Origin of the sequence: Nocardiopsis sp. NPDC007018 (assembly GCF_040635075.1) — a bacterium.
GTDB lineage: Bacteria > Actinomycetota > Actinomycetes > Streptosporangiales > Streptosporangiaceae > Nocardiopsis.
The window spans coordinates 54,320-111,990 of sequence record NZ_JBEYHA010000012.1 but is presented as its reverse complement, the minus strand read 5'-3'; the positions used below and the strand labels follow the sequence as shown (position 1 = coordinate 111,990).

The following is a 57,671-nucleotide window of genomic DNA, read 5'->3' as shown; positions in this document are numbered from 1 at the left end:
CTGGGGGTTGAACAGGATCGCGGTCCGCTCGCTCATCGTGTCTTCGCCATCCCCCGGATCACCGACGTCAGACCGCCGTCGACCACCATGGTCTGCCCGGTCATGTAGCTGGAACCGTCGCGGGCGAGGAAGACGACCGTCTCCGCGATCTCCTCCGGCCGCGCCGGACGCCGCAGGGGGATGCGCTCGTTGATGATGACCTCCTTCTGCTCGATCGGGAACTGCTGGATCATCCCGGTGTCGTCCGAGTAGCCGGGGGCGACGGCGTTGACCCGGACCCCGTGCATGGCGAACTCGGCGGCCAGGGACGCGGTGAGCCCCGTCAGTCCCGCCTTGCTGGCGCAGTAGGCGCTCAGGCCGCCCTTGCCGACCAGGCCGAGGATGGAGGAGACGTTGACGATCGCGCCGGACCCCTGGAGCATCATCGGCAGCGCGCACGCCTTGATGCAGTGGTAGGCGCCCACCAGGTTGGTCTGGATCACGTCCGTCCACCCCTCGGTGGAGTCCGTGGAGACGATGGTGCCCGCTGTGCAGATCCCGGCGTTGTTGACCAGGACGTCGATCCGGCCGTACTCCTTGGTCAGACCCTGGACGGCGGCGGAGACGCCCTCGTAGTCGCGCACGTCGACCCTGAGGGCACGGGCCGTGCCCCCGGCCGCGCTGATCTCCTCGGCGGTCTTCTCGGCCACCTCGGACCGGTTGAGGTAGCCCACGGCCACCGTGGCTCCGAGGTCGGCCAGCCGGGTCGCCACGGCACGGCCCAGTCCGCTGCCGCCGCCGGTGACGAGGGCGACCCTGCCTTCGAGTTCCTTGGTCATCTCACGACTCCTCTGCTTCCGCGTAGGCCCGGCGGATGTCCCGGGGCCACTGGTCTCGCATGTACGCGCGCAGCAGCGCGCGCGCCTCGGCCTTGTCCGAGGCGGGGACGGTGTCACCGAAGAAGGCGTCGCCGGTCATGCCGCTCTCGTCCGCGCCGTAGTACTCCTCGCGCAGGTAGGAGGTGACGACCGCGTCGTGGTAGGCGCCGTCGAGGAAGAAGTAGTCGCGCAGGACCCCCTCGATCACCATTCCGGACTTGATCATCATGCGGACGACGCGGACGTTGAAGGCGGCCGTGACGAACTCGACCCGGTGCGCGTTGTGGGCGTGGAACAGTTCGTGGACCAGCAGCCACGACGCCTCGCCCCCGCACCCCGAGTCCCAGAGTTCGCTGTCGCCGATGACCCCGCCGACGGTGTAGCTACCGGGGTACTTGCGCTGGCGCCACTGCACCAGGCCGACAGGGACCCCGTCGTGCGTGCGGACCATCGCGTACTTCTCGGGCCCCGCCGCGATGGCGCCGCGGATGTCCGACGTGCTCGTGAACCGGGCAGAGCCGCCGGTACTGAGCGCCCCGACCATGCCGCGCCGGAACCACTGGGCGACCAGCGGGAACTCGTCCTCCTCGATCGCGGAGACGGTGACCAGGGCGCCCTTCACTCGCCCGCCCCCCGGCGCTCGGACAGGAAGAGCGCGATCGAGGCGGGCGTACGGAAGGTCTCGGTGGCGATCTCGGAGACGTCGAGGTCGTAGCGCTGGCGCAGGTCGGCGAGAAACCTCAGGACGTCCATGGAGTCGATCCCGTAGTCGCACTGGGGGCCGAACAGTTCCTCGTCGCCGCCGATCGACTCGGGGTCGACGTCGAGTTCGAACAACTCCACATAGACCTTCTTGACTTCACTTTCGAACGACTCGGTCTTACTCATCTGTCCATTCCAATCACTGTGGGGATGATGGATGTTCTTGTATGTTCATTCCTGCTCGACACGTATTCATCGAACGGCGGGAACGAGGAACACATGGCAGCGGAATTCACAGCGGACGAATCGGTGGTCCTCGACATCGTTCAGGAGGCGACTGACGCCCCGGGAACGCCGATCACGAGGGGCGACCTCCTCCAGGACGTGGGGGTGGACTCGATCGCCGGATACGAGATTCGTCTACTGATCAGGGAGAGGTGCGGGGTGGAGGTCCCGGAGGAGGGGTTCGAGGACCTCGGCAGTGTGGGGGACCTGCTGGACCTGGTCCGCGCTCAGGCGGCGGGGGCGGCCTGCTGACGCAGGCACATGCTGCCCCAGAGGAAGCCGGCCCCGATGACGGCGATCAGCACGTGTTCGCCCGCGCGGGGCCGGCCGCTCCTCTGGAGCCGGTCGAGCACCGTGAAGATCGTGGCGGCACCGGTGTTGCCGTACTCCTCGATGGTGGTCACGGCCTTCTCCCTGGGCTGTCCCAGCGCGTCCATGAGGCCGGTCACGAGGTTCTTGTTGGCCTGGTGGAAGACGTAGTGGTCGACCTCGTCCGCGCGCAGACCGGCGAGCTTGAGCGTCTCCTCGACGCTCGGCGGGACGCGGGTCATGACCTGCTCCCACACCTCCGGACCGTTCATCTTGAGGTAGTGGCGGCCGGTGCCCACGACCTCGGGGCCGAACGGTTCGCGCGTTCCCCCCGCCGGGACCTCCACCCCGTGGGAGAGGGTCCCGCCCAGGCTCCAGGACAGCACCCCGCTGGACTCCTCCACCGGCCCGAGGACGGCGGCGCCCGCCGCGTCGCCAAAGAACACCCGCGTGGAGCGGTCGTCGGGGTCGGTGATGCGCGAGAGCGCCTCGGCCCCGATCACCAGCACCCGCTGGAACTGTCCCCCCTGGAAGAGGTGCAGCGCCGTCCACATGCCGTACAGTCCGCCCGAGCACGCCGCCTGGTTGAGGTCGAGCGCCACCGCACGGCGGGCGCCGATCCGCTCGGCCACCGTCAGCGCGGTGGAGGGCAGCAGCTGGTCGAAGGTGAAGGTCGCGACGATGACGCAGTCGAGGTCGGCGGCGTCGGTCCGAGCCTCCTCCAGAGCGCGTTCCGCCGCGGCGACGCACATGTCGGTGGTGCCGACCCCCTCGGGCAGGAACCGGCGTTCGCGGATGCCGGTCCGCGCGACGATCCACTCGTCACTCGTGTCGAGGCGCCGCGAGAGCTCCTCGTTGGTGACCACGGTGTCGGGGACGTGGGAACCGACCCCCAGGATTCCCACGGGGTACCTGTGGGGAAGCGTGCTGCCGGAGGTGGAGGGGACATCCTGGTGTGGTCTCATGACACTTCCTTCGCACTGGGGGGTGCCTGGTCAGGGGGTGTCCCCGGAGAGCGGTCCGGGGACGCGGGGAGGGAGCTCAGCCGCCGTGTGCTGGGGTCGAGGGAGACCCACACGGCGACGACCGACATGAGCAGGGTGAAGCCCAGGAACAGGGGCGGGGTTCCGGCGAACTGGAGACCGAACCCCGCGGCGAGGGGTCCCAGGGGCGCGGCGACGCCCGTGACGAACGTGCAGGCGCTGCCCACCCGGGCCTGGAGCCGGTCGGGGGTGTTCAGGAGCTGGTAGGTGCCGAGGATGATGGACAGCAGCGGCGCGGCCGCCATGGCCCCCGCGAGCGGGAACACCACCGTCCAGTGGTCGACGAGGGGGATCGCGACCACGACCGTGACGGGGAGCCACCACAGCGCGGCCAGCACCAGGGTCCGGGAGGAGAACCTGCGCAGCAGGGCCGAGGCGCCCAGCGCGCCACAGATCCCGCCGAGGCTGGCGACGCCGAGCACCGTCCCGATCTGGCCGGTGCCCACGCCCGCCTCGGCGCCGACCATGACGACGGTGAGCACGACACCGGTGATCACCAGGTTCGGGGTGACGCAGCTGAGCAGCAGCACCCGCAGCTCGGGGCGCGCCCAGATCCACGTGAACGCCTCGGTCCAGGTGTGGTGCCTGCCCCCGCCCCCGGAACCCCGGGGCGTCCTCGGGTCCTGCAACCGCTCCTTGACGAAGAGCAGCCCGAACGCCGCGAACGCGTGGCCCAGGGCGGCCGCGCCGAACGGCAGGGCCCGGGACGCGGCCATCAGCCACCCGCCGAGCACCGGTCCGACGAGCGAGGCGACCTGGTTGCGCGCCTCGTTGCGGCCGACCGCCGCGGACAGGTCGCCGGGCCGCACGATGTGCCGCAGCGCGGCGCGCTCGGCGAACCGGTAGGCCTCGTGCCCGACCACGTCCACCAGCGCGACGACCACCACCAGCCACAGCATCCAGGTCGCCCCAGTGAACAGCCCCGCGCACAGGACCGCCATCGCGAGCATCCGGGTGCCCTGCGCCGCGATCATCAGCGCGCGCCGGTCGAACCGGTCGGCCGCCGCCCCGGCGGGGAGCCGGGCGGCCACCGCCGCCACCCCCAGGAGGAAGGTCACCGACCCGGTCAGGGCCGGTGTGCCTCCCAGGTCCAGGAGGATGACGGGGTAGGCGACGGCCCCCATGCCCGGCCCGAGCTGCGCGGCGAACTGACCGGTCCAGAGGATACGGAACGACCGGTTGACGCGCAGGGGGGCGCGGGTGTGCTCAGGGTTGGCCACGGAGCGCCTCCGCAGGGGGTACCTCGCCCGCTCTTCGCGACGTCAGGACCGACACGACCGTGGAGAAGACCAGGGTGACCCCGACGACCCCGACCAGCACGGACACCGGGACCGTGTAGACGACCCCGGGCAGGTCCACGCGCAGCGAGTCGACCAGCCCCGGCGAGACCGCGAAGCCCAGACCCACACCGAGGGCGATACCGCTCACGGTGATGACCAGCGACTCGATCAGGAAGAGCCTGCGTACCCCGGACACCTGCATGCCGATGGCGCGCAGAACGCCGATCTGGTTGCGGCGCTCGGAGATCGACCTGATGCTGACCACCCCGAGGGCGGCGCAGCCGACGACCAGGCCGAAGCCCATGAACGCCATCAGCAGCCACTGCACGACACCGTTGGACGAGGCCTGGAACTCGACCTCCTCCCGCATGGGGGTGGTGGTGACGCCGTGGTCCATCAGCGCGCGCTGGAGGGCGACCTCCAGTCGCGCGGCCCCGTCGGGGTCCTGGGCCCGGACGAACCAGTTCGCCGGAACGCTGTCCCGGCCGGTGACCCGGCTCAGCCCCTCTGACGAGGTGACGACGTCGCCGAGGTAGGCCGCGCTGCGGTCGACCACACCGATGACCCGGAGCGTGGTGCGGCCGCCGTCCGGGGCGGTGACCTCCAACCGCAGGTTCGCGGGGAGGTGGTCGTCCAGGACGTCCACTCCCTCCAGTTCGAGGTCGCCGCCGCCGCCCACGAAGGCCGCGGAGTCGCTGGGGATCATGGCCGCCGAGACCACAGCCGTGTTCGGGGAGCGGCGGAGTTCGTCCCACACCTCCTCGGAGGTGTCCAGGCCGTCCGCGCGCAGGAAGACCGGGTAGCGGTTGCCCAGGAGGTAGTCGTCGTCGGCGCCCCAGACCCGGACCTCCTCGGCCCCGCCGTCGGCGTCGACCTGGCGGGCCCGGGCCCGCACCTCCTCGTACCCGCCGACGCCCGAGAGCTTCGCGGTGTCCACGCGCGGGCTCTCCTCCAGCACGCGGCGCAGTTCGGGCGGCGCGCCCTGGGCGGCGACCCACTCCGCCCGCACGTCGTACCCCCCGGTCACCGACCGGTGGTCGGAGTAGACCTGGTTGACGGCGGCGGTGACGAACCCGCTGAGGGTGATGGTGAGGACGACGATGCTCAGCATCGCGATGGTCATCCCGGCCTGGACCCGGTTGCGCACGGAGTAGGCCACCGAGATGGGCACGACCGAGGTCATCGCGGGCAGGGGCGACAGGACCCGGCGCAGGAACCGCTGGACGAGGTCGCTGTTGGCCACGAACAGCCACACGCCCGCGGCGACCAGGGCCATACCGGCGAGGAAGAACAGCGTGATGCCGGAGCCGGTGTCGCCGAACAGCTCGCCCGGCACGGACCAGAGCGCGATCACGGCGACGGCGCACAGCGAGTGGGCGGCCCTGGCGGGCACCCGCACCCTGGGCAGGAGCGCGCCCAGCCCGCCGAGTGCCAGCGTGAGGCCGGTCAGGGTTTCGGTCGCGGTGCCGTTCTGGACTCCCAGAGCGGCCGTGGCCAGGCCCAGGAGGAGGACGAGCACCAACAGCGGAACCGACCACCAGCGGCGTCGGCGCGGTACCTCGGCCCCGCGCAGCGCCGCGACGATGTCGACCTTGGAGGCGCGCACGGCCGCCAGGGTGAACACGGCCGTGATCACGCAGACGCCGATGAGGTAGGCGGTCGCCATGGCCACGGGGTCGAAGCCGAACTCCAGCGGTGGGGCGGGCATGGACGGGTCGGTGACGCGGTCGCTCAGCACACGCGAGGCGGCGGCTCCCGCGAACCAGCCCAGCAGTGTCCCGGCCGCCGACGCCAGGACGGCGTAGCCGAGCCCCTCGACCGCGAGGACCAGGCCCAGACGGCCCCGCTTCATCCCCATGGCGCGCAGGACGCCGAACTCCTGACGGCGCTCCCCCGCGAGCATCATGACGACCAGGACGATGAGGAGCACGCCCGCGACCATCGAGAGCTGGCTGAAGAGGAGGAAGAGGGTGGCCAGGTCGTTGGCGAGGCGGTCGGCGCTGCCGTGAGCGGAGGCGCGCAGCGGCTCGGCGTCCCATCCACGGTCGTCGACCAGCCCAGACAGGTCGGTGCGGACGGGGTCCTCGTCCTCGTCCCAGGTGACCTCGCCGCCGTAGGAGAGGGTGACGGTGTTGACCCGCCCGTCGAGGTCGGTGGCGCGCTGGAGCGCGGACAGCGGTACGAGGGCCGAGCCGGGCGGAGTCAGCGGCGCCCCGGACTCGTAGACGCCGACGACGCGTGCCGGGCTCCCGGCGACCTCGACGGTGTCGCCGCGCTCGGCGCGCAGTTCCCGCGCCGCGGCGTCGCTCAGCAGGACGTCGTCCGCGCCCAGGCCGTCGCGGGCGATCTCCTCGCCGTCACCGTCGAGAAGGCGGATCGCGGTGTCGTTGTTGGCGGCGCCGAGCACCATGAGCCCCGGGTCGCCGCGGTCGGCCCGTGCGTGGGAGACCGGCAGGCGCAGAGCCAGTAGGGAGGAGACGGTGGTGTCGGGGTCGTCGAGCGCCCGCTCGATGGAACGGACGTCGTCGCGGTCCAGCATGGACGGATCGGCGTCGGTGTCGTCCCGGTCGGTGTCGTCCCGGTCGTCGGTACTCCGGGCGTCACCGTCCCCGGTCCGGTCGTCGCCTCCCGGGGTGACGACGGCGTCGATACCGCCGAGGTCGGCGGTCTGCTGGGCCCGCATCGCCTGGTGGAGCGTGGACTCCAGGGTGAAGGACGCGGAGAACAGCAGCGCGGCGAGGGACAGGCCCATGGCCACGAGCAGGGTCTGGCCGGGGCGCCGGCCGACGTTGCGGGCGGCGATGCGCACGCTCAGCCTGCCGCGCGCGGAGAGCGCGGCGAGCCCTATCAGCAGGAGGGGGGACGCGACCGCGACGGCCAGCGTGATGGCGTCGTTCATCTACTCGTCGCCCCCGGCGGGAGTGGCCTGGCGGTCGGTCCGCGCGTTGGTGACCTCGACCCGGTCCACGCGGCCGTCGAGCATGTGGACCTCGCGGTCGCCGAAGGCGGCCACGTCGGGGTCGTGCGTCACCATGATCAGGGTGAGGCCGTCGGCGTGGAGCTCACGCAGCAGCGCCAGCACCTCGGAGGTCGAGGAGGAGTCGAGGGCGCCGGTGGGCTCGTCCGCCCAGACGATGGCCGGGTCGTGCACGATGCCCCTGGCGATCGCGACCCGCTGCTGCTGGCCGCCGCTCAGCTGGGCGGGCAGGTGGTCGGAGCGTTCTCCCAGCCCCACGCGCGTGAGTGCCGTGAGCGCCTTGCGACGGGCCTCTCTCGGGCGTACCCCACCCAGGAGGAGGGGCATCTCCACGTTCTCGACGGCCGACAGGACCGGGATGAGGTTGTAGCCCTGGAACACGAAACCGGTGCGGCGCGCGCGCCAGGCGGTGCGGCCGCGCTCGGACATGGCGTGGATGTCGTCCCCCTCGACGAGCACGCTCCCGCCGTCGATCCGGTCGAGGCCGGACGCGCAGTTCAACAGCGTCGACTTGCCGCATCCCGAGGGCCCCATCACCGAGACCCACTCGCCCTCGGCGACGTCCAGGGAAACTCCGCGCAGCACCGGAACCGCGATCCGACCATCACCGTATGTCTTTGTTATGTCTTTTGCTCGTACGACTGGGTTGGTCACGGGTTCCCTTACTGGTGTCGCGCCCCGCCACCGACCAGCGGCGGCACGCGGCGGCACTGTGCACTCGTTCAGTTCCGAAGAAGATCTCCGTCTGAGTGCCAAATCGAAGCAGAGGAAATGACCCTTGTCAACACTTCTCGGAGATTCGGATACCGCAATACCCGGCAGGTTTCAGCCAGTGAGACAAAGGAACCGGGTACCGGTTCGCGAGAATGGTTTGACCATTGCTCACACGACCCCGCAACACACCCTTCTCACCATTGCCTTTGCGGAATCCGGGACTGACCCAAACCACTTCACACCAGCCCTACCGGGTCGGACGGGAACCTGGAGAACCACTGTGCGTAGGGGCCTCAGCACGCGTTTCAGCCTTTCGGTACGCGATCCCTCGGCGCACACCGAACGCTGTCGAACACAACCAGAACGCGTTCTCCCGCCATTCACGTTCACCGGAGAACGCCCGAACGGGTGGCGCGCGAAAGAAAACGGAACCCCATGGTTCCCCCACCTTAAGACTCTTTTAAGACTGCATTAAGTTGAAAACCGGATCATTTCTCCACACGCGGGCACGGCGAAGAAGACCACCGAGTTCGGGCGAGGGAATCACGCACCCGAACCGGAGGCCTTACGTCGAAAGGAACTACAAATGTTCACCCAGGAAGTCGCCGATACTCTTTCTGGCCACCTGGCTGGACAGCCCTCCCCAGTTCAGATCGAACATGTGCTCCGTCCACGGCAGTTCCACGTGGTGATGGGGAACCCCCACCGACGCGAGCCGGTCGACCATGCGGCCGTTGTCCTCGGTTCCCAGGAAGAAGTCGTGGCCCGCGGTGATGAGCAGGGTGGGCGGGCTGTCCTCGTCGACCTGGAGGATGGGCGACATCGCCTCGTACTCCCGCGGGTGCTCCTCCGGCGGACCGCCGACCATGCGTTCACTCGACTCCACCAGGTCGTCTCCCACCGGCGACCGGCGCTGACGCCAGGGCACGGGCGGCGCCTCGGCGGTGCCGTCCGTCGCCGAGTACCAAGCGACGACCGCCCCGATCTCGGGGACCTCGGTGTCACAGCTGGGGGCGGGCTCCTCCGAGTACGCGGCGAGCAGTACCAGGAGCCCTCCCGCCGACTGCCCGTTGAGCGCGATCCGCTCGGGGTCGCCGCCGTAGTCGGCGGCGTTCTCGCGCACCCAGCCCAGGGCGCAGCGCACGTCCGCCAGGGCGACCGACCAGTCGCCGTCGGGGAAGTAGCGGTAGTCCACGTCGAAGACCACACGGGTGCCGCCGCTGTCCGCGAGCCAGGTGTCCCATCGGGGCAGCAGGCTCTGCGGCAGGTCCTCCGCGCCGCCGTGCACGTTGACCACGACCGGGAGCCGGGCGCCGTCGGGCACCCCGCCCTCGGGCCGCCACACGTCGAGCTCCAACGGTTCGCCCCCGGGGCTGGCGTACTCGACCGTGACCGGCTCGCGGTCGGCCCGGGTCGCGAACCCGGCCGCGTACTGGAGGGGGTCCAGCCGCAGGCCCTCCTCACGGGCCGTCTGCCAGACGGAGACCGAGGGGACCAGCGCCAGGACCATCAGGAGCGCGTTGGCCCCCGCGAGCACGGCGGCGCCGCGCCCGCCCCCCGAGCGCAGGGCTCTCAGCGCGAGCACCGCCCCGACGAGGGCGGGCAGCGCGAGGAGGGCCGAGAACTCCAGCACGACCAGCGCGGCCTGCCACATCTGGAGAGACAGGGGTGGCAGGAGCACCAGGCCGACCCCGGCCAGGCCGGGAAGGCCCAGCAGTGCCGAGCCGGTGACGAGAGCCCGTGAGCGGGTGGGGGCCTTTGAGGTCAAGCGAGCACAACCTTAATACGTCCGTATCGATACGAGCGTATCATTCATGCCCGCCCTGTGCCAGAATGAACCCGTGCCAAAGATCGTGGACAAGGAGAGCAGACGCCGCGAGATCGCGGAGGCCCTGCACCGGATCGCCGCGCGCCAGGGCCTGGAGGGTGTCAGCGTCCGGACCGTCGCGGCGGAGGCCGGCCTGTCGGCGGGCGCCGTCCAGCGGGAGTTCGACTCCAAGGACCAACTGCTCCGCTTCGCCCTCCACGTGACCGTCGACGAGGTCGCCGAACGCTTCGGACGGTTACGGATCGGGCCGGGCCGACTCGACTTCGCGGGCGCCCTGCGCCAGGTCCTGCTGGAAATGCTCCCCACCGACGAGCGGAAACTGGCCCAGGCCCGGATCTGGGCGGCCTTCTACGCCCGGGCCGCGGTGGACCCCGTGTTCGCCGACACGCTCAGGACCCTGACCGAACAGACCCGCCTCAGCTTCCTCCGCCTCCTGGAGTACGCGCGGGACCAGGGCGCCCTGACCGCCGAGCAGGACCTCGAGGCCACCGCCGAGATGCTCCTGGTGGTCATCGACGGCCTCTGGATCAGCTCGGCGAGACTCCCCGAGGACGCCCCCCTGGACGGACACCGCGCCGCCGTGGAGGCCGCCGTCCGGCTCCTGGAGCAGTGAGCGCCCCGCCCCTCCCGACCGCACCGGTGGCCCGAACCGCCCAGCACTCCCCAAAGCGCCCAGCCCACCACGAAACTACCCACGGGTAACCCCGGTCTCCCCCCACCCGCCCGTCCCTCGTTAGGGTTCCGGTGACCCCGCCCGGGCACCGCGTCCCGCGCGGCCACCGGCAGCACCCGGAGTACCGGCCGCCCCGGCGGCAGCGCCGACCCGCGCCGGTACCGCGACACGGAGTCCAGGAGGCACCCGGCACATGTTCGAGAAGATACTGGTCGCCAACCGAGGTGAGATCGCCATCCGCGCCCTGCGCGCGGGACACGAACTGGGAGCCCGCACCGTCGCGGTCTTCCCCCACGAGGACCGCCACTCCCTGCACCGGCTCAAGGCCGACGAGGCCTACCAGATCGGCGAACCCGGACACCCCGTCCGCGCCTACCTGTCCGTGGACGAGATCGTCCGCGCCGCACGCGAGGCCGGTGCCGACGCTGTCTACCCCGGCTACGGCTTCCTGTCCGAGAACCCCGCCCTGGCCCGGGCCTGCGCCGAGGCCGGCATCACCTTCGTCGGCCCGCCCGCCGAGGTCCTGGAACTGACCGGGAACAAGGCCACCGCCATCGCCGCCGCCCGGCGGGCGGGCGTCCCCGTCCTGGACTCCACCGCACCCTCCACCGACGTGGACGGCCTGGTCGACGCGGCCGAGGAGATCGGCTTCCCCGTGTTCGTCAAGGCCGTCGCCGGAGGCGGCGGCCGAGGCATGCGCCGCGTGGACACCCCCTCCGACCTCCGCGCCTCCATCGAGGCCGCCATGCGCGAGGCCGAGACCGCCTTCGGCGACCCCACCGTCTTCCTGGAACGCGCCGTGGTCGACCCCCGCCACATCGAGGTGCAGATCCTCTCCGACGGAGAGGACGTGATCCACCTCTACGAACGCGACTGCTCCGTGCAACGCCGCCACCAGAAGGTCGTCGAACTGGCCCCCGCCCCCAACCTCGACCCCGGGCTCCGCGAGCGCATGTGCGCCGACGCGGTGCGGCTCGCCCGCGAACTGGGCTACCGCAACGCGGGCACCGTCGAGTTCCTGGTGGGCCGGGACGGCCGCCACGTGTTCATCGAACTCAACCCCCGCATCCAGGTCGAGCACACGGTCACCGAAGAGGTCACCGACGTCGACCTCGTACAGTCGCAGATCCGCATCGCCTCCGGTGAGACCCTCGCCGACCTGGGCCTGTCCCAGGACGCGATCGTCCTCCACGGCGCCGCCCTCCAGTGCCGCATCACCACCGAGGACCCCGCCAACGGCTTCCGCCCCGACACCGGAACCATCAGCGCCTACCGCTCCCCCGGCGGCTCGGGCATCCGCCTCGACGGCGGCACCGCCGCCGCCGGATCGGAGGTCAGCGCCTACTTCGACTCCCTGCTGGTCAAGCTCACCTGCCGGGGCCGCGACTTCGCCACGGCCGTGAGCCGGGCCCAGCGCGCCGTCGCCGAGTTCCGCATCCGGGGCATCTCCACCAACATCCCCTTCCTCCAGGCCGTCCTGGAGGACGACGACTTCCGCCAGGGGCGGGTGACCACCTCGTTCATCGAGGAGCGCCCCCAACTCCTGACCGCTCGCCCCTCCGCCGACCGGGGCACCCGCCTGCTCACCTACCTGGCCGACGTGACGGTGAACAAGCCGCACGGCGAACGCCCCCACCTGGTCGACCCCGCCGACAAGCTGCCCGCGGTGCCCGAGGGCACGCCACCCGCCGGGTCCCGACAACGCCTGCTCGACCTGGGTCCCGAGGGTTTCGCACGGTGGCTGCGTGACTCCGACACCCTGGGTGTCACCGACACCACCTTCCGGGACGCCCACCAATCGCTGCTGGCCACCCGGGTGCGCACCCGGGACCTGCTCGCCGCCGCGCCCGCCGTCGCGCACACCCTGCCCCAGCTGCTGTCCCTGGAGTGCTGGGGCGGCGCCACCTACGACGTCGCGCTGCGGTTCCTGGCGGAGGACCCCTGGGAGCGGCTGGCCGCACTGCGCGAGGCCGTCCCCAACGTCGCCCTCCAGATGCTGCTGCGCGGACGCAACACCGTGGGCTACACCCCCTACCCCACCGAGGTCACGCGGGCGTTCGTCCAGGAGGCCTCCGCCACCGGCGTGGACGTCTTCCGGATCTTCGACGCCCTGAACGACGTCGAGCAGATGCGCCCCGCCGTCGACGCCGTCTGCGAGACCGGCACCGGGCTCGCCGAGGTGGCGCTGTGCTACACCGCCGACCTCTCCGACCCGGGCGAGCGGCTGTACACGCTGGACTACTACCTGCGGCTCGCCGAGCGGATCGTGGCGGCCGGCGCCCACGTGCTCGCCGTCAAGGACATGGCCGGGCTGCTGCGCGCCCCGGCCGCCGCACGGTTGGTGGGCGCGCTGCGCCGCGAGTTCGACCTACCCGTCCACGTGCACACGCACGACACGGCGGGCGGCCAGCTCGCCACCTACCTGGCGGCGGTCAACGCGGGCGCGGACGCGGTGGACGGCGCGGTGGCGTCCCTGTCGGGCACCACCTCGCAGCCGTCCCTGTCCGCGATCGTGGCCGCCTTCGACCACTCCGCCACCCCCACCGGCCTCTCGCTGGACGCCGTGAACGAGCTGGAACCGTACTGGGAGTCGGTACGGCGGGTGTACGCGCCCTTCGAGGCGGGCCTGTCCTCGCCGACCGGCCGCGTGTACCACCACGAGATCCCCGGCGGTCAGCTGTCCAACCTGCGCACCCAGGCCGTCGCGCTGGGGCTCGGCGACCGGTTCGAGGACATCGAGGCGATGTACGCCGCCGCCGACCGCATGCTGGGCCGCCTCGTGAAGGTCACCCCCTCCTCCAAGGTCGTGGGTGACCTGGCTCTGCACCTGGTGGGCGCGGGGGTCGCGCCCGAGGAGTTCGAGCGCGACCCGGACCGGTTCGACGTACCCGACTCCGTCGTGGGCTTCCTCCGGGGCGAGCTCGGGGTGCCGCCGGGCGCCTGGCCCGAACCCTTCCGGACCCGGGCGCTGCGCGGCCGGGGCGAGGCCCGGCCCACCGCCGTACTCACCGACGCCGACCGCGACGGGCTCGCCGAGGAACCCCGCTCCACCCTCAACCGGCTGCTGTTCTCCGGCCCCGCGAAGGAGTTCGAGGCCCACCGGGCCGCCTACGGCGACACCAGCGTGCTGGACAGCCGCGACTTCTTCTACGGGCTGCGCGAGGGTGAGGAACACGTGGTGGACCTGGAGCCGGGTGTGCGACTGCTCATCGGCCTCCAGGCCGTGAGCGAGGCCGACGAGCGCGGCATGCGCACCGTCATGACCACCCTCAACGACCAGCTCCGGCCGCTGCACGTCCGCGACCGGTCGTTGGCCTCCGACACCCCCGAAGCCGAGAAGGCCGACCGCGACGACCCCGCCCAGATCGCCGCCCCCTTCGCGGGGGTGGTCACCCCGACCGTGGGCGTGGGCGACGCGGTCGGGGCCGGGGACACGGTCGCGACCATCGAGGCCATGAAGATGGAGGCCTCCATCACCGCGCCGAGGGCCGGGGTGGTCGCGCGGGTGGCCGTCGACGGCGCCCAGCGCGTCGAGGGCGGCGACCTCATCGTCCACCTGGGCTGATCTGCGGGGCCCGGAACCGGTGGAGACCGGCCGGGCCCCGGACACCGTCCGGCGCGGCCGCGTGGTCCGGTTTCGTACGCTGTTGACCGAACCGATCACGCGGGACCGCCCGCGACGGAAGGAGCCCCCGGTGGCTGACGTGCCCGAGCGCGCACTGGTAGTGATGGCCCACCCCGACGACGCCGACTTCTCCTGCGCGGGAACCGTGGCGTTGTGGACCCGGGCCGGGACCGAGGTCGTCTACCTGATGATCACCGACGGCGAGGCCGGGGGCGACGAACTCACCCTGGACAGTTCGGAGATCGCCGCCATGCGCCGCGAGGAGCAGCGCCGGGCCGCCGCCGAGGTCGGGGTCAAGGACGTGCGCTTCCTCGGCTATCCCGACGGACGGGTGGAAGCCAACCTCGCCCTGCGGCGCGACATCTCCCGGGTGATCCGGCAGGTCAGACCGGAACGACTGGTGGTCACCAGCCCCGACCGCGACTGGGACAGCGTCGCCGCCAGCCACCCCGACCACCGGGCCGCCGGCGCGGCCGCCCTGGACGCGGTCTTCCCCGACGCCCGCAACCCGCACGCGCACCGCGAACTCCTCCACGAGGAGGGGCTGGCCCCCTGGACCGTCGGCGAGGTGTGGGTGGTCGGCGGCCCGGCACCGCACCACCACACGGACATCACCGACGTGTTCGAGCGCAAGGTGGCGGCGCTGGCCGCGCACGAGAGCCAGATCGGGGACGTCTCCGAGCTGGAGCCCATGCTGCGGCAGTGGATGGCGGCCAACGCCGCCGAGGGCGGGCTCCCGGAGGGCCGCCTGGCCGAGGTCTTCCGCATCGTCAACACCGCCTGAGCTCGCCCAGACGACGGACGAGTGCGGTGGTCTGGCCGACGACCAGACCCGCGACGGCCACCGCGTACCCCGCCCACAGGGCGGTGAGCCCCCCGGCACCGGTCAGGGGGCCCGCGGCCAGTACGAGCCCGCCGTAGAAGCAGGCGAACACGTACAGTGAGGAGGTCGTGCGGCGCAGGGCCACCAGGCCCGTGCCCGCGACCACCTGGACGCCGTCGGCGACCACCACCAGCGCCAACAGGGGCAGTACCGCCGCCATCGCCGCGCCCACCGCCGGGTCGGGGCTCACCACCCCGGCGACCGGTTCGGCAAACACCACCAGCGGCACCAGGCCCGCCACGGTGACCGGCAGCGCCAGGGCGTACCCGGCCCGCACGGTGCGGCGCGCGCGGTCCGGGTCCCCCTGCGCCACCGCCCGGGCGACCAGCGGGATCATCGACTGGCCGACCGCCAGGGCGGGGAGGAACAGCAGGTGGGCCAGGAGCACGAGGAACTGGTGGGTGGCGGCCTCCACGGCGCCCAACCGCGCCACCGCCACGACCAGGGCTCCCAGCGCCACCGACTTCACGAGAAGGGTCGCCCCCGAGGGCAGCCCCACCCGGGCGATCTCCCCCACCCGCGCCCACACCGGCGCACCGAACGCGGGCCGCGCTCCCGGCGGCAGGGCCCGGCGCACCGCGTACCCCTTCAGGACCAGTACCACCACCCCGTTGGCCACCAGGGTCCACCCCGCACCGGTCAGCCCCAGGGCGGGCAACGGCCCCAGGCCGAGGACCAACGGCGGGGTGGTCGCCAGGGCCAGCACCGCGCCGACCAGGCTCAGCGCGAGCACCGACCGGTTGCGGCCCAGGGCGACGAGCAGTGTGGTGGCGGAGGCGGTCAGCGCGGCGGTCAGCGCGTGCAGGGCCACGAACCACGGGTACACGCCCAGGGCCGCGCGGGTCTCGGCGGCCACCCCGACCGCTCCGGCGAGGGGCGGGACGCACAGCACGGCGAGAGCCGCCGCACACCCCAGGAGCAGGGCCAGCCAGACACCGTCGCGCACCACCGCGCGGAGCGCCTCGGGATCGTCCTCGTGGCGGGCCACGAACGGCATCGTCCCCCGCAGCGCGCCCTGCACCGCCATGACGGCGGACGCCAGTACGGCGGTGACGAGGGCGTGCGCGGCGAGCTGGGCGGTGTCGACCCGCCCCAGCACCACGGCGCCGACCACACCCGTGGCCAGGGTGGCGAGCATGGACAGGTAGAGAGGGAGGGCACGGGCCGCGAGTACGCGGAGCGGGGAGCGCGGGGGTGCCGGGTCGCAGGGGGCGGCGGACGGGCGGACTCTGGTCTCGGACATGAAAAAAGCCTCGGATCGCGCACCGTACGTCACGGCAGCGGATCGAGGCCCACGCCCCATATTCTACCGGCCCCCGATCCGGTCGGGGAAGACCCCTGGACACGGCGACCTATCCTCGAAGGGTGACCGACACGATCCGTCCCACAGCGGCCGCCGAGGCCGCCCGCCGTGTACGCGACGTCCTGGGCGCGGGCCCCGTGATCGCGCTGACCGGCGCCGGGATCTCCACGGACTCGGGTATCCCCGACTACCGGGGCCCCGGCTCACCGCCGCGCACGCCCATGACCTACCAGGAGTTCGTCGGCGACGCTGCCTCGCGCCGCCACTACTGGGCGCGCAACCACGTCGGCTGGCGCCGCATGGCCGGGACCGCGCCCAACGACGGCCACCGCGCCCTGGCCGAGCTCGAACGCGCCGGGCGGGTCTGCGGGGTGATCACCCAGAACGTGGACACCCTGCACGACGCGGCGGGCAGCCGCGACGTGGTCGACCTGCACGGACGCTACGACCGGGTGATCTGTCTCGACTGCCGGGCGGTGACCGGCCGCGCGGAGCTGGACACCCGTCTGACGGCTCTCAACCCCGGCTTCGCCGAGGAGGTGGCCGACGTCGAGGTGGCCCCGGACGCCGACGCCGTACTGGCCTCCACCGACCACTTCCGGGTGGCGGACTGCGCCGACTGCGGCGGGACCCTCAAACCGGACATCGTGTACTTCGGCGAGAACGTGCCCCGTGCCCGTGTCCAGGAGGCCTACGCGCGGGTCGACGGGGCCGCCGGTCTGCTGGTGCTGGGCTCCTCGCTGACCGTCTTCTCCGGCCGCAGGTTCGTCAAGCACGCCGTGGGCCAGGGGAAGCCGGTGGTGATCGTCAACCGCGGAACCACCCGCGCCGACGACGTGGCGGCCCTGACCGTGGGGCTCGGCTGCTCGGAGGTCCTGCGCGCGCTCGTGGACGCCTCGGGCCCGGAGGACTCCTGACCGTTCGACCCATCCGAAGCATGTCCTTTACTACGTAGATTCGTAGACTCCGGGGTCATCCGCCCAGGGCCAGGCGCACGCCCAGGGTGAGCATGACGACCGCGATGACCCCGTCGAGCACCCGCCAGGCCCCCGGGCGGGCGAACACCGGGCGCAGCAGCCGTGCTCCGAAACCCAGCGCGAAGAACCACACGAAGCTGCCCGTCACGGCGCCGCCCGCCCACCACCAGCGGGCCTCACCGACCTGCTGGTTGGCGACCGACCCGAGGAAGAGCACGGTGTCCAGGTACACGTGCGGGTTCAGCCAGGTGAGGGCGAGCGCGGTGAGCAGCGCCGCGCCGATCCCGGTCCGGGTGGCGAGCGCCGTCCCCGGGCCGGCCGTCGTGCCACCGTCCGCCCCCTCCCCCTCAGGGCCCGCGCCGGGCGCGCTCGCGGCCGGAACCAGCACCTGGGCCCGCCCGGGCCGCAGGGCGCGATGGGCCGCGAAGAGGCCGTACACCACCAGGAAGCCCGCCCCGAGCAGGCGGATCGCCACCATCGCCGCGGGCAGGGCCTCGACCAGGCCGCCGACGCCCACCACCCCGGCGGTGATGAGCAGGGCGTCCGAGACCGCGCAGACCAGTACCACCGCCAGCACGGCTGAGGGTCTGCCGTCGATGCCGAGGCGGAGCAGGTACGCGTTCTGGGCGCCGATGGCCACGATGAGCGCCAGGCCGGTGCCGAGCCCCATCAGTGCGGGGAGAAGGGTGTCGTTCACCCCGTCAGCCTCCACCACGCACCCCCGTACAGTAAAGCTCAACTTTTTCAGATCCCCTAAGTATTCCTTATGAGCCCACGTCAGGAGCGCCCGTTGCCCTTCCAACCCGACCACCTGCGCACCCTGACCGCCCTGGTCGAGGAGGGCACCTTCGAGGCTGCCGCCCGCCGCCTGCAAGTCACCTCCTCGGCCGTGTCCCAACGCGTCAGGACCATGGAGCAGGCCGCGGGCCAGGTCCTGGTCCGGCGTACCAACCCCGTCACGACCACCGGGGCGGGCGACGCCGTACTGCGCCACGCCCGACAGGTGCTGCTCCTGGGCCGGGAGGTGCGCGCCGAACTCGGCTCCGTCGGCGAGGAGGGCGACCACACTCGGGTGCCGCTCGCCGTGAACGCCGACAGCATGTCCACCTGGTTCCTGGAGGCCCTCTCCGACCTGCCCCCGGACCTGGGCGCCGTCTTCGAGCTGCACCGGGAGGACGAGGAGCACACCACGGGGCTGCTGCGCTCCGGCGCGGTGATGGCGGCGGTGACCTCCACGCCGGAGGCGGTCCAGGGCTGCTCCGTGGAGCCCCTGGGCGTCCTGCGCTACCGGGCGGTGTGCTCCCCGGGCTTCGCGGAGCGGCACGGCGCCACCGACCCCGGGCGGCTGCCGAACGCCCCGGTGGTGAACTTCGACCGCAGGGACGACCTCCAGGACCGCTTCCTGCGCGACCTCACCGGGGCCGGTTCGCGCGGGCCGGTCCACTATGTCCCGGCGTCGGAGGACTTCGCGCGGGCCGTTCTGCTGGGCTGGGGCTGGGGCGTGGTCCCCGAACAGCAGTGCGCCGAGGACCTGGCGTCCGGGCGGCTGGTCGCGCTGGCGCCGGACCGCCCGGTCGAGGTCCGGCTGTTCTGGCAGCGCTGGAACCTACGCTCCCCCCTGCTGGACGAGGTGACTCGCCGCGTGCGGGAGGGCGCGGCAGCCCGGCTGCGCCCCTGGGGGACGGAGCGCACCGACCCCCGTGAACAGAATTCCTGAATTCGACTGGAAGAATGGAATGCGGAGCCATTCCCTTTTCTCGGTGAATTGCTCCGTTCCCGCCCCGGAACCGCGGTTCATGTCCTAGCGTTTCCCTGCGGAGGCCACACCCGCAACCCACCCCCCCCCGGAAGGGAAACCCCACGTGGACCAGAAACGCAAGAGCCCCACCCTGCGCCGACGCCGCCTCTCACGGACCCTGCGCGCGCTCCGGGAGGGCTCCGGGAAGACGCTGCACGAGGCGGCGGCCGAGGCGGGAACGACCGCGTCGAAACTGTCCCGGATGGAGAACACCGGTGTGCAGCGGCCCTCGCCCGGCGACGTGGCGCGGCTCGCCGACGTCTACGGCGTCGGCACCGACACCCGCGAACTCCTCATGGAGCTGGTCCGCGACTCCGGCACCCGGGGCTGGTGGGACGGCCGGCCGGGCCCGCGTGACCACGCCCTCCTGCCCGACCTGGAGGCGGAGGCCGCGGCCCTGCGCGTCCACGCCCCGCACCGCGTTCCCGACCTCTTCCAGACCCCGCGCTACGCGGAGGCGGTGCTGGAGGCCAGGCCCGGCGGTACCAGGCCGGAGGCGGCCGGTCTCATGGAGGCGCACGGCCTGCGGCGGCAGCTGCTCAACGAGATCCGGCCGCCCCGGGTGACCGCGGTGGTCGACGAGGCGGTCCTGCACCGACGCGTCGGCGGCCCCGAGGTGATGCGGGAGCAGTTGGAGCACCTGGGCCACCTGGCCGTGCGCCACAACGTCACCGTCCGGGTACTACCGCTCGGCGCCCCCGGGCACCCCGCCCAGGAGGGGCCGTTCACGCTCCTGGAGTTCCCGGAGGCCGACGACGACGCCGTGGTGCACGTGGGCACGGTGAGCGCGTCCCTGTACCTGGAGGAGGAGCGCGACGTGGCCGCCCACCGCGCCGTCTTCACGGTGCTGGAGGCGGCGGCGCTGTCCGGTGAGGAGTCGGCCGCACGCGTGGCCGAGGCCGTGGACCACTGGACGCCCGCCCGGGCGGGTTGAACCCGGGCCGCCTACTCGGCGGCCCTGGAGACCTCCGGGGCCTCGGCGAGCAGCGCCAGGTCACGCTCGGTCACCACCCCGAAGTGCAGCGCCTTGTCGATCAGGACCTGTGAGCGCCACCCCTGGCCCTGCCCCCCGCCCTCCGGTTCGACCCTGAACTTGTCCTTGAGCAGGTAGTCGACCTGGGCGTTCACCGCCGCCGTGCCGATCCCCAGCCGTTGGGCCACCTGGTTCTGGGTCGGGACCGGCGGGGTGAGGCCGCGCAGCCGGGGCTCGCAGAGGGCCACCAGGACCCGGTAGTAGGTGTGCCACCGGTCCATGCGGAAGCTGTTGGCCTCGGTGCGCTCACCGGTGGTGTCCGCCCATCCGTCCCGGCTCGCACCGGCGCCGTGCGGGGACAGGACGGCGCTGCACGCCGCCGGGGCCATCACGAGGAAGCTGTGCTCACCCGTCGCCCCGGGGATGCGCACCCGGGAGGTCTCGAAGGGCACCACCATGCCGTGAGTGTTCGGCTGGACCTGGACGTACCCGGCCAACCGCTCGGTGTTCTCGACGATGTAGGCCTTGTTGGGGCTGAGGTTGCTGATCCGCCAGTGGTCCCCGTGGGAGGTGATGTCTCCGGCGTACCGGTGCACCGCGCGGTCCCCCGCCCCAAGCAGCATGTCCACGTCGCGGTCGCGGCCGCCGCGCCCGAAGGTCCGGGTCTGCCCCGGGCTCAGGTGGTGGGTGTCCATGGGGGTGTCGCTCTCGTAGTCCTGTTGGACCGTGACGACCTGGTCGACGTCGTCGACCGGGAACAGGTGCACGCTCATCTCGCCGTCTCCGGGGGGTCAGAGGAGAGGCCCGCGCGGTCGGGGCCCGCCCCCGCAGGATACTGCGCGCGGACCCGACTGGCGGGGGGAACCGGGGTCCGCCGCACGCGGGCCGCCCCGCCGTAGGTTGGTGGCGGCATCTCCCCGCCGGCACGGGGACCGCTGAGATCACCGAGGAGCACCCATGGGTCTGAACGCGACACCGGTCGACCTGGGCAGGTACGGCGTCTGGCTGAACCACCAGGTCCTCGACGAGGACGTCGCCGCCGAGATCGAGCGCCTGGGCTTCGGCGCCCTCTGGCTCGGCGGTTCGACACCGGCCGACCTGGAACCGGCCGCCACGGCCCTGGCGGCGACGTCGCGGCTGGCGGTGGCCACGGGGATCGTGAACATCTGGGCGTCCCCGGCCGAGGAGGTCGCCGACTCCTTCGCGGGCCTGGAGTCCGCCTACCCGGGGCGGTTCCTGCTGGGGCTGGGCGCGGGACACCGGGAGCTCAACGGCCCCGACGCCGTCCGACCGCTCCAGGGGATGCGGGACTACCTGGACGTGCTGGACCGCGAGGGCGTGCCCGCCGACCGCCGGGTGCTGGCCGCTCTGGGCCCGCGGATGCTCGGCCTGAGCGCGGAACGCGCCGCCGGCGCCCACCCCTACCTGGTCACTCCCGCGCACGCCCGGTTCGCGCGCGGGCTGCTCGGCGACGGCCCGCTGCTGGCGCCCGAACACAAGCTGGTACTGGGGGCCGATCCCGCGCGCACCCGGCAGGAGGCCCGCCGCGGGATGGCCTTCTACCTGGGGATGCGCAACTACGCGGCCAACCTGGAGCGGTTGGGGTACACGGAGTCGGACCTGGTGGGCGAGGGCAGCGACGCGCTGATCGACGACCTGGTCGCCCAGGGCGGCCCCGACCGGGTGGCGGCGGTGCTGCGCTCGTACCTGGACGCCGGGGCCGACCACGTGGTGGCACAACCGCTCCCCGGGGAGTGCGACCTGTTCGGCAGCCTCGCCCGGTTGGCGCCCGCCCTGGCCTCCTGAACACCGGGGGCCGGGACGGAGCGCGGTGGGAACGGGCGTGACGGGGCGGGCGGGGCGGGCCTCACTCCCGGTAGAGGTCGGCCAGGTCCTCGGCGTGGCGCTGTTCGACCACGCGGCGACGGAGTTTGAGCGAGGGGGTGAGCTCCCCGGTGTCCGCGCTCCACTCCCCCGCCAGGAGCCGGTAGCGCTTGATCCGTTCGGGGCGGCTGAGCCGGGCGTTGGCCGCCGCCACGGCGCGATCCACCTCGGCCCGCACCTCCGGGTGGTCGGCCAGCTCCCCGCCCCCGCCGTCGATCCCGCGTTCGCCCGCCCACGCCCCGAGCGTCTCGCCGTCGAGCACGAGCAACGCCACCAGGTAGGGGCGGCCGTCGCCGTGCGCGAGGGCCTGACCGATCAGCGGGTGCTCCTTGAGGGTGTTCTCCACCAGCGCGGGCGGTACGTTCTTGCCGCCCGAGGTCACGATGATCTCCTTCTTGCGGTCGGTGATCCACAGGAAGCCGTCCTCGTCGATCCGGCCCACGTCGCCGGTGGCGAACCAGCCCTCGGCGTCCGTGGCGGGCGGGACCGAGCCGTCCGGTCGGAGATAGCCCTCGAAGATCGAACGGCCCCGCAGGAGCACCTCGCCGTCCTCGGCCAGCCGCACCTCGATCCCGTCGACGGGCAGACCCACGGAGCCGAGGCGGTGGCGCCCGGGCTCCGGGCGGTTGAGGGTCGCCACACCGACGGACTCGGTGAGGCCCCACACGTCCATGACGTCCACGCCCAGGGAGGCCCAGAATCGCAGGACCCCGACGGGCATGGGCGCCGAGGCGCTGGAGGCCAGGCGCACGCGGTCGAGACCGATCCGGGCGAGCAGCGGGGTGAGCACGGTCTCGCTCGCCCGCCGGAAGCGCTCCTCCAGCTCCGCGGGAACCTCCTCGCCGCGTTCCCGGAGCCCGTGGTGTTCGGTGGCGGTCTCGCGGGCCGAGGCGACGACGGAGGCGATCTCCTCCGGTAGGGCCGCGAGGGCGGCCCGGACGCCCGAGGCCAGCTTCTCCCACACACGGGGCACCCCCACGAAGTGCTGGGGCCGGACCTCGGGCAGGACCCCGGCCAGGGCGGCCGGGTCGGCGCACATCCACACGTGGGAGGCGCGGTGGAGCGGAAGGTAGACGCTCAGCAGCCGCTCCGCGACGTGTGCGAGCGGCAGATAGCAGACGTGGCTGGGGTGGGCGGGCAGGTCCACCGCGGCGTCGAGGGCCGTAGCCTGGGCGAGGACCTGCCGGTGGGTGATGGCGGCCCCCTTGGGGTCGCCGGTGGTGCCGGAGGTGTAGACGACGGTCACCAGGTGGTCGGGGGTGAGGTCGCGCCAGCGCTCCCGGGCCGGGGAGGGCCCGGTGTCGCCCAACCGGGCGTAGGGCGTGTGGCCGCGCGCGGGGTCGGGGTCGTCGACCACGACGAGGGTGGCGAGGGCGGTACCGGGATCGGCGAGGAGCCCCTCCCAGAGGGCGGCGGACCCGGGGTCGCCGACCACGGCGAGGCGGGCCCGGCTGTGACGGCACACGTGCGCCACCTGTTGGGGTGCGGCCGTGGAGTAGACGGTGGTGGGGACCGCCCCGGCGTGGACCAGTGCCAGGTCGGAGAGCCAGTGTTCGGGCCGGTTGCCCATCATGAGCAGGACGTGGTCGCCGGGCCGCGCTCCCAGCGCCGCGTACCCCTCGGCGAGGTCGAGGACGGCCTCCCGGGCCCGCGCCCAGGTGAGGGTGGTCCAGGCGGTGTCGCCGGGTGCTCGCCAGGAGAGGGCGGGGAGGTCGGGGTACTCGCGGGCGTTGCGCCGGAGCAGTTCGGGGAGGGTGTGGTGGGTGGGGTCGTTCGCGGTGCCGGGATCGGAGGTCATGGGGGCTCCTGGAGACAGCTTCCTCGATGATGTGACCCAGAACACAGTCGAGCGTAGCACTCCGCCACCTTCCCGAGAGGGGCGAAGGAGGACCCTCCCCCACCGGTGCTACTGATGGGTAATATGTTCATGCGTAACCACTGGTAACACCTTTTCGCCCCGCCCTCCGTGTCCCCGCACGACCCCAAGGAGCCACCCCGTGCCCGACTTCTCCCTCCAGCTTCCCGAAGAGATCAGCGACGTCCGGGACTGGGCCCACGGGTTCGCCGCCGACGTCATCCGCCCGGCCGCCGCCGAGTGGGACGAGCGCGAGGAGACCCCCTGGCCCATCATCCAGGAGGCCGCCAAGATCGGCCTCTACTCCCTGGACTTCTTCGCGACCCAGGCCTTCGAGGAGAGCGGCCTCGGCATGGCCGTCACCATCGAGGAACTGTTCTGGGGCGACTCCGGCATCGGGCTGTCCATCATGGGCACCGGCCTGGCCGCCGCGTCGCTGAGCAAGACCGGAACCCCGGAACAGATCGGTGAGTGGGCGCCGCAGATGTTCGGCACCCCCGACGACGTCAAGGTCGCCGCGTTCTGCGCCTCCGAGCCCGACGCGGGCTCGGACGTCTCCGCGATCCGCACCCGCGCCGTCTACGACCAGGCCAAGGACGAGTGGGTGCTCAACGGCGTCAAGACCTGGGCCACCAACGGCGGCATCGCCCACGTCCACGTCGTCATCGCCTCCGTGGAGCCCGACCTGGGTTCGCGCGGGCAGGCCTCCTTCATCGTCCCGCCGAACACCCCCGGCCTCTCCCAGGGACAGAAGTTCGCCAAGCACGGCATCCGCGCCTCCCACACCGCCGAGGTCGTCCTCGACAACGTGCGCGTCCCCGGTGCCTGCCTGATCGGCGGCAAGGACAAGCTCGACGAGCGCCTCGCCCGCGCCAGGGAGGGTAAGCGCTCCAAGGGCCAGGCCGCCATGAAGACCTTCGAGGCGACCCGCCCCACCGTCGGCGCCATGGCCGTGGGCTGTGCGCGGGCCGCCTTCGAGTACGCCCGCGACTACTCCGTCCAGCGCGAGCAGTTCGGCCGCCCCATCGGCGACAACCAGGGCGTGGCCTTCCTCCTGGCCGACATGGCCACCCGCATCGACGCCGCCCGCCTCCTCGTGTGGCGAGCCGCCTGGATGGCCCGCCAGGGCAAGGACTTCACCCAGGCCGAAGGCTCCATGAGCAAGCTCTACGCCTCCGAGACCGCCACCTACGTCACCCAGAACGCCCTACGCATCCTGGGCGGCAACGGCTACACCCGCGACTACCCCGTCGAGCGCTGGCACCGCGACGCCTCCATCTTCACCATCTTCGAGGGCGCCAGCGAGATCCAGAAACTCATCATCGGCCGCACCGTCACCGGCCTCCCCGTCCGCTGACGCACGGGTGAGACCACGGGTGAGCGGGGAGGCTCAGGGGTGAGGAGGTGAGGCCGGTGTTCGCATGGCCCACACTCGGAGTCCTGGTCGGCATCGCCGTCCCCGTGGCGATCATCCTCCTGGTGCTGGCGATCTTCCGCATCGTCCAGGTCCAGACGGAGCGGGCCGTCCGCTCACCCGACTACTGGAGACGGCTCCCCGAAACGCGGCCCGACCCGACCGAGGAGGAACGGGACGAGGACGACCGGAACGGGGAGCCCGACGGGGACTCCGCCCGGAGGCGGACCGGCGACGACGAGTAGGCCCCGGCGGCCCGGGAACCGCTCACACGGCGCGCGCGACGGTGACGATGTCGTCCTCGGTGCCGGTGAACGGCCCCCGCGCCGCGTCTGCGTACCTCTCCGCCACCTCGAACCCGGCCCCGGCCAGGAACCGGTCGAGTTCCCCGGCCGGGGTGAAGCGCAGCGCGCCCCGGTCCACCCGGAGCGCGGTCCCGTCCCGGGTGGCGACGGTCTCGGTCAGGGTGACCACCCCGTCCGCCACCGACTCCACGCGGTGCTCCACCCGGAGCGCGCGCCCGTGGTGGTCGACCACCTCGGCGGCGTTGTCGGGGACCCACCGCTCCCAGGCGCGCGCCACCGGGTTCCGTGTACCGAACACGAACCGCCCGCCCCCACGGAGCGCCGAGCGCACCGCCTCCAACGACCGGCGCAGCTCGTGGTCGGAGACGAACTCCTGGAAGGCGTTCCCGCCCATCACGGCGAGGTCGAACTCCCCCCGCCGCTCCAGGTCCACCGCACGGGCCTCGACCCACTCCACGTCCTCCCGGGCCCGCGCTCGGCGCAGGGAAGGACCCTCCGGGTCGATGCCGAGGAGCCGTCCCGCGTGCCCCTCCCTCCGGACCCGTCGCAACAGCTTCCCGGTCCCGCATCCCACGTCCACCACGGCGTCGGCCGTCATCGCGTGGGACAGGAGGAAGTCGTCACCGGGCGCCCAGGGGTTGAGCAGGTCGTAGAGAGCGGCGAGGTCGTCGTCCGAGTAGGAGCGGGGGGAGATGGGCATAGGGGCGAGTATCGCCGCCCGGACCGCCGACCGCATCCGGTTTCCGGCGCCCCGCTACTCCTTGGAAGCGGTGGCACCCCACCAGATGTTGACGTCGGAGTCGACCGCCCACCGGTCGATGTCGCGCAGTTCCTCGTCGGAGAACTCCGTGTGCTCGACCGCCCGCAGGTTCTGCTCCAGCTGCTCCACGCTGGAGGCGCCCACGAGCGCCGTGGTGACGGTACGCGGGCCCTGGTCGCGCAGCACCCAGGAGATGGCCATCTGCGCGAGGGTCTGTCCGCGCTCGGCCGCGATCTGGTTGAGCGCGCGGGCCCGGCCGAGCACCTCCTCCGTGAGCATGTTCTCCCGCCAGCTGGGGCGCCCCACCCCGGCCCGCGAGTCCTCGGGCACCTCTCCGCCCAGGTAGCGGGAGGTGAGCAGGCCCTGTGCCAGGGGCGAGAAGGCGACCACGCCCATCCCCTCGTCCGACGCCGCCTCCAGCAGGCCGTCCTCGACCCAGCGGTTGAGCATCGAGTAGGAGGGCTGGTGCACGACCAGCGGTGTTCCGAGATCGCGCATGACGGCCGCCGCGCGGCGGGTCAGCGACGGCCCGTAGGAGGAGATCCCCGCGTACACGGCCCGGCCGGACACCACCGCCTGGTGAAGGGCGCCCATGGTCTCCTCGAGCGGGGTGTCCGGGTCCGGCCGGTGACTGTAGAAGACGTCCACGTGGTCCAGGCCCATCCGGGTGAGCGAACGGTCCAGCGAGGACAGCAGGTACTTGCGCGAGCCGCCCCGCTGGTGCGGCCCCGGACCCATCACCCACCCGGCCTTGGTGGTGATCACCAGCTCGTCGCGATAGGCGCCGAGGTCGCGGACCAGGGCCCGGCCGAAGTTGGTCTCCGCGCTGCCTGCGGGCGGACCGTAGTTGTTGGCCAGGTCGAAGTGGAAGACACCGAGGTCGAAGGCGCGGCGCAGGATGCGGCGCTGCCCCTCCAGGTCCCGGTCGTCACCGAAGTTCTGCCACAGCCCCAGCGACAGCCGGGGCAGGTTCAACCCGCTCCTGCCGCAGCCCCGGTACTCCAGAGAGTCGTACCGGTCCGCGTCCGCCACGTACGTGCCCAAACCCGTGTTCCCCTTCCACCCGCCCGGTCCGCCGTCGGACCGGCTGCGCGGTCGTCGCTAGCCGTCGATCGTGAGCTCGCCCATGCGGTCCCAGCCCTCGCCGTCGACCACGCGGCTGACGATGAGCGGGGTCTCCTTCAACAGCGGCTTCATGGCGGCCAGCCCGGCCCGGAAGTGGTCGCTGTTGACGTGGGCCTCGGCGGCCCCGTCCCGGAACGCCTCGACGAGCACGAACTCGTCGTCGCGCTCGACGCTGCGCGACCACTCGAACCACAGGTTGCCGGGCTCGGCGCGGGTGGCCGCGGTGAAGTCGGCGACCGCGTCGAGGAAACCGTCCACGGCCTCCTCCTTGGCCCGGAACTTGACGACGATCAGGATCATGCCGCATCTCCTTCGTTGTGTGCCACGGGGCGCGCGGTCGTCCCGCGCCCCCGGCCCCACTCTCCCAGAGCCCGAGGGCCGGGGCCCCGCCGGGCCGGGCACGGGCGGTGTTCGTCCCCTCACCCCGACCCGTGGCGCGCGCCGCACACGGGATCGGTACCGGGGTCGGGTCGTGGGTCGGGTCGTGCGCGCCGTGCCCGGTTGGCTCAGGCGCCGCCGAGGGTGGTGCCGGGCAGGCGGGTGGCGCGCCACTCCCCGTCCTCGTCCTCGCGCACCTCCAGGGAACCGAGTTCCTCCTCGGCGTGGACCATCTCGACGTGGGCGACCAGGGTGTCCCCGTCCAGGTCGGTGCTCACGGTGACGTCGCCGACCTCGATGGTCTCCGCGTCGGGCAGTCCGGCCGCGTAGGCGGGGAAGGCCTCGACGCAGTCCTGGCCCTCCTCACCCTGACCGGTGATCGCGGCCTGTGCGCTCTCGTCGGCGAAGGTGCAGGCCAGCTCACCGTCCGAGACGACCAGCGCGGCGACCAGGCCCTCGGCCACGGTCCGGGCGGCCCGGGTGGCCTCGGCCGCCTCCTCCTCGCCGGGCTCGCCGCCGCCCCGGGCCTCCTCCTGGACGGCCGCCTCCTCCACGGTCTCCTCGGCGGGGGCCTCGTCCGCTCCCGAGCAGGCGGTGAGCGCGAGGAACAGGGGCAGGGCACACAACAGGGTGCGTCGCATGGGGGGTCGCCTTCCGTGGTCGGACTGGGGCGGTGGGCGCCGGGTCCGGAGCGCTCCGGCCCGCCGCCGTGCCCGTGACGCACCATTGTTACCGCATTCACCCGACCGATGACCACGGGTGTCGGCCCACGGTGCCCCGTCACGTCCACGACCAGGCAAAGCATGGGCGAAGGCGCGGTTCGGCTTGACCCGGACCGGGCAGTCTCCTGCGGCACGTACCGAGCGAACGGGCGCGTTCACACCGGGTGACCAATGGAAAGGGTTCCATGACCAGTCCCGACGACGACCGCACGGCCCAACGGCGATGGGAGGCCCTGAGCCCCTTCGAACTCAAGGGACACCTGATGGATCTGGCCGGGGACGCCTCGCACAAGAGCGCCCACGCCATGCTCAACGCCGGACGCGGCAACCCCAACTGGACCGCCGCGCCGCCCCGGGAGGCGTTCTTCCTGCTCGGCCGGTTCGCCGTCCTGGAGTCCCGCCGTACCTGGAACGAGTGGCCCGCCGTCGCGGGCATGCCCGCAGCCGAGGGCGTCGGCGAGCGCTTCTCGATGTTCCTCGACCAGAACGCGGGGGAACCCGGCGCCGACCTGCTCCGCCGCGTCCTCAACCGGGTGGAACCGGGTCGCCGCGACGAGGTCCTGCACGAACTGGTCGACGGCGTCATCGGTGACAACTACCCCGTGCCCGACCGCATCCTGCCGTTCGTGGCCGAGTCGGTGCACGAGTACGTGGTGCGCGCGATGGGCGACCGGGCCCCCGCGACCCCCTACGACCTGTTCGCGGTCGAGGGCGGCACCGCCGCGATGTGCTACGTCTTCGACTCCCTCCAGGTGAACCGGGTCCTGCGCCGGGGGGACCGGATCGCGCTGATGACCCCGATCTTCACCCCCTACTTGGAGATCCCCCGCCTGGACCGCTACGACTTCGACGTGGTTGAGGTCAGCGCCTCGCGAGGCACCGAGGGCGGCTTCCACACCTGGGACTACGACGACGCCGAACTGGAGAAGCTGGCCGACCCGTCGGTGCGCCTGGTGTGCCTGGTGAACCCGAGCAACCCGCCCTCGGTGGCGCTGTCCGAGCGCTCGCTGGAACGCGTCCGCGAGATCGTGGAGCACCGCAACCGCGACCTGGTCATCGTGACCGACGACGTGTACGGCACCTTCGTGCGCGGCTTCTCCTCCCTGATGGAGGTGTGCCCGCGCAACACCCTCGGCGTGTACTCGTTCTCGAAGTACTTCGGGGCGACCGGGTGGCGGCTGGGGGTGATCGCCCTCCAGCCGGACAACGTGGTGGACGACCTGATCGCCCGCCTGGACGGTGACGACGCCGAGGCGGTACGGCGGCGGTACGCGTCGCTGTCGCTGGACGTGTCGGGGATGAGGTTCATCGACCGCATGGTGGCCGACAGCCGGTCCGTGGCGCTGAACCACACCGCCGGGCTGTCCACTCCCCAGCAGGTGCAGATGGCCCTGTTCGCCCTGTTCGCGCTCACCCACGCCGACGAGGAGTACCACGCGCCGGTCATGAGCGTCCTGGACCGGCGGCTCGCGGCGCTGTCCGAGGGCCTGGGCGTGCCCCTGCCCGCCAGCGACCGCCGCGCGGGCTACTACGTCGAACTCGACCTGCTGGCCTGGGCCGAACGCCACTGGGGGGCCGAGTTCGCCGAGTGGACGCGCGCGAACTACGAACCGGTGGACCCCGTTCTGCGCCTGGCCCGGGAGGACGGCGTGGTGCTGCTCAACGGCGGCGGCTTCGACGGCCCGGAGTGGTCCGTGCGGATCAGTCTCGCCAACCTCGACCACGGGGCCTACGAACGGATCGGCCGCGTCCTCCGGGAGATCGGCGAGGAGTACCACCAGAGGTACACCGAGGCCACCGCACGCTGAGGCTCCGACCCGAGAGGAGACCGCCGTGGGCGGTTGGATCACCGACCTGTTCGAGAACACCCCGGAGATCGCGCTCTTCACCGCGCTCGCGCTGGGATACGCGTTCGGCCGGGTGCCGTTCGGACCGATCCGTCTGGGCGGGGTGTGCGGCACCCTGCTGATGGCACTGCTGATCGGCTACCTGACCGGTGCCGAACTCAGCTCCGGAGTGCAGAACCTGGCCTTCGCGCTGTTCATCTTCGCCCTGGGGTTCAGCAGCGGACCGCAGTTCTTCGCCAACCTCAACCGGAAGGGTCTGCGCTACCTGGGTTTCCCGATCATCGAGGTGGTCTCGGTGATCCTCGTGGTGCTGGCGTTCACGGTGATCATGGGCCTGGACCAGGGCACGGCCGCCGGTCTGATGGCGGGCGGTGCCACGGAGTCGGCCGCGCTGGGGACCGCCAGCGAGGCCATCGGGCGGCTCGGGCTGTCGGAAGAGCAGACGCGCACGCTCCAGAACAACGTGGCGACCGCCTACACGGTCAGCTACCTGTGCGGGCTGGTCACCATCGTGCTGCTCACCAGCCAGATCGCGCCCAGGCTCATGCGGTTCGACCTGCGTGCGGAGTCCGCGAGACTGTGGCACCGGATGAGCGGCGGGCACGACGACCAGCCCGGCGAGCAGCCCGCCCTGCCGGACCTGGTCGGCCGGGTCTTCCGGGTGGAGGCCGGGGCCGGGCGCACGGTCGACGACCTCGCCCACGCGCTCAACGGCGCGGCGACCGTCGAGGAGCTGCGCCGAGGCGACCAGAACATGCGCCCCGAGGCCACGACCCGGGTTCGGGAGGGCGACCTGCTGACGGTGGTGGGCCGCCGGTCCGCCCTGGTCGGCGCGGAGGGGGTGATCGGCCCCGAGCAGGCCGAGGAGCCCGACGTGCGGCTGCGCTCCCTGGACGTGGTCCTCACCCACCGAAACGCGCACAACCTGCCGTTGAGCGGGATCAGGGACGTGCTCGGGCCGGGGCTGCGCGAGTCGGTCTTCGTGGAGAGGGTGACCCGCACCGAGCGGGAGCTTCCGGCCCTGCCCGGTACCGTGCTCCAGGTCGGCGACGTCCTCACGATCCTGGGGGCTCCCAGCGACGTGGAGGCGGCGGAGCGCAGACTGGGTTACCCGGTGGCGTCGCGGTACACCACCGACTTCGTCTACCTGGGTCTGGGCCTGGTGCTCGGCATCCTGATCGGTCAGATCGTGATCCCCGTGGGCAACGCGGAGCTCACCCTGGGCACGGGCGGCGGAGCCCTGCTGGCCGGTCTGGTCTTCGGGTACCTGCGGGCCAGGCGGCCCACCTTCGGGACCCTGCACCCGGCCGCCGCGGGCACGATGAAGGACCTGGGGCTGGCGACGTTCATCGCCGCCGTGGGGATGTCCGCGGGGCCGTCCGCGCTCCAGCTGGTGCAGCACTACGGGGTGATGCTGCCGCTCGCCGCAGTGCTGACCACGCTCATCCCGGCGACGGTGTCGATCCTCGTGGGGTGGAAGATCCTGCGCGTCGAGCCTCCGCTGCTCATGGGCGCCGTGGCCGGACAGCAGTGCAGCACGCCCGCGATCAGCCAGGTGCTGTCCACGGCGGGCAACTCTGTCCCGATGATCGCCTACACCATCACGTACGCGATCTCGAACATCCTGCTGCCGCTGACCGGCCCGGTCATCGTGGCCCTGGCCGGGATGGTGGTGTGACCGGGACCGGGGGGCTTGTCGCTGGGGGCCGACCTCTGGTCATATGGGGGAGGGTGACCGGCCTCACGGTATCCACTGGCGCACAGAGCACGCGCGGGCGTGCCACGGGCGGTGCGGCGCACGCGCGGGCGTGCCCGGCACCGGCCCGCCGTGCGTCCGCGCCGGAGGTGACATGTCGTACCGACTTCGCGAGGGCGCCCTCGGCGCCCGCACCACGCCCCTTCCCCCCGCCCTGGGAACGGGACTGCGACCCTTGGTGCCGCTCCTGACGGAGGAGGCCGTGGAGGCCGTGCGGCGCCGGTCCGAGGCCCACTCCCAGCCCCTGGACCACGCCCACGCGGAGTCGGTCCGGACCGTCGTCGGGGCCGCGGCGCACGCCTTCCTGGACCGGATCGAGGACGGCTCCGCGAGCGCGGGCCCGGAGGCCGGGGGTCCCGGCGGGTCCCGGGGGATCGTCCAGACCTTCCGGGAGTTCGGCGCCGGGGAGGCCCGGCAGGGGCGCACCCTGGAGTGCCTCCACACGGGGATGCGCGCCTCCTCCTCGGCGGCGTGGCGACGGCTGTCCCGCGCCGACTCCCTGGACCGGGACCAGGTCGCGGCGCTCGGTGAGGCGCTCTTCGCGTTCCAGGAGGAGATCTGCACGGCCGCCGCAGAGGGGCACGCCCGGGTGCGCGGCGCCGGGGTGGAGGCACTCCGCCGGCGCCGCTCCCGACTGTTGGGCGCACTGCTGGCCGAGTCCGGGCCCGGGCCGCAGGTCCGGGCGCTGTCGTCCCTGGCCGGGGCCGCGCGGTGGCGGATTCCCGAGCACGTCGCGGTGGCGTTGCTGCACCGGGTGGGAGCGGACGACCCGCCGACCCCTCCCTCGGACGTCCTGGTGGACCTGGACCGGTCCGAGCCGTGCGCGCTGGTGCCCGACCCCGAAGGGCCGGGCCGACTCCGGTCGTTGGAGCGGTCCCTGCGCGGGTACCGGGCGGTGCTGGGGCCAACCGTCCCGCTGGCACGCGCCCCGGAGTCGTTGGCGCGGGCCCGTGAGCTCGCCGAGCTGGTCGGCCGCGGGGCGGTGCCGGGCCGGGGGGTGCTGCGGTGGAGCGACCACCTCCCCGAGCTTCTGCTCTCGCGGGACACGGAGCTGGTGGCGGAGCTGACCCGCGTCCGGCTGGCGCCGTTGGAGGGGATGCGGGAGCAGCAGCGGGAACGCATGGCCGACACCCTGTTGGCGTGGTTGGAGTCGGGGTTCAACGCCAACGAGGCGGCCGAGCGGCTCCGCATCCACCCGCAGACCGTGCGGTACCGGATGCGACAACTGGAGGAGCTGTTCGGCGCTGGGCTCCGCGAGCCGGGAGCGCGGTTCGAGCTGGAGCTGGTGCTGCGGGCGCGTCGGCTGTTGGGATCGCTGGACCGGGGACGGCCGTTCCCGGGCTGAGCGGCGGCCCGGGAACGGAATACATACCGAACAGTCGGGATGTCACCCGCGCGGAGGAGCGCGGGAGACGTCCCGGACCGGGCCGCCAAGCGGCGGTGTCAGCCCCGGGGCGCCAGTGCGCGGAGCACGGCGGCCGGGTCCGCGCCGGGCGGTCCGATCGGAGCGATGAGCGGGGTGTCCACCCCCGCCTCCTGGTAGGCCCCGATCCGTTCCCGGCAGTACGCGGCCGGACCGTGCACGACGAGCTCGTCCACCACCGCGTCCGGTACGGCGGCGAGCGCCCCCTTGCGGTCGCCCTCCTCCCACGCCCTCCACATGGGTCCGAGCTCCTCACGGCCGAGCCACTCGTGGAAGGCCCGGTAGACGGGCACGTTCAGGTAGGCGCAGATCGCCCGGCGCCCGATCGCCCGCGCGGTGTCGGGGTCGGTGTCCGGGACGGCGAAGATCCGCGCCACGACCTCCTTCTCCTCGTCGGCCCCCGCCTCGCGCACGATCGGAGCGACGGTCCGCACGTCGCCCGCGGACAACCAGTTGAGGATCGCACCGTCGGCCTCGCGACCGGCCAGGCGGAGCATGCCCGGACGCAGCGCGGCCACCAGGACCGGCGGGACCCGATCGGGCACGGCGGCGAGCGTGAACCCCCGGACGGAGAAGGTGTCGTAGTCCTCCTGGACCCTGCGTCCCGTGAACGCCTCACGGAGGAAGCGCAGGGTGTCCCGGACCCTCCGGTAGGGCTCCTCGAAGGGGAGGGAGTTCCAGCGCTCGACGATCACGTTCGAGGAGGTGCCCACTCCCAGGACGAACCGGCCCGGCGCGGCGGCGGCCATCGTGGCCGCGCTCATCGCCAGGGTGGCCGGGCCCCGGGTGTAGGCGGGGACGATCGCGGTGCCCAGGCGCAGGCGCGGCGCCCAGACGCTCGCGAGGGCGAGCGGGGTGAACGCGTCCGCGGCGTTGGCCTCGGACGACCAGGCGTCGGTGTACCCGAGGTCGGTCAGGGACTCGAAGAGGGGGCGCTGGTCGGCCAGCGGTACTCCCTCGAACGGAACGGTGATGCCCCAGCGGTCGGTCATGGCGGCTCCATGGGTCGGCGAGCGGGCCGAACCGGATTCGGTCCGGTGTGGCACGACCGTACCCCCGTCACCGTCCGTGCGGGAGGCCCGGCGGCCCTTCCGGGGCGTATGTTCGGTGCGGGGCCCGCGCCCGCGGGCCGCAACGGTCGACCCCGAGAACGAAGGAGGCCATCTCCGTGGCCACGCCACCCTCTCCGTACGACTTCCTGCCCGCCGTCAAGGCGTTCACCCTCACCAGCGACGACCTCAGGGACGGCGGGCCCCTGCCCCGGGCGCAGGTCAGCGGGCTCATGGGCGCCGGAGGCGAGGACGTCTCCCCGCACCTGTCCTGGAGCGGTTTCCCCGAGGGGACCCGCAGCTTCGCGGTCACCTGCCTCGACCCCGACGCGCCCACCGCGAGCGGGTTCTGGCACTGGGCGGTGTGCGACGTCCCCGTCGACGTGACCGAGCTGTCGGCCGACGCGGGCAACGGTTCCGGCCTGCCGGCCAGGGCCGTGACCCTGCGCAACGACGCCGGGAGCCACCGGTACGTGGGCGCGGCCCCGCCCGCCGGGCACGGGCCGCACCGCTACGTCTTCGTGGTGCACGCCGTGGACGTCCCGAGCCTGGGCGTCGACGCCTCCGCGAGCCCGGCGTTCCTCGGCTTCAACCTGTTCACGCACTCCATCGGGCGCGCGACCCTCACCGCGACCCACGAACAGGTCTGACCCGGGCCCGTGTCGCCGGAGGGCGGGTGGCGAACCGAGCGCGCCACCCGCCCTCTGCCCTTCCTCCCGGGGCCGATGAGTACACGCGCGAGGGGCCCGTTCGGTTCACGTGGCAGCCGCATTCGGCCAATCCCGAGCCGTGGGAGCACCTCCCCGTCTAGGCTCGAACCCCATCCCCCGGCCCACTCGGATCTCGCTCGGAAGGTTCACCCGGTGCCACAGCAGACTTCGAGGAAACCGACCGTCGTGGTCACGACGGCGGGCTCCGCCCCCACGCCCGGAACCATCCTGCGCCTGCGGGAGAGTGGATTCCGGGTGGTGGCCACCGACGTCGACCCGACCGCGCCCGGCCTGTACCTGGCCGACCGGAGCCGACTCGTTCCCCCGGGCGACAGCGAGGCCTTCCTGCCTCGGATGCGCGCCCTGTGCGCGGAGGAGGGCGCCGCCGCCGTCGTACCGCTGGTGGACGAGGAACTGGTCCCGGTGGCGGAGCTGGGCCGGGACGGGGTGGCGGTCCTCCTGCCCCGTCCGGACTTCGTCACCACGTGCCTGGACAAGTACGCGCTGATGCGTGAACTGGAGGACGCGGGGATCGGGGTGCCCCGGACCTGGCTGGCCTCGGAGTGGCCCGCCGAGGCCGCCGACCGCTCACCGGGGGGAATGGTCGTCAAGCCCCGCAGGGGCCGCGGCGGCCGCGGCGTGGTCGTGGCCGAGTCCGCCCGCGACACGGCCCGCGCGATCTCCGAGAGCGGGTACGCCGCCGACGAGCTGATCGTGCAGGAGCGCGTCACCGGCCCCGAGTACACGGTGTCCGTCGTGGTGTGGCGCGACGGCGCCGTGCAGGCCGTGGTCCCCAAGGAGGTCCTGCTCAAGCGGGGGGTGACCCGGTACGCCGTCACCCGGCGCCACCCGGGGGTCGCCCGGACCTGCCGGGCGGTCCAGGAATCGCTGCGCGCGGACGGCCCGTTCAACGTGCAGCTGTGCCTGGACGAGCGCGGACGGCCCCGGGTCTTCGAGATCAACCCCCGGTTCTCCTCCACGGCGGCGCTCACCGCGGCCGCCGGGGTCGACGAGGTCACCGGTCTGCTGCGCCAGGCCGTGTGCGACGGGCCCCGGCTCACCGACGAGTGGCGCGAGGGGGTGGCGATGGTGCGCCGCTGGACCGACGAGTTCATGTCCGAGGAGCGGTTCGCCTCGCACGGGATCTCCCCGGCCCCGGCCGCGCGCGTCCCGGGCCCGTCCGGCGCCGTGCTCCCCGCCCCGCCCGTGGGCGCCCCGGCGCGTGCGCGGTGAGCGGTCGGCACGCGTTGTCGCAGGCGGTGGCGACGGCGGTGGTGGAGGTCGGCGGGCTGCTGCGTGAGTGGCGCTCGGACCCGGCCGTGCGCGACGGCGTGTGGGAGGGGAGCCAGTTCAAGGCCGAGGCCGACGCCCGGGCGCACCGGGCGCTGTCCGAGCGGCTCACCCGCATCGACCCGGGTGTCCCCGTGGTGAGCGAGGAGGACCCGGGATCGCTCGTCCGGGAACGCCCGCCCCGCTACTGGCTGATCGACCCCATCGACGGCACCGCCAGCTACGCGCACGGGTTCGACGGGTACGTGACCCAGGCGGCCCTGGTGGTCGGGGAGCGCCCGGAGGTGGCGGCGGTCCACGCCCCGGAGCGGGACACCCTCTACACGGCCGTGCGTGGTCAGGGCGCCCGGCGCGACGGCCGGGACCTGCCCCGGCAGCCGCCCGCCCCACCTGGCCGGGGGGTGCTCACCGACAACACCCCGGAGCCCTCGGGGGTGGCCCGGCGCGTGTACGAGCACTTCGGGTACGGCGCCTACCTGGAGAGCGGGAGCATCGCGCTGAAGCTCTGCCGGATCGCCGAGGGGGACGCCCAGTTGTTCGTGAAGGACGTCCCGGTGCGCGACTGGGACGTGGCCGCGCCCGGTCTGGTCCTGGCGGAGACGGGGGGTCTGCTGACCCGTCTGGACGGCTCCGGGTTCACCTACCGGGGGTCCTTCGAGCACACCGGCCTGGTGGGGGCGGCCGACCCCTCCACGGGCCGCTCGGTGGCCCGGTGGCTACAGCTCTGACCTGCGGCGAAACCGCTCCGGCACTGGAGGCCGAGGAGCGGTCGCAACTGGTTCTTCCGATCCCTTTCGCGCGCCGGACCCGGCGCGTATCGTGTGGGAACCAACGCGCCTTTGGGGGTGGCAAGTGGAGGCCCAACGTGTGTCGCCGAACCGGATGCGCGCCTCGGACACCGAGCGGGACCTGACGGTCGACCGCCTCGCGGTGGCGTTCTCCGAGGGCCGTCTGGACCACGAGGAGTACGAGCGCCGGGTGGGTGCCGCGCTGAACTCGGTCCTGGTCGGTGAGCTGCGCTCGCTCACCGCCGACCTCCCCGAACCGGTCGTCCCGGCGCCGAGGGCGCACCGCGAGCGCCGCTCCGTCCCCGAACCGACCGGGGCCCCGGTGCCCTGGGAGGAGTGGGGCGAGGAGTGGCGCTGGTGGTGCGGCGTGGCCGGGGTGCTGACGGGGGTCTGGGGCGTGGCCAGCCTGCTCGGCGGCGAGCTCGTTCCGTACTGGCCGCTGGTGCCCCTGGGCATCTGGGCGGCGGTGCTGCTGGCCTCCGCCATCTGGCCGAGCGAGGAGGGCCCGCCCTGAGCGGGCCCCCGGGGCTCAGCCCACGGCGTGCAGCCACCGCACCGGGGCGCCGTCGCCCGCGTAACGGAAGGGTTCGAGTTCCTCGTCCCAGGGGCGCCCGGTGAGCAGGTCGAGTTCGGCGGCCAGGTCGGTGCCCTCGGCGGCCGCCTTGGCCATCGCCGCGCGCAGTCGGCCCTCGGGCACCAGCACCTCTCCGGCCGCGCTGGTGACGGCGGTGAACACGCCGAGACTGGGCGTGTAGCTGTAGCGCGTGCCGTCGCAGCCGGGCGAGGGCTCCTCGGTCACCTCGAACCGCAGGCGCTGCCATTCGTTGAGCGCGGACGCCATCGCCGCCGAGGTCCCCGGCTTCCCCTGCCAGTTGAGCTCGGCACGGTGGTGGCCGGGGGCCGCGGTCTGCGCGACCCAGTCGAGTTTGACGGGAACTCCAACGACACCCGCGACCGCCCACTCGACATGTGGGCACAGCGCCGCGGGTGCGGAGTGGACGTACAAGACGCCACGTGCGGACACCGAACCTCCTGATACGAACGAGTGCGCTTCCCCGACGCCCTCGTACCACGAGAAGGTTGCATACCCGCCTGAATGCCTTTTGCCCCATTGTGCCCCAATGGCACCCTGGGAACCATCGCGCACGCTGGTATTTTCCAGCGTTCCCACCGCACCCGAGGCACCCAGTGATTAGCGTGTGCCCCAGGCGGCGACAGGAGTCCGATCATAGTGGGGGCGGATGTGCCAGACCAGACTGACGAAGGCCTCCAACCCCCGGAAACCCCCGACACAAACGCCCATCAATACAGTTCAGGGTACGTTTCTACCACTTCCCTCCCGGTTCCGGCCACAACCGGCCCCGTACCGGCGCCCTCCGCCACGGCCGCGCTCTCGGACGCGGACCTCGTCTCGGGCGCCTGCCGGGGGGACGCCCGCGCGTGGGAGGCAATCGTGGACCGGCACCTGGGCATGGTGAACGCGATCGCCCGTTCCTATCGGCTCCCCGCTCAGGACCACGAGGACGCCGTCCAGACGGTGTGGCTCCTTCTCAACCAGCACCTGCCCCGGCTCCGCCACCCCGAGCGTCTCGGCGCCTGGCTGCGCCGCACGACCAACACCGCCTGCGCCCGCCAGCGGCTGCACCGGCGGCGCTTCGTCCCCACCGACCCCGTGGACATGGACGCCCCCGACCCCTCCCAGGACGATCCGGAGGACCAGTTCCTGCGCGAGGAGCGCCGCACCGAACTCCGCAGGGCCGTCGACGGCCTCACCGACCCGGTGGACCGCCGGGTCGCGGGGTACTACCTCGACGACTCCCCCGACGCCGGACCGGTCTCCCGCCGAGCCACCCCGAACCAGCGGCGGCACCTGTTCCGAGAGCTCCGCCGCTCCCTCCGACAGCGCACCGATCCGAGCGAAAGGCGTGAGTGAGCCGTGCGGAACGACCCAGACCCCCGACGGCACCGAACCGGGCGGACCGCCGCGCTGGCCGCCTTCGACCGTTCCCTGGACGGCGCGCGCGGGGCCAGGACCCTCCGCGACGCTCCCCCCTCACCCGACCAGCCGCCCCAACGCGACGGCCTGGAGGTGGCACCGGCGTTCCTGGCGTTCGACCTGGACGGCGTCCGCCTGGACCTCCAGGTGCGGGCACGCGGTGGCCTGCGCGACCTGTCCGGCCTGTTCCAGGGCGACTTCGACCACGTGGACGCGCGCCTACGGCGCCCCGGGGCCACTCTGTCCCTGATCGTCGGGGTGGACGGCCGCTTCGTCGCCGCCGACCAGCCCCCCGGACCGGTCTGCCTGGTCGTGGATCGTCCCGGGCGACCCCTCACGGTCACGGACTGGTTCACCGTCTGAGCCCTCGGGGGTAACGGGCCCGACCCGAACCGGGTTAGGCCCCGGCACCAACACACCACCTTGTGCCCGCCTTCGCCCCGGTTCGTCATGTTCGGTCACCGATCGGTTGTCCACAGGTTGTCCCGGGCCGCCCCCTCCGGGACGAACGCGCTGCTATCACTGGAGTTGACCGCCCCCCTGGCGAAAGAAGGCTGCCGGACGTGCTCCCCAGCGCAACGCCCGCCCCCGCGACCCCGGGCACTCCCCCGGTCGCGGGCCCACCGTTCCCCGCCACCGGACGCGCACTGCTGGACCAGGTCACCCAAGGCGTCCGACTGGCCCGCACCGGCCGCTTCGAGGAGACCGTCCTCCTGATCGACGACACCCGCAGGCGTCTGCGCGGCCACCCCGTGGCCGAGCTCGACCCGGTGGTGCCCGGAGTCCTGACCGACCTCGGGCTGGCCCAGACGCTGTGCGGCCGCTTCGGACCGGCCGAGGACCACCTCAACGAGGCGCGCTCCCTCGCCGACGCGCGCCGTCTCCCGCTCCTCGCCCTCGTCGCCCGGCACAACCTGGGCTGCCTCGACCTGCACCGGGGCGACCCCGCCGCCGCCATCGCCACCTTCCGCGCACTCGCCCCCCACATGCCCGCCGACCGTCAGGGCCCCCTGCGCGTCGACCTGGCCGAGGCCCTGCTCGCGGCGGGGCTCGTGGAGGAGGCCGGGCGCGCGCTCGCCGAGGCCCCGTGGGGCTCCGACCAGGACGGCGTCGCCCGCGTGCTGGTCCAGGCCAAACTCCGGCTGATGGAGGGCGATCCCACGGGCGCCCTCCACCTCGCGCACAGGGTCCGCGCGGAGCTGGGCCCCGGTTCCCTCTGGTTCGGGCTGGCGGACAGAGTGGAGCGTGCCGCGCGGGGCGCCACCCGCGCCCGGCCACCCGCGCACAGGGCGCGAGACCTCCTGGAACTGCGTCTGCCCGCCGTCTCGGACCCCTCGCCGCCCGGAGCCCTCGGGTCGTTCAGGGCGCTCGCGGACGCGCGCCGGGCGCTGGACCGCCTCGACCGGCACGGCGGCACGGCCCCGGGGCCCTGGCTCGGCGCGGCCGGACACGACCCCCACGTGCTTCGGGCCGGACTGGAGGGCTGCCTGGTCTCGGGAGACCCCGCGACCGCCCTGGAGTGGGCCGAACTGGGCCGCACCTGGGCCGACCGCTTCGTACCGGCACCGGAGAGCGCCTCCGCGCCCAGCATGACCGGGCCCACCGGCCGGTACCGCCGCGCCCTGGACCACGGTTCCGAGGAGGAGGCCCGCCGCCAGGCGCGGATCTGGGAGTCCGAGCACTGGCGGGCCTCCTCGGACGGCCTCGAGGCGCGCGGACACCGGCGCCCGGTGCTGGACACCCTGCTGGGGCGCCTGGACGGCCGCGCGTTCGTGCACTACACCGTGGCGGGCTCGGAGTCGGTGGCGCTGGTCGCGGTGTCCGGTCGGGTGCACGCGCGCACCCTGGGCCCCCTCGTCCGCCTCCGTCGCGCGCTCGGCCGGTTCTCGCACGAACGGACCGCTCCGCCCTACGGCCGCTCCTCGGCCGTCGCCGGTCCGCCCGGGCCACCGGCCGTCGGCGTGGTTCCGGCACCGCGCTCGGAGAACTCCGGAGCCTTCGCGCGGTCGGCCGACGAGCACCTCTCCTCGCTCCTGCTCGACCCCGTTCTCCCCCTGGTGGGCGACCGCCCCCTCGTGGTCACGGCCGACCCCTACCTGGGCGACCTGCCCTGGGGGCTCCTCCCCGGAATGCGCCAACGCCCCGTACGCCTGGTGTCCACGGCACTGGCCTGGGCCGGTCGGCCCGGCACCCGGCCCGGCTGGGACCGCGTACTGCTGGTGTGCGGGCCCGAACCCCGCAGCGCCCGACTGGAGGTCGCCGACCTGGCCGAGGCGCACCCGGGCGCGCGGGTCCTGGTCGGCGCGGGCCGTGAACGGGTCCTGGACGCCCTGGCCCACTGCGACCTGGCGCACCTGGCCGGTCACGGGCGGGTCGGCGACCGCACCCCCATGCTCGCCTGGTTCGACCTGCGCGGCGGCCCGCTACTGGCCTGCGACCTGACAGCCCTGCCCGCGGCTCCGGCCCTCGCGGTGCTCTCCAGCTGTTGGGGAGGGCGCGGTTTCGGCGAGACGCCGGGGCGGCCCGGCGGGTTCGTGGGCGCCCTGCTGGCCCGGGGCACGCGCACGGTGATCGCCAGCCCGGTACCGGTGGACGACGAGCGGACCGGACCTGCCATGCGCGCCTTCCACCGCGCGCTGACCGGAGGGGCCGAGGTGTCCGAGGCCGTGGCGCGGCACCTCGGGCACCTCGGCTTCTGCTGCTACGGCCCCTGAGGGCGGGGCGCGGCGGTGCGGTCACCGCCGCGCCCCTCTGCCGTCACCAGCCGCGCTCGCGCCACTGGGCCAGGTGCGGGCGCTCCTCACCCAGGGTGGTGTCGCCGCCGTGCCCGGGGTAGACCCAGGTGTCGTCCCCCAGCGCGCCGAAGACCCGCTCCGACACGTCACCGAACAGTGTCTGGAAGTCCGCGTCGGACCAGGTCTTGCCGACCCCGCCCGGGAAGAGGCTGTCGCCGGTGAACAGGTGGGTGTGGCCGTCGGGGTCGTCGTAGCGCAGGGCGATCGACCCGGGTGTGTGGCCGCGCAGGTGGATGACGGTGAGTGCGCAGTCCCCGACCGGGACGGTGCCGCCGTGAGTGACGGGCTCGTCGACCGACACCGGCAGTTCGTCGGCGTCGTCGGGGTGGGCGACCGTACGGGCGCCGGTCTGGCCGACGACCTCGGCCAGGGCCTGCCAGTGGTCCTGGTGGCGGTGGGTGGTGACCACGCGGGTCAGCCGGTCCTCACCGACCAGCTCCAGGATGCGGTCGGGTTCGGCCGCCGCGTCGATGAGGACCGCCTCGCCCGTGCTCCGGCAGCGGAGGAGGTAGGCGTTGTTGTCCATCGGGCCCACGGCCAGCTTGGTGATCGTCAGATGCGGTAGTTGGCGAAGGTCGGCGGGGCCGCCGACCTTGGTATCTCCGGAGTAGCTCACACGACCATTGTGGCCTGTCGCGGGGAGCGTACGCACCCGGGTGGGACACCCGGCGATCCGAGTGTCCCGCCCCGGGGGCGGGAGGGGGGTTCCCACGGGCGTCAGCGGGCCCAGCGCGGCGGGCGCTTCTCGAAGAAGGAGGCCCGCCCCTCGGCCGCGTCCTCACCGGCGAAGAACTCGGCGGACAGCTCGCCCATCCGGGTGAACATCTCGGTGCGGCGGTCCGGGGCCGCCTGGGCACCGCCGCCCAGCTCGCCCAGGAGTTCCTTGGTGCGCGACAGCGCGCCCGGCGCCGATCCACGCAGTCCCTGGAGGACGGCGTCCACCGCCTGGTCCATCTCCCGGTCGGGGACCGCCTGCGTGAGCAGTCCCGCCCGGGCCGCCTCGGAGGCGTCGAAGAGCTCGCCGGTGAGGAAGTAGCGGCTGAGCTGGCGCGAGTGCATCCGCGCCGAGACGGGGACGGAGATGATCGCCGGGACCACGCCGATCCGTACCTCCGTGAAGGCGAAGGTGGCGCTCTTGGGTGCGATCGCGATGTCGGCGGCGGCCACCAGGCCGATCCCGCCCGCGCGGGCGGGGCCGTTCAGCACGGCGATCACCGGTTTGGGGCCGCCCATGATCCGCTCGAAGATCTCGGGGAGTTCGGGGGCGGACGGTACCGGCATGCCCCGGAGCGCGGCGCCGACCTCCTTGAGGTCGGCTCCTGCGCAGAACACGGGTCCGCTGCCGGTGAGCACGATCCCCCGCACGTCGTCGTCGGCCATGGCGTCGGCGAGGGCGGCGTCGAGCCGGGCGCGCAGCCGGGCGGAGAGCGCGTTGCGGTTGCGCGGTGAGTCGAGGGTGATGGTGGCGATGGCACGGTCGACACTCGACCGCACGAGGGGGGCGTCATCCGAGGGGTTCGGGGGTGTCGGTTGCTGCGTCATCGCGGGCTGACCTCTCTTGCGTCGAACGCGCGGACCGACCGCGGGAACCGCGCCTCGCTGGTGGCGGGAGCGCGGCGGCCGCGGCCCGCGCCCACCGTGCCGAGTCTGCCGGTTCCGTGTTACGGACGGGCGCGCTGGTGTTACGTGCACCACACGCTAGCGCTCACGCCGGTCGCCGCCCCCACCCGCCCCGCGCTCGGCGGCCGGCGCGCGGATCGGGCCCCCTCGGGCCCGGAACTCCACGGGGCCGGGGCGTCCCGTACGCGGAATCGCCCCGGCCCCGCCGGGTGTGCTCCGGTCCCCGCGTTCAGCGCCGGGTCGTCGCGGCGGACAGCGCGTCCGCGAAGTGCAGCATCGTGGTGACGGCCTCGGCGCCGTCGGCCGCCTCGCTCACCCGCAGGGTGAGCGGCTCGGCGGTGAGCGCGCCGGTGTACCCGTGGTCCAGCTCGCAGCTCTCGTCCGCGCAGGAGGCCGGTTCGAGGTCGATGTGGGCGACCGCGCCCCAGTTGACCGACAGGTTGACGCTCAGCACCAGCTCGCTGGGCAGGCTGCCCGCCGTGTACTGGGCCGGGTTGGGTACCACGCGGGTCAGCGCCACCGACTGGATGTTGCCCAGCTGGATGCTGTCGGTCGTGGTGGAGGCGTGCGAGGTCCCGCCGGGCTCGGTGGGCGGGTGCTCGTCGGTGTGGCAGACCACGAGCCGGGTGGCGGTGAGCAGCATGACGGTGATGTGCCGCCGCATCTCCATGGCCGGGTCGAAGGTCGCCTCGTGGTGCACGATGAACGCCTCGGCGGCCTCCTCGCCCAGGGTGGTCGCGACGGCGTCGATCACCAGAGCCGGGTAGTACCCGCTCCGCTCGATCTCCAGGCGCCAATCCGTGGACACGGCACGTGTTTTCCTCATACCCCTATCCTGCCCCCTTCCGGCGACACTTCGCGACCGTCCGCCGAAACGCGACGCCCATTGCCGGATCAGAACGTCACCCCGCGCAGACGGCGCGGCCCCACGTCGGGCCGGACCTCGGGGGCCTCGCGCAACCACATGCGGGCGCCCAGGACGTGCGCTCCGGTGGCGTTGACCAGAACCGGGTCCAGGTCCACGTAGCCGATCTCGGGAAACGCCTCCACGAGGCGGGACACCCGGATGAGCAGCTCCTCCAGGGCCTCCACGTTCGGCTGCTCGGACAGCGAGGTGGCACCGGCGGGCAGGCCGAACAGCAGCGGCGCCGCCCGCACCGCGTGGATCAGGTCGGCCGCGTCCATGTCGGTCAGCGGCGCCAACCGGAAGGCGCGGTCGTCGAGCAGCTCGGCGGTGACGTCCGCGAGGCCGAAGGAGACCACCGAGCCGAAGGACTGGTTGTCGCCCGCGCGCACCACCGTGGGCACGCCCGGTGCGGCCATCCGCTGCACCACCAGCTCCGCCTCGCCGCCGAACCGGTCCTCCAGGGACAGGTAGGCGCTGCGCACGTCCTCGGGGGTACGCAGGTCGGCGCGCACGAACGTGCCCCCGGCGCGGACCCGCAGATCCGGGGCGTCGGCCTTGACCACGGCGGGGTAGCCGAGCTCACCGGCGGCCACCACGGCCTCCTCGGCGGAGGTGACCCTGATGTCCGGGTAGGCGGCGATGCCGTAGCAGGCCAACAGGTCGCGGGCGTCCTCGGAGGAGATCGCCGTCTCCTCGTCGTAGCGGCGCTCACCGCCGAACCAGGCGACGTCCTCGTCGGTCGGTCCGGCCTTCTTGAGAGCGCGGCCGATCGTGGCGCGCGCCCGGGCGCGGTCGATGTCCGGCAGTTCCGGGTGGCGACCGGGCTTGCGGTTGCGCCACTGCGCGTACCGGGTGGCGTGGGCGACGGCGCGGACCGCGTCCTCGGGCGAGGAGTAGGAGGGGACCGACCCGTGCAGGGTCTGTCCGAGGTCACCGACGTGCCGCAGCTCCTCGGGGATGCCCTGGCGCGCGAGGTAGGTCGTGACGACGGGCTTTTCGGAGTCCAGCGAACGGGCCCGCAGCACGCGGGCCACGTCGTCGCCGATGGGGTGCAGGGCCGGGACGAAGACCACCACGACGGAGTGCACGTCCTCGGCGGCCTGCGCGGTGCGGATCGCGGTGTCGAAGTCGTCGGCGGTGGCCTGCGGACCCAGGTTCACCGGGTCGTGCGGTTTGAGTCCCTGGCGCACGGCGGCGTCCTTGACCAGCAGTTCCAGGGAGTCGGAGTTGCCGATGATCCCCACCCGCGGCCCCTGGGGCAGCGGCTGGTAGGCGAGCACCTGGGCGGCGTCGAACATCTGCGTGATGTCGTCCACCCGCACCACGCCCGCCTGCTGGAACAGCGACGTGACGGCGTAGTCGGGCAGGGCCAGCCCTCCGGCGGCGTGCCCGGTGGGGGTGGTCTGCGCCGAACCGCCGCTGCGCACGGCGACGACCGGCTTCTGTTTGGCCAGGCGCCGGGCGAGCCGGGTGAACTTGCGCGGGTTGCCCAGGGATTCCAGGTACTGGAGGACGACCTTGGTGGCCGGGTCCTCCTGCCAGTACTGCATGAGGTCGTTACCGGACACGTCCGCGCGGTTGCCCGCGGAGACGAAGGTGGACAGCCCCATGCCGCGTTCGGCCACCCGCTGGAGGATGGCGCGGCCGAGGGCCCCGGACTGGGAGAAGAACCCGATGGGGCCCTGGGGCGGCAGGTCCGGGGAGAGGGTGGCGTTGAGCGAGACGGTGGGGTCGCTGTTGGCGATGCCCAGGCAGTTGGGGCCCACCACGCGCATCCCCGCCGCACGGGCGGTGCGCACCAGCTCGTCCTGGCGGGCGCGGCCCTCGGGGCCGACCTCGCCGAACCCGGAGCTGACCACGATCAGCCCGTGCACGCCCTTCTCGGCGCACTGTTCGACCACGTCGACGACGGTGTCGGCGCGCACGGCGACCACGGCGAGGTCGATCTGGTCGGGGATGTCCAGGACGGAGGGGTAGGCGCGCACGCCCACGACGGCCTTGGCCTCGGGGTGGACCGGGTAGACCGGGCCCTGAAACTCCCCGCCGAGCAGGTTGCGCAGCGCGGTCTGCCCGATGGTGTGGGCTGTGCGGCTGGCGCCGATGACGGCGACGGACTCGGGGAAGAGCAGGCGGGCGATGGAGCGCGACTCGGCGCGCTGCTCGCGGGCGCGCATCACCTCGGTGGAGTCGTCCGTGGGCTGGATGTCCAGGGTGAGCCGGATGACGCCCTCGTCGAAGGTCTGCTGCGCCGTGTACCCGGCCTCGCGGAAGACGTTGATCATCCGCCGGTTCTCCGGCAGGACGTCGGCGATGAAGCGTCGGACGCCGCGTTCGCGGGCGGCGGCCCCGATGTGTTCGAGCAGGACCGAGGCCAGGCCGCGCCCCTGGTGTCCGTCCTCCACGACGAAGGCGACCTCGGCCTCCTCGGGAGCGACCTTGTCGTAGCGCACCACCGCGACCATGGCGTCGGAGATGGTGGCGACCAGGGCCACGCGGTCCTCGTAGTCGACGGTCGTGAAGCGTTTCACGTCCCGGTCGGAGAGCTTGGGGTAGGGCGCGAAGAACCGGTAGTAGATCGTCTCCGGTGAGAGCCGGGAGTGGAACTCGCGCAGCAGGTCGGCGTCGTCAGGGGTGATGGGGCGCAGGTGCGCGGTGCCTCCGTCGGTCAGGACGACGTCGGCTTCCCAGTGGTTCGGGTAGGACTGCACGACTGCGAGACTAGACGACAATCGGCCGAATTCGGAGAAAGTCCATGCGGGGTCACCGAAATCGACCCCGATCGGCCCTCGCGCGAAGGCGAGCCGCACGCGCTCGGACGGGGCTCGAACGACCCGGTCCGGCGAACCGGAACCGGCGGCCTCCGATCCGTGGGACGGGTCGCGTCGGCCGGGGGCGCCGCGACACGGCTGTTCGGACGCGTGCGGCCCGCCGCCCCGGCCCGCCGCCGAGCCGGGCCGGGCGCGCTCGGCGTCCGAGATCACGCCGAGTGCGGATAGGCTTCCCGGGTGGGTCGAAACCCCCTGGTGCGCGGGGCCTGCCGCCCCGCGGCGGCCCCGGCGCGACCGCGTGTCCCGGGCGCTGTCAGTTCGTTACCCGACACTGATCGTTAAGCTGTTAACGTCGTGCGGGCACAGATTCTCAAACCCTCGGTGGTGGCTGGCGAAATGACTCGAGTGGTCGTGATCGGTGATCTGATGACCGATGCCGTCGCGCGTGCGTTCCACCCGTTGGCCCGCGGCAGCGACACCCCGGCGTCGGTGATCATGTACGGCGGCGGTTCCGGGGCGAACATCGCCTCGTGGCTCGCGGTGGAGGGAACCGACACCACGTTCGTGGGCCGTCGTGGCTCCGACATCACCGGCCGCACCCGCGAGATGGAACTCATGGGCTACGGCCTGGACTCGCGCATGGTCATGGACCCTGAGCGCCCCACCGGTACCTGCGTGGTGATGATCACCCACCGGGGCGACCGCACGATGCTCAGCGACCCCGGCGCGAACGCCCGCCTCCAGCCCGAGGACCTGCCCCGCGACGTGTTCGGCCCCGACGGCCACCTGCACGTGTCCGGGTACACGCTGATCAACTCCGACTCCCGCCGCGCGGCCCGGGTGGCCCTGCGCATGGCGCGGGAGAGCGGCATGTCCATCTCCGTGGACGGCGGTTCGCACGCCCCGCTGGAGCGCGCGGGCGCGGAGAACTTCCTGGACTGGACGCAGGGCGCGCGGCTGCTGTTCGTCAACGTCGCCCAGGCCAAGGTGCTCACCGGGCGGGACGAGGCCGAGGCCGCCGCGAAGGTGCTCACCGCCTGGTTCCCCAACGTGGTGATCAAGCTCGGCGAGGAGGGCGGCCTGTGGGCCTCCAAGACGCGCGAGGACTGCGTGAGGGCCCCTGCCGAGCCGGTGGAGCCCTCCCCCGGTTCGGTCGGTGCCGGTGACGCGTTCATCGCCGGTTTCCTCCCGGCCTGGCTGGCCGGACGGCACCCCAAGGAGGCGCTGGGCCGGGCCAGCAGGCTGGCGGCGCGTGCCCTGCACCAGCCGGGGGCCCGCCCGGACCTGGGCGAGGGCGAGCCGGTGCGCAGGGGCGCCCCCCGGGGCCAGCGCCTGCGGTAGACCCCGACGTTCCCACGGGCCCCGCCACCCAGAGGTGGCGGGGCCCGTGGCGTGTGCCCCGGCTCAGCCGCCGGTGGTGGCCAGGGTCAGGGGCAGCACCTCCGGGGCACCGGCCCCGCGGAGCAGGGCGGCGCCCACGGTCAGGCTCCACCCGGTGTCGGCGTGGTCGTCCACCAGCAGGAGGGGGCCGGGGGTGTCCCGTTGGAGTCGGGCCACCCGTTCGGTCAGGTCGGGGTCGGCCACCAGCGCCGAGTACACCTGGCCGAGGCGCATGGCGCTGTTGTGGCGGCGGGGGCCCGGCCCCTCGGGGCCGCGGTACGACAGGGAGCCCAGCGGCGCGAGCCTCCCCAGCTCGGCGATACGGGAGGCCAGGTCGGCCACCAGGGTCGGCCGGGAGACCGAGGGCATCGCGACCACTCCGACGGGTCGGTCCCGCCATCCCCAGGCGGCCAGGACGCGCACGACCCCCTGGAGGAGGCGGTCGTCCACCGGGGCGTCCGGCGCGTCCTCGGCGAGGACACGGCGCAGCTCCGTCCCCCACCCGATGTCGGTGAGGCGGCCCAGCGCGCGCCCCTCCCCGGCCCGCAGGTTCTCCGGGATCTTCCCGGACAGCCCCACGCCGAGCGTGTTCATGCCGGTGGGCCACTGCCGTCGCGGTGCGAGGGGGGTTCCAGGCCGGTCCAGGTGGTCGGCAGCGGCCCGGCGCCGTCCGGAGTCGACGTCGGTGGGCCAGTACTGTCCGGTGCACACGTCGCAGCGGCCGCACGGCTCGGCGGCGGGGTCGTCGAGCTGGCGGCGCAGGAACTCCATCCGGCAGGTGCTGGCGGAGACGTAGTCGAGCATGGCGCGCTGTTCGCGCTCGCGGGCCTGGCTGACCGCCGCGTAGCGTTCGGCGTCGTAGGTCCAGGGCTGGCCGGTCGCGGTCCAGCCGCCGCGCACCCGGCGCACCGCTCCGTCCACGTCGAGCACCTTGAGCATCTGCTCGAGGCGGGTGCGGCGCAGGTCCACCCGGGTCTCCAGGTGGGCGGTGGAGAGCGGCTTCCCGGCCTCCTCGAGCACCTGGAGGGTCTGGCGGACGGTCTCCTCCGGTGGGAACGACAACCCGGCGAAGTACTCCCAGATGCGCACGTCCTCACGTCCCGGCAGGAGCACCACCTCGGCCCGTTCCACACCGCGCCCCGCACGGCCCACCTGCTGGTAGTAGGAGATCGGCGACTGCGGTGCGCCCAGGTGCACCACGAAACCCAGGTCCGGTTTGTCGAACCCCATGCCCAGGGCGCTGGTGGCCACGAGTGCCTTGACCCGGTTTCCCAGGAGGGCGTCCTCGGCGAGCGCCCGTTCGTCGGGGTCGGTCTGCCCGGTGTAGGGCAGCACCTCCAGGCCCTGCTCGGTGAGGAAGCGGGCGGTCTCGGCCGCGGCGCTGACGGTGAGGGTGTAGACGATCCCTGAGCCGGGGATCTTGGGCAGGTGCTCGGCCAGCCAGCTGAGCCGCGCAGTGGGGTCGGGCAGTTCGGCCACGCCCAGGCTCAGGCTCTCGCGCTCCAGGCTGCCGCGCAGGACCAGGGTGTCGGCGCGGTCGTCCCCGGCCTGGAGCTGTTCGGCCACGTCGCGGGTGACGCGCTCGTTGGCGGTGGCGGTGGTGGCCAGGACGGGCACCCCGTCGGGCAGGTCGTGCAGGAGGGAGCGGATGCGGCGGTAGTCGGGGCGGAAGTCGTGGCCCCAGTCGGAGACGCAGTGCGCCTCGTCGATCACGACCAGCCCCGCCCCGGCGGCGAGCTCGGGGAGGACGCGGTCGCGGAACTCCGGGTTGTTGAGCCGTTCGGGGCTGACCAGGAGCACGTCCACCAGTCCCTGGGAGACCTCGGCGTAGGTGGACTCCCAGGCGGTGGTGTTGGAGCTGTTGATGGTGCGGGCCCGGATGCCCGCGCGTTCGGCGGCGGCGATCTGGTTGCGCATCAGGGCCAGCAGCGGGGAGACGATGACCGTGGGCCCGGCCCCCTCGGCGCGGCGCAGCGCGGTGGCCACGAAGTACACCGCCGACTTGCCCCATCCGGTGCGCTGGACGACCAGTGCCCTGCGGCGTTGGGCGACCAGGGCGTGGATGGCGGTCCACTGGTCCTCGCGCAGCCGTGCGCCCTCACCCGCCAGGGCGCGCAGGTGCCGCTCGGCGTCGGCGCGCAGGGCGCCGCCGGGGTCGGTGGCGGGGTCGGGGCGGGTGTCGGTCGGTGCGTCGGTGACCGGGACGTCGGGCGGGGTGGGAGTGGCCATGGGTCCTTGGTATCAGAGGTGGCGGACGCGAACGCGGTCGTCCACAGGCGCTCCCGCCTCGGATACCCGTGGAGGAGGGATGGCGCGGCCGCACCGTGCGCGAGCTCTCGGTCTGCCCGATACGCCCGCACCGACCGCGGTAACGGAATGGAAACGTTCTCGCTATGTGCCATTGCGTTCACCGAGTGTCATCTGAACACTCGACGCCAGGGCTCGCGCCCACACGGATGGGAGCGCTCCCGAACCGGGTGGCTCCTCCGAGACGAACACGAAGGACACACGATGGCGCAACCACGAAACCGCCCCAGCGGCGGTTTCCTCCCCCGATCCCCCCGACACGCGCATCCGCGCACCCGCACCTCCCTGGGCCTGCTGGCCGCCGCCTCCGCGCTCGCGGTCGGCGGCGCGACCCTGGCCGTCACCGGTGCCACACCGGCCGCCCCCGCCTCCGCCGACTCAGCGGCGGAGGTCCCGGTCGGCTCCGGCAGCTACACCTCCGTCCGCCCCGAAGGAGCCTCCGGCCCCTCCGACCTCAACGGTGCCCCCGTCTCCCCCAAGGTCACCGACGACCACACCGGCCCGGCCCCCACCAACGAGTGGTGGTCCTCGCTCATCTTCCAGCGCTACCCCGACAACCCCCACGGCGAGAACCTCTTCGCCCACCCCCTGAGCTACAAGCCCCACGAGGGCGGGCTCGACATGGGCTACCCCGACTCCCACCAGCTGGTCGGCGACGACCTCAAGTACGAGTACACCGCCGTCTCCGACCTCACACTGGGCGCGGCCGGGCTCGACTCCCCCGACACCCGCACCGCCGACAGCGGCGACTGGACGGTCACCGCGCACTGGGAGGGCGGCGGCGCCGAGCTGCGGGTCACCATCGGCCAGGGCCTGCCCTTCGCCTACGCCGAGACGGAGGGCGCCGCGGCCGAGGTCACCTTCTCCGACGCCCCCGAGATCTGGCACGAGGACGGCTCCACCGTCGGCGCCACCGTCAACGGCCGGCACTACGCCCTGTTCTCGCCCTCCGACGCGCCCTGGAACGTCTCCGGTGACACCCTCACCGCCGACGGCGGGTACTACTCCGTGGCCGTCCTGCCCTCGCCCGAGGACCTGGACACCTTCGCCCCCTACGCCCACTCCTTCGTCACCGGCTCCGTCGTGGAGTTCGACTACGACGAGGCCGCGTCCACCCTCACCAGCACCTACACGCTGGAGACCGAGGCCAGGGAGGGGACCGAGACCGGGGCCCTCACCGCGCTGTACCCGCACCAGTGGGCCAACGCGACCAGCGACCTCACCGACCTCTCCTACGTCTCTCCCCGAGGCGAGATGAAGGTCTCCGAGGGCGCCTCCTTCACCACCGAACTGACCACCCAGGGCCTCATGCCCAGCCTGCCCACCGTCGAGAGCGCCGACCACGACCGGCTGAGGGCCCTGATCGACGACGTCCTCGCCGAGGAGGAGCTCTTCCCCGAGCCGGGCGACACCTACTGGGACGGCAAGGCCATGGGCCGCCTGGCCCAGCTCGTGCCGATCGCCGACTCCATCGGTCACACCGAGGGCCGTGACGCGCTCCTCTCCCTGGTCAGGGAACGCCTGGAGGACTGGCTGACCGCCGGGGGCACCCGTCAGTTCCACTACGACGAGGAGTGGGGCACGATGCTCGGCTACCCCGACAGCTTCGGGGCCGCCACCGAACTCAACGACCACGACTTCCACTACGGCTACTTCGTCTCGGCCGCCGCCGTTGTCGCCCGCTACGACCGCGACTGGGCCGACGAGGACGCCTGGGGAGGCATGGTCCGCCTGCTCATCGAGGACGTCGCCGGAACCGACGGCGACATGTTCCCGCGCCTGCGCTCCTTCTCCCCCTACGCCGGGCACGGCTGGGCCTCCGGCCACGCCGGGTTCGCGGCGGGCAACAACCAGGAGTCCTCCTCCGAGGGCATGCACTTCGCCGCCGCCACCGCCCACTTCGGAGCCCTCACCGGCGACGAGGAACTGCGCGACCTCGGCGTCTACCTCCACACCACCCAGGCCTCCACCGTCGCCCGCTACTGGCAGGACGCGGGCGGCACGACCTTCCCGGACGACTACCCCGAGGACGTCGTCGGTATGGTCTGGGGCGACGGCGGCGACTACCGCATCTGGTGGGACGGCGGCCACGAGGAGCACTACGGCATCAACTACCTGCCCATCACCGCGGGCTCCCTGTACCTGGGGCACGACCCCGAACACGCCGGGGTGATCTACGAGTCGCTCGTGGACAAGCTCGGCGGGGAACCGCAGATCTGGCGCGACATCCACTGGGCCCACCGCGCCCTCTCCGACGGTGAGGACGCCCTGCGGATGTTCGAGGAGCAGTGGCAGACCTACGAGCCGGAGGCGGGCGGCTCCAAGCCGCACACCTACCAGTGGGTCTCCACCCTCGCCGAGTTCGGCACCGTCGACGTGTCCGTGACCGCCGACACCGCCCACTACGCCGTGTTCGACAAGGGCGGGACCAGCACCTACACCGCCTTCAACCCGGGCACGGGCCCGCTCACGGTCACCTTCTCCGACGGCACCTCCCTGGAGGTCCCCGCCGGGGAGACCGCGGTGACGCGCGGCTGACCCGTAGGCGCGCACCCCCGCCGCACGCCCTCCCCCGACCGGGCGTGCGGCGGGTCCGTCCCGCCCGCGCCCCGGTCGCCGGAGACGGAAATCGGTGTCGAAGACGGTGCGAAACCCCCCAGTCGCACGACTCACACACGCCCAACCACGCGCCCCGGTACGTTTCAGTCCTTGGCACAGGCCAGAATTACGGACATGGCCCGTACTACTTCCCGTCCCCCCGAGGATCTCGCCGAGAAGATCATCGACATCGACGTCTCCGAGGAGATGCGCGGCAGCTTCCTGGAGTACGCGTACTCGGTGATCTACCAACGCGCGCTACCCGACGCGCGTGACGGCATGAAGCCGGTCCAACGGCGCATCCTGTACCAGATGAACGAGATGGGCCTGCGGCCCGACCGCGGCCACGTCAAGTGCGCCCGCGTCGTCGGGGAGGTGATGGGTCGGCTCCACCCCCACGGCGACTCCGCCATCTACGACGCCCTCGTCCGCCTCAGCCAGTCCTTCGCCATGCGCGTGCCGCTGGTCGACGGCCACGGCAACTTCGGCTCCCTGGGCGGCGACGACGCCCCGGCCGCCATGCGGTACACCGAGGCCCGCCTGGACAGCGCCGCCGAGCTCCTGGTCTCGTCCATCGACGAGGACGTCGTGGACTTCAAGCCCAACTACGACGGCCAGGAGACCGAACCCGAGGTCCTTCCGGCGGCCTTCCCCAACCTGCTGGTCAACGGCGCGTCCGGGATCGCGGTGGGCATGGCCACCAACATGGCCCCCCACAACCTGGGCGAGGTCATCGCCGCCGCCCGGCACCTGATCGCCCACCCCGAGGCCACGCTGGAGGAACTCACCGAGTTCGTCCCCGGCCCCGACCTGCCCACCGGCGGCACCATCGTGGGCCTGGACGGCATCCGGGACGCCTACCGCAAGGGCCGCGGCACCTTCCGGACCCGCGCCACCGTGGCCGTCGAGAAGGTGTCCGCGCGCCGCACCGGCCTGGTCATCACCGAGCTGCCCTACAGTGTCGGTCCCGAGAAGGTCATCAGCCGAATCAAGGAGCTGGTGCAGTCCAAGAAGCTCCAGGGCATCTCGGACCTCAAGGACCTCACCGACCGCAACCAGGGCCTGCGCCTGGTCATCGAGCTGAAGAACGGGTTCAACCCCGAGGCGGTCCTGGAGGAGCTCTACCGGCTCACGCCGATGGAGGAGACCTTCGGCATCAACAACGTGGCCCTGGTCGACGGCCAGCCGCAGACCCTGGGCCTGCGCGAACTGCTCCAGGTCTACGTCGGCCACCGCCTCGACGTGGTCCGCCGCCGCAGCGAGCACCGGCGCAAGAAGCGCCAGGAGCGCCTGCACCTGGTCGCGGGCCTGCTCGTGGCGCTGCTCGACATCGACCGCGTCATCGCGCTGATCCGCGAGGCGGACGACACCGCCGCCGCGCGGGAGTCCCTCATGGGCGCCTACGACCTCTCCGAGATCCAGGCGCGCTACATCCTCGACACCCCGCTGCGCCGCCTGACCCGCTTCGACCGGCTGGAGCTGGAGACCGAGCGGGACAAGCTCGACCTGGAGATCGAAGAGCTCACCTCCATCCTGGAGTCGGACAAGAAGCTGCGCCGGGTGGTGTCCAAGGAGCTCAACGACGTCTCCAAGAAGTTCGCGACCCCGCGCCGCACGCAGCTGCGCGAGAGCGACGGCGCGGCCCGCGCCGCCGTCATCCCGCTGGAGATGGCCGACCAGCCCTGCCACGTGCTCTTCGGCGTCGACGGGCACATCGGCCGCACGAAGGGGGCCACCCCGCCGCGTGTGTACACGGGCCTGCGCGCCAGGCACGACGCGGTCGAGGTCTCCGTCCCCACCACCTCGCGCTCGGACATCGGGTTCGTCACCGACCTCGGCCGGATGATCCGCGTGCCGGTGGTGGAGCTGCCCGAGCTCCCCGCGGACGGTGAGGGGGAACCCGAGCGCCCGCCGCTGGCCGCCGGTCTGGACGTCGGCGAGTTCGTCCAGCTCGACGAGGGCGAGCGGGTCGTGTCGATCGTCTCCATGAACACCACGGGGCCCGGGTTCGTCGTGGGCACCGTCGGGGGTGTGGTCAAGCGGGTCGCGCCCGACTTCCCGCCCAACAAGGACGACTTCGAGATCATCACGCTCAAGGACGACGACCGCGTGATCGGCGCGACCCAGTTGTCCACCGGTGAGGAGGACCTGGTCTTCGTCACCTCGGAGGCGCAGCTGCTGCGCTTCTCGGCCACCACGGCCCGGCCCCAGGGCCGCCAGGCGGGCGGCGTCGCCGGCGTGCGGCTCTCCGAGGACGCCCGCGTCCTGTGGTTCGGCGCGGTCTCCAGCCCCGAGGACTCGGTGGTGGTGACGGTGTCCGGCGGCGGCGACGCCCTGGAGGGCACCCAGGCCGGATCGGCCAAGGTCACCCCGTTCACCGCCTACCCCGCGAAGGGGCGGGCGACCGGCGGGGTGCGCTGCCACCGTTACCTGAAGGGCGAGGACACGCTCACCTTCGCGTGGGTGGGGCGCGCCCCGGCCCGGGCCTCCCGGGCGGACGGCAAGCCGGTCCGCCTGCCGGACCTGACCGAGCGCCGTGACGGTTCGGGCGAGGCCCTGACCAGTGCCGTCGTCACGGTCGGCAGCGCGCAGACCGGCTCCGGAATCACCCCTCCCGGAGCCGGGAGCTGAGTTTTCGCGACCGCCGTGCGCACGGGTGTGCTTACCTGTGTGCACGGCCGTCCATGCACACAAACAACACAGGGAGTCACCACAAGTGAGCGACAGCAACGCCACCCCTCCCCCCGGGGCCTTCGACGACGTGTTCGGCGCCAACGCCGCGTACGCCGCGGACTTCACTCTCACCGGTCTCAAGCCGTTGGCCGCGAAGGGTCTGGCCCTGGTCACGTGCATGGACTCCAGGATCGAGCCGCTGGACATGCTCGGCCTCGAACCGGGTGACGCGAAGATCCTGCGGAACGCGGGCGCCCGGGTCACCGACGACACCCTGCGAACCCTGGTACTGGCCGTGTACCTGCTGGGTGTGGACCGGGTCCTGATCCTGCCGCACACCAAGTGCAAGATGGCGTCCGTGGAGAACGACGACGTCGTGCACGACCTCATCCTGAACGACTTCGGGGTGGACACGCGCAGCCTGGAGTTCAAGACCGACAACGACCAGCTGGGCGCCCTGGAGCACGACCTCGAACGCATCCGGCACCACCCGCTGCTGCCCAAGGGCCTTCCGGTGGCCGGCGCGATCTACGACGTGGACACCGGCAGGGTGAAGCCGGTCGACCTCTGACCCGCCGACCCCGCGCGCACGCCCCCGTCCACTCCGGCCGGGGGCGTTCGCGTGCAGGTGTCGCGGCGTTCCCGAGCGGGGATCACCTGGGTGTGTCCTGACCCCGCACCCCAGGGAATGCCGCCGCCCCCTCGACGGTTGTGACGCGGGACGGTGGGACGCCGTTGAGAGGAGCACCGTGGAAGAGAGCACCTACGACACCTTCAACCGAGCCCGCATGTTCATGGAGCTGGGTGACCCGATCTACGCCGCCCAGGTCCTCGAACCGATCGTGGAGAACGAGCCGGGCAGCCGCTCCCTGCTGGAACTGCTGGGGCGCGCCTACTTCCACTCCGCCCAGCTCACCAAGGCCGAGTCGACCTTCCGCAGCCTGATCGAACTGGACCCCGTGGACAACTGGGCGCACATCGCCCTGGCCCGCACCCTGGAGCGGCAGAGCCGTCACGAGGAGGCGGCCACCTACCGCCGCATGTACGCGGTGATGTCCGGCGGTTCCCTGGACTGAGGCGGGCGCCCGGACCCG

49 protein-coding genes (1 of these 49 cut by a window edge) are annotated in these 57,671 nt (G+C 72.8%); 25 read left to right on the top strand and 24 right to left on the bottom strand.

Annotated elements, in window-relative coordinates; translation table 11 throughout:
* The 4 genes in view from ABZ635_RS09410 to ABZ635_RS09395 are tightly spaced (at most 1 nt apart) and all read right to left on the bottom strand, a layout consistent with a single transcriptional unit that may run on beyond the window.
* On the bottom strand, positions 1-36 hold the 5' end (the start) of the coding sequence (locus ABZ635_RS09410; RefSeq protein ID WP_357761427.1) for an ACP S-malonyltransferase. Its footprint begins 912 nt before the window's first position; 36 of the gene's 948 nt are visible here — the first part of the coding sequence; its start codon is at positions 34-36; its stop codon lies beyond the left edge, outside the window.
* A complete protein-coding gene (locus tag ABZ635_RS09405; RefSeq protein WP_357761424.1) occupies positions 33-818 on the bottom strand; it encodes an SDR family NAD(P)-dependent oxidoreductase in 786 nt (261 codons plus the stop codon). The genes ABZ635_RS09410 and ABZ635_RS09405 overlap by 4 nt, the downstream gene beginning before the upstream one ends.
* 1 nt (position 819) lies before the next feature.
* Positions 820-1,479 (bottom strand): GNAT family protein, encoded by a 660-nt coding sequence (locus tag ABZ635_RS09400; RefSeq protein ID WP_357761421.1) that lies wholly within the window; start codon positions 1,477-1,479, stop codon positions 820-822.
* Positions 1,476-1,745: an acyl carrier protein gene (locus ABZ635_RS09395; RefSeq protein WP_357761418.1), complete on the bottom strand. Its 270-nt coding sequence runs from the start codon at positions 1,743-1,745 to the stop codon at positions 1,476-1,478. Before ABZ635_RS09395 ends, ABZ635_RS09400 begins: the two co-directional genes overlap by 4 nt.
* 93 nt (positions 1,746-1,838) lie before the next feature.
* Between ABZ635_RS09395 and ABZ635_RS09390 the strand changes: the two genes are divergently transcribed.
* Positions 1,839-2,096, top strand: a complete 258-nt coding sequence (locus ABZ635_RS09390; RefSeq protein WP_357761415.1) for an acyl carrier protein — start codon at positions 1,839-1,841, stop codon at positions 2,094-2,096.
* Here the strand turns inward: ABZ635_RS09390 and ABZ635_RS09385 are convergent.
* The 5 genes from ABZ635_RS09385 to ABZ635_RS09365 form a co-directional block, all read right to left on the bottom strand.
* Positions 2,072-3,118: a ketoacyl-ACP synthase III gene (locus tag ABZ635_RS09385; protein WP_357761413.1), complete on the bottom strand. Its 1,047-nt coding sequence runs from the start codon at positions 3,116-3,118 to the stop codon at positions 2,072-2,074. The two genes, ABZ635_RS09390 and ABZ635_RS09385, sit on opposite strands and share 25 nt — an antisense overlap.
* Positions 3,115-4,416: an MFS transporter gene (locus ABZ635_RS09380; RefSeq protein ID WP_357761410.1), complete on the bottom strand. Its 1,302-nt coding sequence runs from the start codon at positions 4,414-4,416 to the stop codon at positions 3,115-3,117. Before ABZ635_RS09380 ends, ABZ635_RS09385 begins: the two co-directional genes overlap by 4 nt.
* Positions 4,403-7,375 (bottom strand): FtsX-like permease family protein, encoded by a 2,973-nt coding sequence (locus tag ABZ635_RS09375; protein ID WP_357761407.1) that lies wholly within the window; start codon positions 7,373-7,375, stop codon positions 4,403-4,405. The genes ABZ635_RS09380 and ABZ635_RS09375 overlap by 14 nt, the downstream gene beginning before the upstream one ends.
* Positions 7,376-8,038, bottom strand: a complete 663-nt coding sequence (locus tag ABZ635_RS09370; RefSeq protein ID WP_357761404.1) for an ABC transporter ATP-binding protein — start codon at positions 8,036-8,038, stop codon at positions 7,376-7,378.
* Positions 8,039-8,747: 709 nt separating this feature from the next.
* Positions 8,748-9,935, bottom strand: a complete 1,188-nt coding sequence (locus ABZ635_RS09365) for an alpha/beta hydrolase fold domain-containing protein (RefSeq protein WP_357761401.1) — start codon at positions 9,933-9,935, stop codon at positions 8,748-8,750.
* A 73-nt stretch (positions 9,936-10,008) separates the two neighbouring features.
* On the opposite strand from ABZ635_RS09365, the gene ABZ635_RS09360 reads away from it, so the two are divergent.
* The 3 genes from ABZ635_RS09360 (at position 10,009) to ABZ635_RS09350 (ending at position 15,077) form a co-directional block, all read left to right on the top strand.
* Positions 10,009-10,608 (top strand): TetR/AcrR family transcriptional regulator, encoded by a 600-nt coding sequence (locus ABZ635_RS09360; RefSeq protein ID WP_357761399.1) that lies wholly within the window; start codon positions 10,009-10,011, stop codon positions 10,606-10,608.
* 253 nt (positions 10,609-10,861) lie between these two features.
* Positions 10,862-14,233, top strand: coding sequence for a pyruvate carboxylase (locus ABZ635_RS09355; RefSeq protein WP_357761396.1), 3,372 nt, complete (start codon positions 10,862-10,864; stop codon positions 14,231-14,233).
* 130 nt (positions 14,234-14,363) lie between these two features.
* Positions 14,364-15,077 (top strand): PIG-L deacetylase family protein, encoded by a 714-nt coding sequence (locus tag ABZ635_RS09350; protein WP_357761393.1) that lies wholly within the window; start codon positions 14,364-14,366, stop codon positions 15,075-15,077.
* On the opposite strand, the gene ABZ635_RS09345 is transcribed toward ABZ635_RS09350, so the two are convergent.
* On the bottom strand, positions 15,064-16,419 hold the full coding sequence (locus ABZ635_RS09345; protein WP_357761390.1) for an MATE family efflux transporter: 1,356 nt from the start codon (positions 16,417-16,419) through the stop codon (positions 15,064-15,066). The two genes, ABZ635_RS09350 and ABZ635_RS09345, sit on opposite strands and share 14 nt — an antisense overlap.
* A gap of 122 nt (positions 16,420-16,541) precedes the next feature.
* Between ABZ635_RS09345 and ABZ635_RS09340 the strand changes: the two genes are divergently transcribed.
* Positions 16,542-17,396, top strand: coding sequence for an NAD-dependent protein deacetylase (locus ABZ635_RS09340; RefSeq protein ID WP_357761388.1), 855 nt, complete (start codon positions 16,542-16,544; stop codon positions 17,394-17,396).
* Between the two features lie 55 nt (positions 17,397-17,451).
* On the opposite strand, the gene ABZ635_RS09335 is transcribed toward ABZ635_RS09340, so the two are convergent.
* Positions 17,452-18,153 carry a LysE family transporter gene (locus tag ABZ635_RS09335; protein ID WP_357761386.1) on the bottom strand — a complete coding sequence of 234 codons (702 nt, stop codon included), beginning with the start codon at positions 18,151-18,153 and terminating at the stop codon, positions 17,452-17,454.
* 93 nt (positions 18,154-18,246) lie between these two features.
* Between ABZ635_RS09335 and ABZ635_RS09330 the strand changes: the two genes are divergently transcribed.
* Positions 18,247-19,173 (top strand): LysR family transcriptional regulator ArgP, encoded by a 927-nt coding sequence (locus ABZ635_RS09330; RefSeq protein ID WP_357761496.1) that lies wholly within the window; start codon positions 18,247-18,249, stop codon positions 19,171-19,173.
* A gap of 145 nt (positions 19,174-19,318) precedes the next feature.
* Positions 19,319-20,188: a helix-turn-helix transcriptional regulator gene (locus ABZ635_RS09325; protein WP_357761383.1), complete on the top strand. Its 870-nt coding sequence runs from the start codon at positions 19,319-19,321 to the stop codon at positions 20,186-20,188.
* Between the two features lie 11 nt (positions 20,189-20,199).
* Here ABZ635_RS09325 and ABZ635_RS09320 read toward each other — a convergent pair whose 3' ends face one another.
* Complete coding sequence (locus ABZ635_RS09320; RefSeq protein WP_357761381.1) at positions 20,200-21,000, bottom strand: winged helix-turn-helix domain-containing protein; 801 nt, start codon at positions 20,998-21,000, stop codon at positions 20,200-20,202.
* Between the two features lie 184 nt (positions 21,001-21,184).
* Between ABZ635_RS09320 and ABZ635_RS09315 the strand changes: the two genes are divergently transcribed.
* Positions 21,185-22,033 (top strand): LLM class F420-dependent oxidoreductase, encoded by an 849-nt coding sequence (locus ABZ635_RS09315; protein WP_357761378.1) that lies wholly within the window; start codon positions 21,185-21,187, stop codon positions 22,031-22,033.
* 61 nt (positions 22,034-22,094) lie between these two features.
* On the opposite strand, the gene ABZ635_RS09310 is transcribed toward ABZ635_RS09315, so the two are convergent.
* A complete protein-coding gene (locus ABZ635_RS09310) occupies positions 22,095-23,909 on the bottom strand; it encodes an AMP-dependent synthetase/ligase (protein WP_357761375.1) in 1,815 nt (604 codons plus the stop codon).
* Positions 23,910-24,108: 199 nt separating this feature from the next.
* On the opposite strand from ABZ635_RS09310, the gene ABZ635_RS09305 reads away from it, so the two are divergent.
* Complete coding sequence (locus ABZ635_RS09305; protein WP_357761372.1) at positions 24,109-25,323, top strand: acyl-CoA dehydrogenase family protein; 1,215 nt, start codon at positions 24,109-24,111, stop codon at positions 25,321-25,323.
* Between the two features lie 56 nt (positions 25,324-25,379).
* Positions 25,380-25,625: a hypothetical protein gene (locus ABZ635_RS09300; RefSeq protein WP_357761369.1), complete on the top strand. Its 246-nt coding sequence runs from the start codon at positions 25,380-25,382 to the stop codon at positions 25,623-25,625.
* Positions 25,626-25,647: 22 nt separating this feature from the next.
* Here ABZ635_RS09300 and ABZ635_RS09295 read toward each other — a convergent pair whose 3' ends face one another.
* From ABZ635_RS09295 to ABZ635_RS09280, 4 genes are all read right to left on the bottom strand, one after another.
* A complete protein-coding gene (locus tag ABZ635_RS09295) occupies positions 25,648-26,385 on the bottom strand; it encodes a class I SAM-dependent methyltransferase (RefSeq protein WP_357761366.1) in 738 nt (245 codons plus the stop codon).
* A gap of 54 nt (positions 26,386-26,439) precedes the next feature.
* Positions 26,440-27,489, bottom strand: a complete 1,050-nt coding sequence (locus ABZ635_RS09290; RefSeq protein WP_357761362.1) for an aldo/keto reductase — start codon at positions 27,487-27,489, stop codon at positions 26,440-26,442.
* Between the two features lie 57 nt (positions 27,490-27,546).
* Positions 27,547-27,870, bottom strand: coding sequence for a putative quinol monooxygenase (locus ABZ635_RS09285; RefSeq protein WP_357761359.1), 324 nt, complete (start codon positions 27,868-27,870; stop codon positions 27,547-27,549).
* Between the two features lie 206 nt (positions 27,871-28,076).
* Positions 28,077-28,589 carry a lumazine-binding domain protein gene (locus ABZ635_RS09280; RefSeq protein ID WP_357761357.1) on the bottom strand — a complete coding sequence of 171 codons (513 nt, stop codon included), beginning with the start codon at positions 28,587-28,589 and terminating at the stop codon, positions 28,077-28,079.
* Between the two features lie 266 nt (positions 28,590-28,855).
* On the opposite strand from ABZ635_RS09280, the gene ABZ635_RS09275 reads away from it, so the two are divergent.
* The 3 genes from ABZ635_RS09275 (at position 28,856) to ABZ635_RS09265 (ending at position 33,618) form a co-directional block, all read left to right on the top strand.
* Positions 28,856-30,478 carry a bifunctional aspartate transaminase/aspartate 4-decarboxylase gene (locus ABZ635_RS09275; protein WP_357761354.1) on the top strand — a complete coding sequence of 541 codons (1,623 nt, stop codon included), beginning with the start codon at positions 28,856-28,858 and terminating at the stop codon, positions 30,476-30,478.
* Positions 30,479-30,503: 25 nt separating this feature from the next.
* Positions 30,504-32,195: an aspartate-alanine antiporter gene (gene aspT, locus ABZ635_RS09270; protein ID WP_357761351.1), complete on the top strand. Its 1,692-nt coding sequence runs from the start codon at positions 30,504-30,506 to the stop codon at positions 32,193-32,195.
* A 172-nt stretch (positions 32,196-32,367) separates the two neighbouring features.
* Complete coding sequence (locus ABZ635_RS09265) at positions 32,368-33,618, top strand: helix-turn-helix domain-containing protein (protein WP_357761348.1); 1,251 nt, start codon at positions 32,368-32,370, stop codon at positions 33,616-33,618.
* A 98-nt stretch (positions 33,619-33,716) separates the two neighbouring features.
* Here the strand turns inward: ABZ635_RS09265 and ABZ635_RS09260 are convergent, their stop codons facing one another.
* Positions 33,717-34,688, bottom strand: coding sequence for an LLM class F420-dependent oxidoreductase (locus tag ABZ635_RS09260; protein ID WP_357761345.1), 972 nt, complete (start codon positions 34,686-34,688; stop codon positions 33,717-33,719).
* Between the two features lie 176 nt (positions 34,689-34,864).
* Here ABZ635_RS09260 and ABZ635_RS09255 point away from each other — a divergent pair, with 176 nt between their 5' ends.
* From ABZ635_RS09255 to ABZ635_RS09240, 4 genes are all read left to right on the top strand, one after another.
* Positions 34,865-35,395: a YbhB/YbcL family Raf kinase inhibitor-like protein gene (locus tag ABZ635_RS09255; protein ID WP_357761342.1), complete on the top strand. Its 531-nt coding sequence runs from the start codon at positions 34,865-34,867 to the stop codon at positions 35,393-35,395.
* Between the two features lie 246 nt (positions 35,396-35,641).
* Entirely contained in the window at positions 35,642-36,688 is a 1,047-nt protein-coding gene (locus tag ABZ635_RS09250; RefSeq protein WP_357761493.1) for an ATP-grasp domain-containing protein, read from the top strand.
* A complete protein-coding gene (locus ABZ635_RS09245; protein ID WP_357761339.1) occupies positions 36,685-37,473 on the top strand; it encodes an inositol monophosphatase family protein in 789 nt (262 codons plus the stop codon). The genes ABZ635_RS09250 and ABZ635_RS09245 overlap by 4 nt, the downstream gene beginning before the upstream one ends.
* Before the next feature lie 124 nt (positions 37,474-37,597).
* Complete coding sequence (locus tag ABZ635_RS09240) at positions 37,598-38,047, top strand: DUF1707 domain-containing protein (RefSeq protein WP_357761336.1); 450 nt, start codon at positions 37,598-37,600, stop codon at positions 38,045-38,047.
* Between the two features lie 15 nt (positions 38,048-38,062).
* Here ABZ635_RS09240 and ABZ635_RS09235 read toward each other — a convergent pair whose 3' ends face one another.
* Positions 38,063-38,557 (bottom strand): DUF3145 domain-containing protein, encoded by a 495-nt coding sequence (locus ABZ635_RS09235; RefSeq protein ID WP_357761334.1) that lies wholly within the window; start codon positions 38,555-38,557, stop codon positions 38,063-38,065.
* A 429-nt stretch (positions 38,558-38,986) separates the two neighbouring features.
* On the opposite strand from ABZ635_RS09235, the gene ABZ635_RS09230 reads away from it, so the two are divergent.
* The 3 genes from ABZ635_RS09230 (at position 38,987) to ABZ635_RS09220 (ending at position 42,243) form a co-directional block, all read left to right on the top strand.
* Positions 38,987-39,466, top strand: coding sequence for a sigma-70 family RNA polymerase sigma factor (locus ABZ635_RS09230; protein ID WP_357761331.1), 480 nt, complete (start codon positions 38,987-38,989; stop codon positions 39,464-39,466).
* A gap of 3 nt (positions 39,467-39,469) precedes the next feature.
* Positions 39,470-39,892, top strand: a complete 423-nt coding sequence (locus tag ABZ635_RS09225) for a carboxypeptidase regulatory-like domain-containing protein (protein WP_357761327.1) — start codon at positions 39,470-39,472, stop codon at positions 39,890-39,892.
* A gap of 200 nt (positions 39,893-40,092) precedes the next feature.
* A complete protein-coding gene (locus ABZ635_RS09220; RefSeq protein ID WP_357761324.1) occupies positions 40,093-42,243 on the top strand; it encodes a CHAT domain-containing protein in 2,151 nt (716 codons plus the stop codon).
* A 43-nt stretch (positions 42,244-42,286) separates the two neighbouring features.
* Here ABZ635_RS09220 and ABZ635_RS09215 read toward each other — a convergent pair whose 3' ends face one another.
* From ABZ635_RS09215 to ABZ635_RS09200, 4 genes are all read right to left on the bottom strand, one after another.
* Positions 42,287-42,940 (bottom strand): MBL fold metallo-hydrolase, encoded by a 654-nt coding sequence (locus ABZ635_RS09215; RefSeq protein ID WP_357761321.1) that lies wholly within the window; start codon positions 42,938-42,940, stop codon positions 42,287-42,289.
* Between the two features lie 101 nt (positions 42,941-43,041).
* On the bottom strand, positions 43,042-43,866 hold the full coding sequence (locus ABZ635_RS09210; RefSeq protein WP_357761318.1) for an enoyl-CoA hydratase-related protein: 825 nt from the start codon (positions 43,864-43,866) through the stop codon (positions 43,042-43,044).
* A 307-nt stretch (positions 43,867-44,173) separates the two neighbouring features.
* Positions 44,174-44,752, bottom strand: a complete 579-nt coding sequence (locus ABZ635_RS09205; RefSeq protein ID WP_357761491.1) for a DUF5998 family protein — start codon at positions 44,750-44,752, stop codon at positions 44,174-44,176.
* An 86-nt stretch (positions 44,753-44,838) separates the two neighbouring features.
* Positions 44,839-47,559, bottom strand: a complete 2,721-nt coding sequence (locus ABZ635_RS09200) for a GNAT family N-acetyltransferase (RefSeq protein ID WP_357761315.1) — start codon at positions 47,557-47,559, stop codon at positions 44,839-44,841.
* Positions 47,560-48,024: 465 nt separating this feature from the next.
* Here ABZ635_RS09200 and ABZ635_RS09195 point away from each other — a divergent pair, with 465 nt between their 5' ends.
* Positions 48,025-48,960 (top strand): sugar kinase, encoded by a 936-nt coding sequence (locus tag ABZ635_RS09195; RefSeq protein WP_357761488.1) that lies wholly within the window; start codon positions 48,025-48,027, stop codon positions 48,958-48,960.
* A 63-nt stretch (positions 48,961-49,023) separates the two neighbouring features.
* Here the strand turns inward: ABZ635_RS09195 and ABZ635_RS09190 are convergent, their stop codons facing one another.
* Complete coding sequence (locus tag ABZ635_RS09190) at positions 49,024-51,228, bottom strand: DEAD/DEAH box helicase (protein WP_357761312.1); 2,205 nt, start codon at positions 51,226-51,228, stop codon at positions 49,024-49,026.
* 282 nt (positions 51,229-51,510) lie between these two features.
* Here ABZ635_RS09190 and ABZ635_RS09185 point away from each other — a divergent pair, with 282 nt between their 5' ends.
* The 4 genes from ABZ635_RS09185 (at position 51,511) to ABZ635_RS09170 (ending at position 57,653) form a co-directional block, all read left to right on the top strand.
* Positions 51,511-53,844, top strand: coding sequence for a glycosyl hydrolase (locus ABZ635_RS09185; protein ID WP_357761309.1), 2,334 nt, complete (start codon positions 51,511-51,513; stop codon positions 53,842-53,844).
* Positions 53,845-54,039: 195 nt separating this feature from the next.
* Positions 54,040-56,535, top strand: coding sequence for a DNA topoisomerase IV subunit A (locus ABZ635_RS09180; protein WP_357761306.1), 2,496 nt, complete (start codon positions 54,040-54,042; stop codon positions 56,533-56,535).
* An 85-nt stretch (positions 56,536-56,620) separates the two neighbouring features.
* Positions 56,621-57,148: a carbonic anhydrase gene (locus ABZ635_RS09175; protein WP_357761304.1), complete on the top strand. Its 528-nt coding sequence runs from the start codon at positions 56,621-56,623 to the stop codon at positions 57,146-57,148.
* Positions 57,149-57,326: 178 nt separating this feature from the next.
* Positions 57,327-57,653, top strand: a complete 327-nt coding sequence (locus tag ABZ635_RS09170) for a tetratricopeptide repeat protein (RefSeq protein ID WP_357761301.1) — start codon at positions 57,327-57,329, stop codon at positions 57,651-57,653.
* The last annotated feature ends 18 nt before the right edge of the window (positions 57,654-57,671 follow it).

Excerpts from the sequence above, each read along its gene's own strand:
- ABZ635_RS09405 (WP_357761424.1), bottom strand. The coding sequence starts at position 818 with ATGACCAAGGAACTCGAAGGCAGGGTCGCCCTCGTCACCGGCGGCGGC.
- ABZ635_RS09395 (WP_357761418.1), bottom strand. The coding sequence starts at position 1,745 with ATGAGTAAGACCGAGTCGTTCGAAAGTGAAGTCAAGAAGGTCTATGTG.
- ABZ635_RS09390 (WP_357761415.1), top strand. The coding sequence starts at position 1,839 with ATGGCAGCGGAATTCACAGCGGACGAATCGGTGGTCCTCGACATCGTT.
- ABZ635_RS09385 (WP_357761413.1), bottom strand. The coding sequence starts at position 3,118 with ATGAGACCACACCAGGATGTCCCCTCCACCTCCGGCAGCACGCTTCCC.
- ABZ635_RS09375 (WP_357761407.1), bottom strand. The coding sequence starts at position 7,375 with ATGAACGACGCCATCACGCTGGCCGTCGCGGTCGCGTCCCCCCTCCTG.
- ABZ635_RS09355 (WP_357761396.1), top strand. The coding sequence starts at position 10,862 with ATGTTCGAGAAGATACTGGTCGCCAACCGAGGTGAGATCGCCATCCGC.
- ABZ635_RS09345 (WP_357761390.1), bottom strand. The coding sequence starts at position 16,419 with ATGTCCGAGACCAGAGTCCGCCCGTCCGCCGCCCCCTGCGACCCGGCA.
- ABZ635_RS09320 (WP_357761381.1), bottom strand. The coding sequence starts at position 21,000 with ATGAGCGTGCACCTGTTCCCGGTCGACGACGTCGACCAGGTCGTCACG.
- ABZ635_RS09315 (WP_357761378.1), top strand. The coding sequence starts at position 21,185 with ATGGGTCTGAACGCGACACCGGTCGACCTGGGCAGGTACGGCGTCTGG.
- ABZ635_RS09310 (WP_357761375.1), bottom strand. The coding sequence starts at position 23,909 with ATGACCTCCGATCCCGGCACCGCGAACGACCCCACCCACCACACCCTC.
- ABZ635_RS09295 (WP_357761366.1), bottom strand. The coding sequence starts at position 26,385 with ATGCCCATCTCCCCCCGCTCCTACTCGGACGACGACCTCGCCGCTCTC.
- ABZ635_RS09285 (WP_357761359.1), bottom strand. The coding sequence starts at position 27,870 with ATGATCCTGATCGTCGTCAAGTTCCGGGCCAAGGAGGAGGCCGTGGAC.
- ABZ635_RS09280 (WP_357761357.1), bottom strand. The coding sequence starts at position 28,589 with ATGCGACGCACCCTGTTGTGTGCCCTGCCCCTGTTCCTCGCGCTCACC.
- ABZ635_RS09275 (WP_357761354.1), top strand. The coding sequence starts at position 28,856 with ATGACCAGTCCCGACGACGACCGCACGGCCCAACGGCGATGGGAGGCC.
- ABZ635_RS09265 (WP_357761348.1), top strand. The coding sequence starts at position 32,368 with ATGTCGTACCGACTTCGCGAGGGCGCCCTCGGCGCCCGCACCACGCCC.
- ABZ635_RS09260 (WP_357761345.1), bottom strand. The coding sequence starts at position 34,688 with ATGACCGACCGCTGGGGCATCACCGTTCCGTTCGAGGGAGTACCGCTG.
- ABZ635_RS09210 (WP_357761318.1), bottom strand. The coding sequence starts at position 43,866 with ATGACGCAGCAACCGACACCCCCGAACCCCTCGGATGACGCCCCCCTC.
- ABZ635_RS09190 (WP_357761312.1), bottom strand. The coding sequence starts at position 51,228 with ATGGCCACTCCCACCCCGCCCGACGTCCCGGTCACCGACGCACCGACC.
- ABZ635_RS09185 (WP_357761309.1), top strand. The coding sequence starts at position 51,511 with ATGGCGCAACCACGAAACCGCCCCAGCGGCGGTTTCCTCCCCCGATCC.
- ABZ635_RS09180 (WP_357761306.1), top strand. The coding sequence starts at position 54,040 with ATGGCCCGTACTACTTCCCGTCCCCCCGAGGATCTCGCCGAGAAGATC.